The sequence below is a fragment of the Nocardia sp. NPDC051929 genome (assembly GCF_044548645.1).
Taxonomy (GTDB): Bacteria; Actinomycetota; Actinomycetes; order Mycobacteriales; family Mycobacteriaceae; genus Nocardia; species Nocardia sichangensis.
Genome location: NZ_JBIUCG010000022.1, coordinates 56,173 through 112,982, shown reverse-complemented (window position 1 = coordinate 112,982; position 56,810 = coordinate 56,173). Strand labels below are relative to the sequence as shown.

The 56,810-nt window shown below is 69.6% G+C and carries 50 protein-coding genes (2 of these 50 only partly in view); 27 read left to right on the top strand and 23 right to left on the bottom strand.

Going from position 1 to position 56,810, the window contains the following annotated elements; translation table 11 throughout:
• Positions 1-2,296: the 3' portion of an ABC transporter permease gene (locus ACIHAX_RS28100; RefSeq protein WP_397280437.1), read on the top strand. Its footprint begins 233 nt before the window's first position; the window shows 2,296 of its 2,529 coding nt (coding positions 234-2,529); its start codon lies beyond the left edge, outside the window; the stop codon is at positions 2,294-2,296.
• A 290-nt stretch (positions 2,297-2,586) separates the two neighbouring features.
• On the opposite strand, the gene ACIHAX_RS28095 is transcribed toward ACIHAX_RS28100, so the two are convergent.
• The 3 genes from ACIHAX_RS28095 to ACIHAX_RS28085 all read right to left on the bottom strand — a co-directional run bounded on the left by ACIHAX_RS28095 (position 2,587) and on the right by ACIHAX_RS28085 (position 4,312).
• The gene (locus tag ACIHAX_RS28095; RefSeq protein ID WP_397280435.1) at positions 2,587-3,060 is read right to left on the bottom strand and encodes an NUDIX domain-containing protein; all 474 of its coding nucleotides are present in this window, start codon (positions 3,058-3,060) and stop codon (positions 2,587-2,589) included.
• Between the two features lie 158 nt (positions 3,061-3,218).
• Positions 3,219-3,428 (bottom strand): DUF397 domain-containing protein, encoded by a 210-nt coding sequence (locus tag ACIHAX_RS28090; protein WP_364432587.1) that lies wholly within the window; start codon positions 3,426-3,428, stop codon positions 3,219-3,221.
• Complete coding sequence (locus ACIHAX_RS28085) at positions 3,425-4,312, bottom strand: helix-turn-helix transcriptional regulator (protein ID WP_364432584.1); 888 nt, start codon at positions 4,310-4,312, stop codon at positions 3,425-3,427. The genes ACIHAX_RS28090 and ACIHAX_RS28085 overlap by 4 nt, the downstream gene beginning before the upstream one ends.
• Positions 4,313-4,361: 49 nt before the next feature.
• Between ACIHAX_RS28085 and ACIHAX_RS28080 the strand changes: the two genes are divergently transcribed.
• The 4 genes from ACIHAX_RS28080 to ACIHAX_RS28065 all read left to right on the top strand — a co-directional run bounded on the left by ACIHAX_RS28080 (position 4,362) and on the right by ACIHAX_RS28065 (position 8,380).
• Positions 4,362-4,838, top strand: a complete 477-nt coding sequence (locus tag ACIHAX_RS28080; protein WP_397280433.1) for a hypothetical protein — start codon at positions 4,362-4,364, stop codon at positions 4,836-4,838.
• Positions 4,838-5,182 (top strand): hypothetical protein, encoded by a 345-nt coding sequence (locus ACIHAX_RS28075; protein WP_364432578.1) that lies wholly within the window; start codon positions 4,838-4,840, stop codon positions 5,180-5,182. Before ACIHAX_RS28080 ends, ACIHAX_RS28075 begins: the two co-directional genes overlap by 1 nt.
• Positions 5,183-5,853: 671 nt before the next feature.
• On the top strand, positions 5,854-6,684 hold the full coding sequence (locus ACIHAX_RS28070; RefSeq protein WP_355077221.1) for a phosphatase PAP2 family protein: 831 nt from the start codon (positions 5,854-5,856) through the stop codon (positions 6,682-6,684).
• 481 nt (positions 6,685-7,165) lie between these two features.
• Positions 7,166-8,380, top strand: coding sequence for an MFS transporter (locus ACIHAX_RS28065; RefSeq protein ID WP_397280430.1), 1,215 nt, complete (start codon positions 7,166-7,168; stop codon positions 8,378-8,380).
• Between the two features lie 5 nt (positions 8,381-8,385).
• Here the strand turns inward: ACIHAX_RS28065 and ACIHAX_RS28060 are convergent, their stop codons facing one another.
• Positions 8,386-8,823, bottom strand: coding sequence for an SRPBCC family protein (locus tag ACIHAX_RS28060; protein ID WP_364432569.1), 438 nt, complete (start codon positions 8,821-8,823; stop codon positions 8,386-8,388).
• A gap of 122 nt (positions 8,824-8,945) precedes the next feature.
• Here ACIHAX_RS28060 and ACIHAX_RS28055 point away from each other — a divergent pair, with 122 nt between their 5' ends.
• Positions 8,946-9,722, top strand: a complete 777-nt coding sequence (locus ACIHAX_RS28055) for a helix-turn-helix domain-containing protein (RefSeq protein ID WP_397280428.1) — start codon at positions 8,946-8,948, stop codon at positions 9,720-9,722.
• On the opposite strand, the gene ACIHAX_RS28050 is transcribed toward ACIHAX_RS28055, so the two are convergent.
• The 5 genes from ACIHAX_RS28050 to ACIHAX_RS28030 all read right to left on the bottom strand — a co-directional run bounded on the left by ACIHAX_RS28050 (position 9,706) and on the right by ACIHAX_RS28030 (position 17,782).
• On the bottom strand, positions 9,706-9,894 hold the full coding sequence (locus ACIHAX_RS28050; RefSeq protein WP_397280492.1) for a hypothetical protein: 189 nt from the start codon (positions 9,892-9,894) through the stop codon (positions 9,706-9,708). The genes ACIHAX_RS28055 and ACIHAX_RS28050 overlap by 17 nt on opposite strands.
• A 23-nt stretch (positions 9,895-9,917) precedes the next feature.
• Positions 9,918-11,075 (bottom strand): VWA domain-containing protein, encoded by a 1,158-nt coding sequence (locus tag ACIHAX_RS28045; protein ID WP_364432563.1) that lies wholly within the window; start codon positions 11,073-11,075, stop codon positions 9,918-9,920.
• A gap of 355 nt (positions 11,076-11,430) precedes the next feature.
• The gene (locus ACIHAX_RS28040) at positions 11,431-13,848 is read right to left on the bottom strand and encodes a DUF5682 family protein (RefSeq protein ID WP_397280489.1); all 2,418 of its coding nucleotides are present in this window, start codon (positions 13,846-13,848) and stop codon (positions 11,431-11,433) included.
• On the bottom strand, positions 13,827-14,927 hold the full coding sequence (locus ACIHAX_RS28035; protein WP_355077206.1) for an AAA family ATPase: 1,101 nt from the start codon (positions 14,925-14,927) through the stop codon (positions 13,827-13,829). The genes ACIHAX_RS28040 and ACIHAX_RS28035 overlap by 22 nt, the downstream gene beginning before the upstream one ends.
• On the bottom strand, positions 14,924-17,782 hold the full coding sequence (locus tag ACIHAX_RS28030) for a DUF5691 domain-containing protein (protein WP_397280425.1): 2,859 nt from the start codon (positions 17,780-17,782) through the stop codon (positions 14,924-14,926). Before ACIHAX_RS28030 ends, ACIHAX_RS28035 begins: the two co-directional genes overlap by 4 nt.
• Before the next feature lie 438 nt (positions 17,783-18,220).
• Here ACIHAX_RS28030 and ACIHAX_RS28025 point away from each other — a divergent pair, with 438 nt between their 5' ends.
• Genes ACIHAX_RS28025 through ACIHAX_RS28010 form a run of 4 tightly spaced genes read left to right on the top strand, consistent with a single transcriptional unit; the run spans position 18,221 to position 21,869 of the window.
• Complete coding sequence (locus ACIHAX_RS28025) at positions 18,221-20,665, top strand: AAA family ATPase (RefSeq protein ID WP_364432552.1); 2,445 nt, start codon at positions 18,221-18,223, stop codon at positions 20,663-20,665.
• A gap of 7 nt (positions 20,666-20,672) precedes the next feature.
• Entirely contained in the window at positions 20,673-21,164 is a 492-nt protein-coding gene (locus tag ACIHAX_RS28020; RefSeq protein WP_355077200.1) for a hypothetical protein, read from the top strand.
• Positions 21,165-21,185: 21 nt separating this feature from the next.
• Entirely contained in the window at positions 21,186-21,575 is a 390-nt protein-coding gene (locus ACIHAX_RS28015) for a YchJ family protein (protein ID WP_356967304.1), read from the top strand.
• Between the two features lie 18 nt (positions 21,576-21,593).
• Positions 21,594-21,869 carry a SelT/SelW/SelH family protein gene (locus tag ACIHAX_RS28010; RefSeq protein WP_355077196.1) on the top strand — a complete coding sequence of 92 codons (276 nt, stop codon included), beginning with the start codon at positions 21,594-21,596 and terminating at the stop codon, positions 21,867-21,869.
• Between the two features lie 15 nt (positions 21,870-21,884).
• Here ACIHAX_RS28010 and ACIHAX_RS28005 read toward each other — a convergent pair whose 3' ends face one another.
• Positions 21,885-22,112: a zinc ribbon domain-containing protein gene (locus ACIHAX_RS28005; protein ID WP_355077194.1), complete on the bottom strand. Its 228-nt coding sequence runs from the start codon at positions 22,110-22,112 to the stop codon at positions 21,885-21,887.
• Positions 22,113-22,231: 119 nt separating this feature from the next.
• Here ACIHAX_RS28005 and ACIHAX_RS28000 point away from each other — a divergent pair, with 119 nt between their 5' ends.
• The 7 genes from ACIHAX_RS28000 to ACIHAX_RS27970 all read left to right on the top strand — a co-directional run bounded on the left by ACIHAX_RS28000 (position 22,232) and on the right by ACIHAX_RS27970 (position 33,097).
• Entirely contained in the window at positions 22,232-23,368 is a 1,137-nt protein-coding gene (locus tag ACIHAX_RS28000; protein ID WP_364432543.1) for an ROK family transcriptional regulator, read from the top strand.
• A gap of 168 nt (positions 23,369-23,536) precedes the next feature.
• Complete coding sequence (locus tag ACIHAX_RS27995) at positions 23,537-24,580, top strand: ABC transporter substrate-binding protein (RefSeq protein ID WP_364432540.1); 1,044 nt, start codon at positions 23,537-23,539, stop codon at positions 24,578-24,580.
• 34 nt (positions 24,581-24,614) lie between these two features.
• On the top strand, positions 24,615-25,463 hold the full coding sequence (locus ACIHAX_RS27990) for an ABC transporter permease (protein ID WP_355077189.1): 849 nt from the start codon (positions 24,615-24,617) through the stop codon (positions 25,461-25,463).
• Positions 25,439-26,161 carry an ABC transporter ATP-binding protein gene (locus tag ACIHAX_RS27985; RefSeq protein WP_397280421.1) on the top strand — a complete coding sequence of 241 codons (723 nt, stop codon included), beginning with the start codon at positions 25,439-25,441 and terminating at the stop codon, positions 26,159-26,161. The genes ACIHAX_RS27990 and ACIHAX_RS27985 overlap by 25 nt, the downstream gene beginning before the upstream one ends.
• A gap of 12 nt (positions 26,162-26,173) precedes the next feature.
• Positions 26,174-27,520 (top strand): LLM class flavin-dependent oxidoreductase, encoded by a 1,347-nt coding sequence (locus ACIHAX_RS27980; RefSeq protein ID WP_355077185.1) that lies wholly within the window; start codon positions 26,174-26,176, stop codon positions 27,518-27,520.
• A complete protein-coding gene (locus ACIHAX_RS27975) occupies positions 27,517-31,290 on the top strand; it encodes an ABC transporter ATP-binding protein (RefSeq protein WP_397280419.1) in 3,774 nt (1,257 codons plus the stop codon). Before ACIHAX_RS27980 ends, ACIHAX_RS27975 begins: the two co-directional genes overlap by 4 nt.
• A gap of 211 nt (positions 31,291-31,501) precedes the next feature.
• Complete coding sequence (locus ACIHAX_RS27970) at positions 31,502-33,097, top strand: carboxylesterase/lipase family protein (protein WP_364432528.1); 1,596 nt, start codon at positions 31,502-31,504, stop codon at positions 33,095-33,097.
• A gap of 134 nt (positions 33,098-33,231) precedes the next feature.
• On the opposite strand, the gene ACIHAX_RS27965 is transcribed toward ACIHAX_RS27970, so the two are convergent.
• The 3 genes from ACIHAX_RS27965 to rfbD all read right to left on the bottom strand — a co-directional run bounded on the left by ACIHAX_RS27965 (position 33,232) and on the right by rfbD (position 36,504).
• Positions 33,232-34,311, bottom strand: coding sequence for an NDP-sugar synthase (locus ACIHAX_RS27965; protein WP_356967317.1), 1,080 nt, complete (start codon positions 34,309-34,311; stop codon positions 33,232-33,234).
• A 44-nt stretch (positions 34,312-34,355) separates the two neighbouring features.
• Positions 34,356-35,252, bottom strand: a complete 897-nt coding sequence (locus tag ACIHAX_RS27960) for a glycosyltransferase family 2 protein (protein WP_355077177.1) — start codon at positions 35,250-35,252, stop codon at positions 34,356-34,358.
• 433 nt (positions 35,253-35,685) lie between these two features.
• Positions 35,686-36,504: a dTDP-4-dehydrorhamnose reductase gene (gene rfbD / locus ACIHAX_RS27955; protein ID WP_364432706.1), complete on the bottom strand. Its 819-nt coding sequence runs from the start codon at positions 36,502-36,504 to the stop codon at positions 35,686-35,688.
• Positions 36,505-36,666: 162 nt separating this feature from the next.
• Here rfbD and ACIHAX_RS27950 point away from each other — a divergent pair, with 162 nt between their 5' ends.
• From ACIHAX_RS27950 to ACIHAX_RS27940, 3 genes are all read left to right on the top strand, one after another.
• Complete coding sequence (locus ACIHAX_RS27950; RefSeq protein ID WP_397280416.1) at positions 36,667-38,223, top strand: LCP family protein; 1,557 nt, start codon at positions 36,667-36,669, stop codon at positions 38,221-38,223.
• Positions 38,224-38,226: 3 nt separating this feature from the next.
• The gene (locus ACIHAX_RS27945) at positions 38,227-38,949 is read left to right on the top strand and encodes a TIGR03089 family protein (RefSeq protein ID WP_356967321.1); all 723 of its coding nucleotides are present in this window, start codon (positions 38,227-38,229) and stop codon (positions 38,947-38,949) included.
• 106 nt (positions 38,950-39,055) lie between these two features.
• Entirely contained in the window at positions 39,056-40,357 is a 1,302-nt protein-coding gene (locus ACIHAX_RS27940; protein WP_397280414.1) for a cytochrome P450, read from the top strand.
• Here ACIHAX_RS27940 and ACIHAX_RS27935 read toward each other — a convergent pair whose 3' ends face one another.
• Together ACIHAX_RS27935 and ACIHAX_RS27930 are read right to left on the bottom strand one after the other, a co-directional pair.
• Positions 40,358-41,059: a response regulator gene (locus tag ACIHAX_RS27935; protein WP_397280412.1), complete on the bottom strand. Its 702-nt coding sequence runs from the start codon at positions 41,057-41,059 to the stop codon at positions 40,358-40,360.
• Complete coding sequence (locus ACIHAX_RS27930) at positions 41,056-42,627, bottom strand: ATP-binding protein (protein WP_355077170.1); 1,572 nt, start codon at positions 42,625-42,627, stop codon at positions 41,056-41,058. Before ACIHAX_RS27930 ends, ACIHAX_RS27935 begins: the two co-directional genes overlap by 4 nt.
• A 122-nt stretch (positions 42,628-42,749) precedes the next feature.
• Between ACIHAX_RS27930 and ACIHAX_RS27925 the strand changes: the two genes are divergently transcribed.
• Positions 42,750-44,108, top strand: coding sequence for a cation:dicarboxylate symporter family transporter (locus ACIHAX_RS27925; protein ID WP_397280410.1), 1,359 nt, complete (start codon positions 42,750-42,752; stop codon positions 44,106-44,108).
• 54 nt (positions 44,109-44,162) lie between these two features.
• On the opposite strand, the gene ACIHAX_RS27920 is transcribed toward ACIHAX_RS27925, so the two are convergent.
• A complete protein-coding gene (locus ACIHAX_RS27920) occupies positions 44,163-44,378 on the bottom strand; it encodes a DUF4287 domain-containing protein (RefSeq protein ID WP_355077166.1) in 216 nt (71 codons plus the stop codon).
• Between the two features lie 84 nt (positions 44,379-44,462).
• Between ACIHAX_RS27920 and ACIHAX_RS27915 the strand changes: the two genes are divergently transcribed.
• Both ACIHAX_RS27915 and ACIHAX_RS27910 read left to right on the top strand, forming a co-directional pair.
• Entirely contained in the window at positions 44,463-44,825 is a 363-nt protein-coding gene (locus ACIHAX_RS27915; protein WP_397280408.1) for a TetR-like C-terminal domain-containing protein, read from the top strand.
• Between the two features lie 9 nt (positions 44,826-44,834).
• Positions 44,835-46,304 (top strand): phytoene desaturase family protein, encoded by a 1,470-nt coding sequence (locus ACIHAX_RS27910; protein WP_397280406.1) that lies wholly within the window; start codon positions 44,835-44,837, stop codon positions 46,302-46,304.
• A 23-nt stretch (positions 46,305-46,327) separates the two neighbouring features.
• Here the strand turns inward: ACIHAX_RS27910 and ACIHAX_RS27905 are convergent, their stop codons facing one another.
• From ACIHAX_RS27905 to ACIHAX_RS27875, 7 genes are all read right to left on the bottom strand, one after another.
• A complete protein-coding gene (locus ACIHAX_RS27905; RefSeq protein WP_364432508.1) occupies positions 46,328-47,254 on the bottom strand; it encodes a cation diffusion facilitator family transporter in 927 nt (308 codons plus the stop codon).
• Between the two features lie 74 nt (positions 47,255-47,328).
• Entirely contained in the window at positions 47,329-48,549 is a 1,221-nt protein-coding gene (gene manA / locus ACIHAX_RS27900) for a mannose-6-phosphate isomerase, class I (protein WP_355077159.1), read from the bottom strand.
• The gene (locus ACIHAX_RS27895) at positions 48,549-49,751 is read right to left on the bottom strand and encodes a tobH protein (RefSeq protein WP_364432504.1); all 1,203 of its coding nucleotides are present in this window, start codon (positions 49,749-49,751) and stop codon (positions 48,549-48,551) included. The genes manA and ACIHAX_RS27895 overlap by 1 nt, the downstream gene beginning before the upstream one ends.
• A 118-nt stretch (positions 49,752-49,869) precedes the next feature.
• Entirely contained in the window at positions 49,870-51,246 is a 1,377-nt protein-coding gene (locus ACIHAX_RS27890; RefSeq protein WP_397280403.1) for a phosphomannomutase/phosphoglucomutase, read from the bottom strand.
• Between the two features lie 52 nt (positions 51,247-51,298).
• Complete coding sequence (locus tag ACIHAX_RS27885; RefSeq protein ID WP_039800382.1) at positions 51,299-51,679, bottom strand: DUF3499 domain-containing protein; 381 nt, start codon at positions 51,677-51,679, stop codon at positions 51,299-51,301.
• A gap of 297 nt (positions 51,680-51,976) precedes the next feature.
• Positions 51,977-52,456 (bottom strand): metallopeptidase family protein, encoded by a 480-nt coding sequence (locus ACIHAX_RS27880; protein WP_168434228.1) that lies wholly within the window; start codon positions 52,454-52,456, stop codon positions 51,977-51,979.
• A gap of 124 nt (positions 52,457-52,580) precedes the next feature.
• Positions 52,581-52,814: a WhiB family transcriptional regulator gene (locus ACIHAX_RS27875; protein WP_029901515.1), complete on the bottom strand. Its 234-nt coding sequence runs from the start codon at positions 52,812-52,814 to the stop codon at positions 52,581-52,583.
• Between the two features lie 537 nt (positions 52,815-53,351).
• Between ACIHAX_RS27875 and cofD the strand changes: the two genes are divergently transcribed.
• The 4 genes from cofD to ACIHAX_RS27855 form a co-directional block, all read left to right on the top strand.
• Positions 53,352-54,305 carry a 2-phospho-L-lactate transferase gene (gene cofD, locus ACIHAX_RS27870; protein ID WP_355077377.1) on the top strand — a complete coding sequence of 318 codons (954 nt, stop codon included), beginning with the start codon at positions 53,352-53,354 and terminating at the stop codon, positions 54,303-54,305.
• Positions 54,302-55,648, top strand: a complete 1,347-nt coding sequence (locus ACIHAX_RS27865) for a coenzyme F420-0:L-glutamate ligase (RefSeq protein WP_356967341.1) — start codon at positions 54,302-54,304, stop codon at positions 55,646-55,648. The genes cofD and ACIHAX_RS27865 overlap by 4 nt, the downstream gene beginning before the upstream one ends.
• 34 nt (positions 55,649-55,682) lie before the next feature.
• Positions 55,683-56,201, top strand: a complete 519-nt coding sequence (locus ACIHAX_RS27860) for an NUDIX domain-containing protein (protein WP_364432492.1) — start codon at positions 55,683-55,685, stop codon at positions 56,199-56,201.
• 186 nt (positions 56,202-56,387) lie between these two features.
• A protein-coding gene (locus tag ACIHAX_RS27855) for an alkane 1-monooxygenase (RefSeq protein ID WP_355077149.1) crosses the window boundary here: on the top strand, positions 56,388-56,810 show its 5' portion. Its footprint extends 837 nt past the window's final position; the window shows 423 of its 1,260 coding nt (coding positions 1-423); the start codon lies at positions 56,388-56,390; its stop codon lies beyond the right edge, outside the window.

Here is a 56,810-nt window from a genome sequence, read left to right as displayed (position 1 = left end):
GGTGGACGAGCTGGGGAAGTACCCCGGCGTCCGCACGGTCGCGCCGAGCGTGAACGGACCGGTGGTGCTGCTCGATCCGACCGGCAAGAAGGCCGTGCAGACCGGCGGGGCGCCGACGTTCGGCAAGTCGTACCTGCCGCCGGAAAAGGCCGTCGCGGAGCCGGAGAAGTTCCTGCAAGGCGTCCCGCCCGCCCGGCCCGGCGAGATCGCGCTCAACACCGGCGGGGCCGACCGGGCCGGACTGAAGATCGGTGACCGCACCAAGATCCTCATCCCCTCCCAGGCCGATCCGATCGACGTGACCCTGACCGGCATCTACGAGCTTCCCTCCGACACGGGTGGTTTCATCGGCGTGCTGTTCGACGACACGCAGGCGCGCAAGCTGTTCACCGACGGCCTGCACGTCGCCTACGTCGACTTGGCGGCCACCGGCATTCCCGGCGACGAGTTGCGCGACAACCTCGCCAAGGCACTGCCCGGCTACAAAGTGCAGAACAGCGATCAGGTGCGTGCCGACCTGAAGAAGGAAATCTCCAACGCGCTCAACTTCATCAACTACTTCCTGCTCGCCTTCGGCGCGATCGCGCTGATCGTCGGCACGTTCATCATCTACAACACGTTCTCGATGATCGTCGCGCAACGCCTGCGGGAGCTCGCGCTGCTGCGCGCGGTCGGCGCGAGCAGGCAGCAGGTCGGCACGTCGGTGGTGGCGGAGGCGTTCGTCATCGGGTTGATCGGCAGTGTGGTCGGCCTCGTGGGCGGCGTCGCGCTGGCGTTCGGATTGTCGGCGGTGCTCAACGCCTTCGATCTCGGCTTGCCGACCGGATCGATGGCGGTGCGGCCGCGCACCGTCGTGGTCGGGCTGCTGGTCGGCCTCGCGGTGACGATGGTCAGCGCCTACGCGCCCGCGCGCCGCGCCTCGCGCATCCCGCCCGTGCAGGCCATGCGCGAGGAATTCGCGTCCATCGGGGAGTCGCTGCGCCTGCGCACGATCTTCGGCGCGGTGCTCGCGGTGCTCGGGGCGGTCCTCGTCGTGCTGGGCGCGCAGCGCACCGGTGGCACGGCGGCCGCGACGGTCGGCGTCGGCGCGCTCGGGTTGATCTTCGCGGTGCTGCTGGCCGCGCCCGCGTTGTCGCGACCGCTGGTCGGCGGGCTCGGGGTGCTGGTGCGCCCGTTCGGGCCGATCGGTCGCATGGCGCGCAACAACGCGTCGCGCAATCCGCGCCGCACCGCCGCGACGGCCTTCGCGCTCACGCTGGGTCTGATGCTCGTCTCGGCGATCGGCATGCTGGGCGCTTCGGCGAAGGAGAGCGTCGGCGTGCTGGTCGACAAGGGCGTGCGGGCCGACTACGTGCTGGCGGGCCCGCAATTGCTCGGGGTGCCGTTCGGTGCCGCCGACGCCGCCCGGACGAAGGTGCCGAACGTGGCGCAGGTGGTCGGAATGCGGGGGGCCGCGTTCAAGCTCGGCGGCGATCAGGTGTTCGCGTCCTCACCGGACGGTCCGCTGACCGGTGTGCTGAACTACGAGATCGTGCGCGGCAGCGACACTCTCGGCGCCAGGGACATGCTCGTGTCCGAGGACGAAGCGAACGACCGCGGCTGGAAAGTCGGCGAAGAGGTGACCCCGACCAGCGTCGACGGCAAGAAGGTGCCGCTCACCGTCACCGGTGTGTACAAGAAGAACCCGCTGCTCGGCCCGATGGTGGTGTCGCAGACGGTCTACGACGAGGTGGTCCCGCTCAACTTCCGGACCAACTTCCTCGTGCTGATCAAGGCGCAACCGGGCGCGAATACCAGCGCGATGCGCGCCGACCTGGAGAAGGCCACCGAGCAATTCGTCGTGGTGCAGGTGCAGGACCGGGAGGAATTCAAGGGAGCGCAGGGCAAGCAGATCAACACCCTGCTGGCCATTCTCTACGGACTGCTCGCCTTGGCGGTGGTGATCGCGATCCTGGGCATCGTCAATACTTTGGCGCTGTCGGTGGTGGAGCGCCGCCGGGAGATCGGCATGCTCCGCGCGGTCGGCATGCAGCGCGCCCAGGTGCGCCGGACGATCTATCTGGAGTCGATGCTGATAGCGGTGTTCGGCGCGATCGTCGGCATGGTGCTCGGCCTGGGACTCGGCGTCGGATTCCTGCGCACGCTAAGGGATTTGGGTCTCGACCAGATCGCGATCCCGTGGAGCCAGCTGGTCTTGGTACTGGTCAGCTCGGCGGTCGTCGGAGTACTGGCCGCGCTGTGGCCTGCGGTGCGGGCGGCGCGCACACCACCACTGGCCGCGATCGCCGATCTCTGACAGGTCCGTGCGGCGCACAATCATTGTGCGCCGCACGGGCTGCGGCAGGTTCTCACGTGAGCTTTTGCGGACTCAGGCTCGACGGGTGGACCCGTCGAGCCGAACGGCATCGGTGAACGTGTCCCACTGACCTGGAGTAAGCCCCCTCGGCCTCGAGGATCTGGCGCAGAGTTTCGCGGCTGATATCGGCGATTCCGTTTCGTGATCTTCTGCAACCGCCGCCGCCCCTTCCCGGGTTGCGGCGTGTTTCGCCAGGACGTCGAACGCTCGGCCGTAGAAAGCTATCTCGCTCAACCAAGATACGGACTCGTGCGCTGTTCGGCGTGGTGTTGCAACCGGAGCCGGACAGTCTCGTGCACGGGCAGCGTCTCGAGTTCTTCGAGTCGTAGGAACTCGACAGAAGTCGATTCATCGGATACGGAGATTTCCCCACCGGTCACCCTGCCGAAGTAGACCACTGCGAACTCTTGCCGGACCTCTCCGTCCGCGTGTTCGATCACGTGCTCAGGGTCGGTGTATATACCGAGCAAACCAGTGATCTCTATGTCTAGCCCGGTCTCTTCGCGGGTCTCCCGAACCGCGCAATCCTCAAGGGTCTCGCCTACTTCCATGTTTCCGCCGGGTAGAGACCAGTTACCCGAGTCGCCACGGCGTTGCATCAGCACGCGCCCGTGCTCGTCGGTCACCAACGCGGACGCTCCCGGCTTCAGCGAGTTCGGCCGTGGTGCGTTCGGATCTCGGTAGTAGTCACGCCGTGAGCCCATTGGCGAATCCTTGCGTAGTTGAGTACGGGGTGATGGTGCCCCAGATCTGTTCGAACTGGTCGGCGAACGACTCGAATATCCGGTGCTGCGACAACCGGCGCACAATCATTGTGCGCCGCACGTGACTGCGGCGTGTCCTCGCGGGAACTGCTGTGGGCTCAGGCTGCGCCGGTGGAACCGTCGAGTCGAACGGCATTGGTGAACGTATCCCACTGGCCCGGAGCGAACACCAGGGCGGGACCGTTGGGGTTCTTGCTGTCACGAACCCCCACCATGCCCTGCTCCAAGAAGGCGACCTCAACGCAATCTTGGCCCATCGAGCTACGGGTGCTCTTGAACCACTCGGCTCCGGATAGGTCGATGTTCACGCCAAGTACTCCTTCATTCTTTGCCGAAGCAGCCTCCTGCTCGCGACTGCGTCCAGCGCGGTATGTCGAATGATCGTGAGGGCCTCGCGATACCGCCGAAGATCCGACTCTCCCTCAAAGTACATCGCACCAGTGAAGCCCTCAACGTAGACAACTGTCGGTTCCGCGACGCCACCTGCGGCGTCGAGGCCGTAGTCGAGGATCGAAAATGGTCCGACGGGTCCGCCGACCGGAAAGCCCGCACCGAACGGAAGAACTCGAATCGTGACGTTCGGGCACGTGCTCAGCTCCGCAAGGTGACGATGTTGCGCGGACATGATCTTGGGATTGCCGACGACCGCGTGCAGGACGGCTTCGCCGAGAATGACGTCGATTGTCGCCGGGTTCGCCTTGCGTGTGATGATCGCTTGACGCTTAGTCTTCAGTTCGATGCGGCGTCGGCGTTCTTCCTCGGAGTCTTTCGGAAAGTAGATCCGGTCGAGCGTCGCCGCGTAGTCGTTGGTCTGCAACAGCCCGGGAATGATGTCGGGTCGGAAGATCTCGATCTGGCGAGCACTGGCTTCCAGGCCGATGTAGACATTGAACGTCTCCGGAATGAGATCGCCGAAGCTGTGCCACCAGCTCTTCTCGGCTCCCTGCTTGAACAGGCCGACCATCGCGGCGCTCTTCTCGTGATCCAGACCTAAATTCTGGCAGAGCAATTCGATGTCACGTGCGCGCAGCCGGCCGACATCTCCCCGCTCCAGCCTGGACTGGGTACTCACACTCCAATCCATGATGGTGGCTACCTGTCCCTGCGTCAGGTTCTGCTCCTCGCGCGATTCACGCAGGTAGCGACCCATCTGTCGGCGCGGCAGCGACGCGCTTGTGCCTTGCTTCCCCATTCCGACCCCCTGGTAGGCATTATCAGTTCGATCGCCTTTCACTCTCAGTTTGGCGGTGATCCAGGGGATTTGGGCCGAATTGCTGAAATTTTCTGTTAGACAGCGGCAGCCTGCTCAGGCGGTGGTGTGCTTCCAGTACTCCGACCAGCTTCGAGGGGAATCAATGACCTACGCGAACGCAATCGAGCCGCCCATCGCGGGCAGGCCGAAATCATTGGGATTCATTCGGAATGACCTGTCCGGCATCCATGCCCCACGTCATGCCGCCGAGGTGTGGCGGCATGCTCTCGGACTGGGGCACCATTACGTGTACACCGTTCGTCCACCGGTCGATGTGGACAGTCCGATCGAGTACGTGCTCGGCCTCGCCGCAGGGCTCGGTGTCGATGTGATCGTCGTGTTCGAGCTGGGGCATGTGGATGATCGACCGGCCTTGATCTGCGACAGGGGATTCGATCTCGAGACCGTCAGCCCGCAGGGCACATGGACGCGCTCGTCCAGGCTCGTGTCCGGCGAGGGGGCGTGATGGGGGTCGAGACCGTTGTCGAGCCACCGCTGATCTGCGGTGACGTGGACGTGGAAATCGCTCATCGGATCATGCGGCGGCATCGGGCATGCCGCATCGACCGGTGCGCATGGAAACGTCTGGCGTATTACACGCTTGTCGTGCGTGGCCGGATCGTGCCGCAAACGCTCAGTCCGCGTGAGCGTGCCGCCGAGAGGAACATCCCGTTCCCTCCGATGGACGATGTTCGCGCCTCGACCGAGGTCGGTGTGGCGCCGCGAACGTTGCGGCACGTGTTGGACATGCTGAATCAGTCCTTGCTACCGCCAGGACGGGAGGTCGTGCCGCCGCTCGAAGGGGCGTGATGCCTTGAGTGTGTGGGATCTGGTGTGCAGTGCCGCCGCGACTGTCGGCGGCGGATCGTGTGTGGCGCTCGCGTTGGCCTGTCTGTGGCCGACCGGTTCGCCGGGACGCTCCGATGGGCGTCGCCGCCTCCCGGACGCCGCGAAGCGGGTGGCGTTCCGGTGGCCTGCGGAATGGACCTGCACGGCACCGCCGGAGCCCTTCACGGTTGCCGAAGCTCATGTCGCCATGCAGTGGCACCGCGAACACGGGTGTGCCCGCAAACGCGCCGCCTGGGGTGTGCTGGTGGCCGCAGGGCGGGTTGTACCGGATTCACACCGGCGGAATGAGAGGCCGTGGATCCGGCCGGATTGATGTCGGCGAAAGCTCAGCCCTCTGCGGCCACATTCGCCCACCGGTGGAGGCAAGCGCGGATCGCGCCTGGAACGGCTGGAGCCGGTGGCCGCGCCAGGTCGTCAGCCATGCTTCTGGCGTGCTCGGCGGTGCGGTCGATGGGTAGCGAAAATCGCGAGATCGCCTGTCTTGCAAGCAAACTCGAATTGGTGACGGGCGGCTGTATGCCCCGTCACATCTTGCTGAAGTTGTCCGTTCGGTAGTGCTAGTTTAAACGGAGGTTACCACTCCACTTAATTCTCGGTAAACGGCCTGATTCAACGGGGAAGGAGGCCGCGCGATGGTCGCTGTGGACTTCGGGGGTCCGGGCGCCGGGCTCGAGCTCGCGTCGGGCGGAGTCGTCGAACGGGTGCGCGCGGCCGTGCGCGGTCGCGGGGGCGAGGCGGTCGGGCAGCTTCTTCTCATCACGGTGCTCTACCTCGGCTATCGCGCGGGCCGTCTGATCACCGCCGACGACACGGGGCGCGCCCTGGTCAACGCGCACCGCTTGCTCGGACTCGAAGACCGGCTCGGCCTGCTGGACGAGCAGACGGTGCAGTCGTTATTCCTGAACCGCGAATTCCTCGCGGTTCCGGCCAACTTCTACTACGCCAGCGCGCATTTCACCGTGGCCGTCGGAGTCCTGCTGTGGCTGTGGACGTTCCGGCCGGAGCACTATCGCTGGACCAGGAACCTCATGGCGGCGCTGACGGGAGCCGCGCTCGCGGTGCACATCCTGATCCCGCTCGCGCCGCCGCGCATGCTGCCCGACCAGGGTTTCGTCGATCTCGCCGTGCGATACGGCCAATCCGTCTACGGCGCGGCGGATTCCGGCGGTCTGTCCAATCAGTTCGCGGCCATGCCCTCGCTGCACGTCGGTTGGGCGTTGCTGCTCGGTGTTGCCGTCGTCGCCGCGACTCGCACACCGTGGCGCTGGCTCGCGTTGGCCCATCCGGCGCTGACCACGCTCGTGGTGGTGGGCACCGCCAATCACTACTGGCTGGACACCATTGTCGCTGTCATGTTGCTCGCGGTGGCCGCCGTACTGCATCCCCTCGTGGTGCCCGCGGCGGCCACGGCGTGGGGCGTGATGGGTCCCGTTTCGTCGAAACCCATGCTGACCAGCTCCTGACAGTCCATCACGCACCCGGCGGCGCTCACCGGAAAAGCGCTCCGTCGCGCGTACGATCGCAGAGCCGTCCTGTTCGCCCATCCGGACAAGGAGTTGCCATGGAACCGATGACCATCGCGGATCTGCTGTCTTCGCTTGCCATCCAGGTGTTCGCCCTGTTGGGAGGATTCCCCGGGGGTTACCCCGGCTGATCCGTTGCCGCTGCTTCCGCGCCGCTCTTCATCGCGGCGAGTGTCTCCCGCATGAGCGCGGGCATGGTCCGGCCGACGAGGGCCGATACCAGTGGTCGCAACAGGGCCGCGGTGAGCTGGAACGAGTCCAGGTCACCGCGGTCCGGCCGCTTTGATCGCGGAACGCGAAAGCGCCGTCATGGGACGTTCCTCGCCGACTTGCTGTCGCGAATACATGCGCGGCCGGGAACGGGACGGTGTTGTCTATTTCTCGCCGGAACCCTGATGCCGGGATTCCTACCGTCGATGCAATGGAAAGCGAACGGATCCCGGATGTCGGGAATGCTGAGTTGCGGACGCCTGTCGTGTGGTTCATGGCGCTGGCGGCCGCGCTCGGGACGGCGAGTGTCTACCTACTGCAACCGGCCGTCGCGGAGGTTGCCGGTTCCCTGCACGCCTCTACGGCGGCGACCGGCACCGCTTTGGCGTGCGGGCCGGTCGGCTATCTGGTGGGGTTGGTTCTGCTGGTGCCGCTCGTCGACCGGTTCGCGCCACGGGCCGTGGTGGCGGCCCAGTTCGTGGCGCTGGCGGTTGCCTCCGCCGCCGGTGCGGTAGCGGGATCGCCTTGGGGCCTTGGATTCGTCATGGGCCTGGTCGGGGCGGGGTCGGGGGTCGGGGCTCAGCTGAGTTCGGTGGCGGGGCGTTTCGCGCAGCGTCGTCGGCGGGCCACGGTCTTGGGTATCGTGACCGCGGGCATATCTGCCGGAATCCTCGCCGGGCGCATCATCGGCGGCTGGCTCGCCGATGTGATCGGTTGGCGAGCAATGCTTTTCGTATTCGCTGTGCCGTGTGTCGTGGTCGCGGCGGTGTCCTTGTCCACCCTGCCGACCGCGTGGGGTCGCACGTATGCCGGATATCTGGATACGGTGCGCGGAATTCCCGGGCTCTTCGCCCGCTTCGCCGCACTGCGCCGGGCGGCGGCACGGGGAGCGCTGTGGTTCTTCGCGTTCTGTGCGATCTGGGCAGGTCTCGCGGTGGCGCTGTCGCAGCCTCCGTACTCATATTCACCCGAACGGATCGGCCTGTACGCCTGCGCCGGACTCGCCGGTGTCCTCGCGACCCGGATCGCCGGCGGATGGACCGACCGGGTCGGCCCGCGAAACGTGATCCTGGTGGGGCTCGCGCTCGCCCTTGTCGCGACGGTTGTCCTGGGCGTCGCCCTCTCGAACACTGTGGTGACCCTGGCCTGCCTCGGGCTCTTCGATGCCGGACTGTTCGCGGCCCAGGTGGCCAACCAGAGCACGGTCCTGGCCATCGACCCGTCCGCGCCTGCCCGCTTCAACAGTGCGTATATGTCTGTGTACTTCGTCGGAGGCAGCCTGGGAACCGCATTCGGCGCCGCCGCCGTCGGCTGGTTCGGCTGGCCCGGTCTGGTCGCCCTCGCCGCGGTCGCCACGGCCGCGGCGGGCGGGGTCACCCTGGCCGACCGGCCGCGGCGGCACGCGGCCACGCAGCCTGCCCGATGAGCGCCCTACGGTGCGAGTTCGCTGCCACCCGGCTCCTGGGATCCCCTTGCCTCCAGGGTCCGGCGCATGACAGCCGACGCCTGTTCGACGAACTCGGCTATCGGCACAGTGAGAGCCTCGGGCAGGACATCGGTGTGCCACACGACCAGGGTCCCGCCTTCCTTGCCGGGCAGCGCCTGCATCGAGGCGTGGTGATGGGAGGAATGCAGACTGCCTCCGACGATGGAGTACGCGATACGCCGGCTCACCGGGTCGAGGTCGACGAGCCGTTCCACGACGACGGTGCCGTCGGCGAAGGTGACGGTACGGGTGTCCGCGTCGAGCCGTGCGTCGGCGACGAGACCCGGGCCGAGGCGCTCGTGCACCGCGCCGAAATCGCTGACAGCGTCCCATACCTGCTCGGGCGTGGCGTGGATGTCGAATTCTTTGTGAACGGATGCCATGAGGTCCTCCTGGTCGGGCCGCGTGATTCGGTTGCCGTCTCAGCATTCCCGCCGGCCCAGTCGCGGGTCTTGAAGATTCTTGCGCGGCGTTTTTCGTCGTACCCTCGGCGTACGGTCCGCAGGTGCTGTCCACGACAACCGTTGCCGCCCGGCCCGAGTTCACCGTGACCACGGTGAACTGCCGCTCCGACCACACCCACTTCTCGGACCCGGAGGTCCGCGACGACCATCGCCTCGTGCTCGTGCGCCGTGGCCGGTTCCAGCGACAGTCCGACGGCGACCGGGCCGACCTCGATCCGACAGTCGGCTACCTGGGCGTACCGGGCGAAGAGGAACGGTTCGCCCATCCCGCCGGCGGCGACGTCTGCACCGTGGTGACCGTCGCGCCCGGCCGTTGGGAAGGGGCCGTCGATCCGCGTGCGGTGTACATCGATGCCCGTATCGATCTCGCGCACCACCGTGTTCTCGCTGCCGTCCGAGGCGGCGACATCGACTACGCGTTGACCGAGGAGCTTGTCCGGCTCGTCGCACTCGCCGCCGGATGGCCGATCCCTCGGTCGCGGCCCACCGACCGGGCGCTGGTTACCGCGGCCCGCGAGGCGATCATCGACGGCGCACCGGAATCGGTGGGCCTGCAATCTCTGGCCGCATCGCTGAAGGTCTCGCCGTACCGGCTGAGCCGGGTGTTCTCGCAGCACATGGGGCTGTCGCTGACCCGCTACCGCAACCGAGTACGGGTCGGCCGGACCATCGACCGGCTCACCGACGGAGAAACCGGCCTCGCAGACCTCGCCGCGCACCTCGGTTTCGCCGACCAGGCACACCTGACCCGCACCGTCCGCGAACACCTCGGCCACACCCCCATGGCGCTGCGCCGTCTACTCACCGAAACCACCTGACCGAGCCGTTGCAATGCGGCACGGAAAGAGCCTGCGCCGCCACATCAACCGGAGGCCGCCCTCCGGCGCGGGAAGGTGGGCGGCTTCGTCGACGGGGTCGGCCACGGTCGATGTCGATGTCGATGTCGATGTCGATGATCGGTTCGGCGGCCGGACCAGGGACCGCGGTAATACCGACATGCTCGATCCTGACGGTCAGTGCTGGGCGGCGTTGGCGTGGGCCCAGGACTGGACGTCGCCGCGGTCGAGGGCCAGTGCCAAGAGTTCCGGGAATTTGTCGGGGGTGCAGGCGAAGGCCGGGATGCCCAGTGCGGCGAGGGCTGCGGCGTTGTCGTGGTCGAAGGCGGGGGCGCCGTCGTCGGAGAGGGCGAGCAGCACGACGACTTGTACGCCGGAATCCTGTAGCGAGCGGACGCGGCGCAGCATCTCGTCGCGGATGCCGCCCTCGTAGAGGTCGGAGATCAGGACGAACAACGTATCGGCCGGGCGGGTGACCAGGGACTGGCAGTAGGCGAGGGCCCGGTTGATGTCGGTGCCGCCGCCGAGTTGCGTGCCGAACAGCACCTCTACCGGGTCGTCGAGTTTGTCGGTCAGGTCGACGATCTCGGTGTCGAAGACCACCAGCGAGGTGCGCAGCGACCGCATCGAGGCGAGCACCGCGCCGAACACCGACGCGTACACGACGCTGGCGGCCATCGAACCGGACTGGTCTATGGCCAGCACCACGTCCCGCCGGACCGCCTGAGCCTTGCGGCCGTAGCCGACCAGGCGTTCGGGCACCACGGTGCGATGCTCGGGCAGGTAGGTGGCGAGGTTCTTGCGAATGGTGCGGTCCCAGTCGATATCCCGCAATTTCGGCCGGGTGACCCGGGCGGCGCGGTTCAGCGCACCGGACACCGCGGCGACGGTCTGCGCCGCGATGCGCTGCTCGATCTCCCGCACCACCTTCTCCACCACCATGCGCGCGGTGGCCTTGGTGGTCTCGGGCATCACCCGGTTCAAGCTCAGCAGGGTGCCGACCAGGTGCACGTCCGGTTCCACCGCCTCGAGCAGTTCCGGCTCCAGCAGCAATTGGGTGAGATCGAGCCGCTCCACGGCGTCGCGTTGCATGACCTCGACGACGGAGGCGGGGAAGTAGCTGCGGATATCGCCGAGCCAGCGGGCCACGCGCGGCGCCGAGCCCTGCAAACCACCGGTGCGCTTGCCGGGCGAGGTCTCCTCATCGGTGTTGTACAGCGCCGACAGCGCCCGGTCCATCGCCGCGTCGGCGCCGGAGCCCAGCCCGCCCAGTCCCTCCTCCGCGGCCGCGCCGAGCACCAATCGCCAACGCCGAGATTGTGCTTCGCCGGTCACGGCGTGTCCTTCCGAGCGCGAGCGCTGGCGTCGGTGTGGCGTCGCCCCGCTGCCTGATCGATCATGCTGTGTCCCGTTCCGGCATCAGCAGGGCCCTGCGTGGTCATGGTGCGCTGCCGCTTTCGGGCCCGACCGCTTCCGCAGCGTCGCTTTTCGGCATGGGCGGGGCCCTGTGCGGCTACGTTGCGCTTCCGCGTCAGCTCCTGGCGGCTCATGCCGTATCCGACTTCGACATCAGCGAGGCCCTGTGCGGTTACGCTGCCCTGCGGCCTTCGCACCTGACCGCTCACGCAGCGTTCGATTCCGGCATGAGCGGGATCTCGTCTCGTCATGCACCGCTGCTCTTTCCGACCACTCATACCGTGACCCCCAGAATCTCCGCCGCCGTGTGCACCGCGGTGGTGGCTCGCTCCGAGTCGATGCCCGCGACGGCCGCCGCCGCGGACACCGAACCGCCGTCGCGGACCGCCTGCCCGATCGCGCGGCGTTCACCCGATTCGAACGCGCCGAAGGTACGGCGCAGCAGCGGCAGCGTCTCGACGAACGTGTCGTCGCCGAGTCCGCGCAGCCAGTCGTCGATGAGCCGCAACAACTCCCGATCGTGCACCAGAAGCAGGCCGCGACCGCCGAGGAATCCGTCTATCCACGCCGCCTTGGCCGAGGCGGTGGCGCCCACCGAGAGGGCGGCGGACAGTCTGCGCGCGGATTCGGCGTCATCGATGCGACCCGCGTCGGCGAGCAAACGGACCGCACGACCGACCAGCGCGCCGTGTACGTCGTCGCGGTCGGCGACCCGGCGCAATGCGGCGAGCCACTCACCGGTGGCCCAGCCGTCGTCCCTGGTGTGGATGGCGGTGTGCGCCGCGTCCAGCAGACCGCGCAGCTCGGTGGCGGCGTCGGTGTCCAATCCGGTGACCGCCGCGGGCAGGCCGGCGCAGATACGCACCAGCAACCCATCGGCCACGTGGGCCAGCGCTTTGGTGTCGGTGCCGCGCACGTCGCCGTAACGCAGTGTGCGGATCAGGCCGGGCAGCGCGGCCAGCAGGTGGGTGACGTCGTGGTCGAGCGCCGCGGTGGATTCCAGCCTGGCGATCAATCCGTCGGTGGCGCCGCCCAGGTCGGCCAGCAGCGCGACTTCCAGCGCGGCGGTCAATTCGCCGACCGAGCGGTCGGCGCGGCTCGCGGTGTCGAGAATCTTCGCCTCCGCCGCGGCGCGGATGGTGGTGCCCCAGCGAGAGGCCTCGATGATGGAGATCGCGTACTCGGGCTGCCATCGCAGCGTCCAGGTTTCCCGGAAGGTGCCCGTGCTGCGCACGTCGCTGGTGGTGAGCGTGCCCCACTCGATGTCGAGCACCCGCAGCCGATGTAGCAGGCGCGACCGCCGCACCTCGCGATCCTTACGCAGATCCAGGTCGACGGTACGGATCGAGGGCTCCTGCTTCATCCGCAGCGACCGGATGGTGGCGCGCAGGTCCGCGTCCAGCGGCACGGTCGGCGTCTGCTCCGGAACGGCCCCGAGCGCCTCGCCGACGACGAGTTCGCCGATCACCAACCGCAGCATCGTCTCGTCGCCGCCGCACAGCACCGACCGGGTGGCCTCGGTCACCTCCGACAGACCGGGGAGCGGGCGACCGCGCAGCGCGGCGAGGGTGTCGGCGAGCCGGACGGCCTCGATGACGTGGGCGCTGGAGACGGGCAGATCGTGGGCGCGCAGCACACCGGCGACCTTGGTCAGCCAGCGGGCGATCGGCCGCTCGGTGGCGGTGAACAGGTGGTGGTACCAGCCCGGTGAGGTGACGCCCGCGCCGTAGCCGGAGGTCGTGGACAGCCGCGAATGCGTCCACGGCACCCAGGTGAGCCTGGTTTTGATCTTCGGAAGGCCCTTGAGCATCCGTGCGTCCGGCGCGGCGGGACCGAGCGCGCCGGTCAGCGCGGGCGCGTGCCACGCCCCGCACACCACCGCCAGCCGCATCGCACCGTCTTTGAGGGCCTTGCGCATCGTCTGGCGCATATAAGCCTCGCGCCGGAGGGTGGGGGCGTCGACCACGAGTGGTTCGGGCGGTGGTTCCGGCACGAGGGCCGATTCGGCTACTGCCTCCGCGACCGAATCCAACTCCGACGTGGAGTCCATTCGATCGCGTCCCGATTCGGCGGTCGGTCGGTCATCAGCCGGTTCGGTGCCCGCAGGCCCCTGGCGCGCCGGGCTGTCTTGCGCGGCCGACGTCGGGTCGCCATGCGTGGCGTCGCGCTCGGCGCCTTCCCGCAGCGCGCCCATCGCCTCGGTGATCGCGTCGAACGCGTCCGCGTCCGGCACGGTTTCGACGACGGCGTCCCACCAGCGTTCGGCGTCGTCGTAGCCGCCCGCTTCGGCGAGCGCGGCGAGCGGATCGAACCGGTCGCCGGGCTCGTCCTCGGTCGCGAGCGTGACGCTCGCGGGCAGATCGCAGAACCGTACGGGCACCGCGTTGTCCGCGCCGTACCGCAGCGCCTGCCACTCGGGGGAGAACACCGCGTACGGCCAGAACGCGGCCGTGGCGGGGGCGTCGGGCACGTACGCCAGCAGCGCGACCGGAGGGGCCATCCCTTCGGCGGCGGCGAAGCCCACCAGCGGATCGGCGTCCGCGGGCCCCTCGATGAGGATCATGTCGGGCCGGAAATCCGCCAGGGCCATCCGCAGCGAGCGCGCCGAGCCGGGACCATGGTGGCGGATGCCGAATACCCTGGTCACAGGGGCGGTTTCGACACCGGAGGTCACCCGGTGACCTCGCGGCAGGCGCGGTAGAAATCCGCCCAATCCGGTCGCTCGCGGACCACGGCCTCCAAGTACTCCGTCCACACCACCGCGTCGGCCACCGGGTCCTTGATCACCGAGCCGAGCACCGCGCCCGCGATGTCGGAGGCGCGCAGCACGCCGTCGCCGAAGTGCGCCGAGAGCGCGATTCCGTTGGTGATCACCGAGATCGCCTCGGCCGTGGACAGTGTTCCGGACGGCGACTTGAGCTTGGTCCGGCCGTCGGCCGTACTGCCGGAGCGCAGCTCGCGGAAGACCCGCACCACCCGCCGCACCTCTTCGGCCGCCGCGGGCACGGTCGGCAGTTCCAGCGCGGAGCCGAGCTGCTCGACCCGCCTGCTGACGATGGCGACCTCCTCGTCCTCGCTCGCGGGCAGCGGCAGCACGACTGTGTTGAACCGGCGGCGCAACGCGGAGGACAACTCGTTCACCCCGCGGTCGCGATCGTTGGCGGTGGCGATCACGTTGAAGCCCTTCGCGGCCTGCACCTCCGTGCGCAGTTCGGGCACCGGCAGCGTCTTCTCGGACAAGACGGTGATCAGCGCGTCCTGTACGTCCGACGGGATGCGGGTGAGCTCTTCTATGCGGGCGATGGAGCCCGTCCGCATGGCCGTGAGCACCGGCGACGGCACCAGCGCCGCATCGCTCGGTCCCTCGGCGAGCAACCGCGCGTAGTTCCAGCCGTAGCGGATCGCCTCCTCGGCGGTGCCCGAGGTGCCCTGCACCAACAGCGTCGACGCACCGCTGATGGCGGCGGAGAGATGCTCGGACACCCAGGTCTTGGCGGTGCCCGGCACCCCGAGCAGCAGCAGTGCGCGGTCGGTGGCCAGCGTCGCGACCGCGACCTCCATGAGCCTGCGCGGGCCGACATACTTCGGGGTGATCACGGTGCCATCGGGCAGGGTGCCGCCGAGCAGGTAGGTGACCACCGCCCATGGCGACAGCCGCCACGACGGCGGGCGTGGCCGGTCGTCGGCGGCGGCGAGGGCGCGCAGCTCGTCGGCGTACGCCTGTTCGGCATGGGGGCGCAGCAGATCCGGCGTCGGGTCGGTGGTGGTCATCGCAACTCCTCGAGCATCATCGAGCGGTTGTTGAGGTCATGGGCGAGCTGGTCGAAGGCCCGTTGCCAGGCGGGATCGTCGCATTTGCGGGCCACGGCGGACAGTGTGGCGGCGGCGGCGACGGGGAGGTGGACCGAGGCCGCGGCGAGCAGCGAGCGGTGCGCGTTCGGTGACGCGCCGTGCGTCTCGGGGCGCCGCGCCGCCGCCCGCGCCCGCTCGAACAGCAGCAGCACCACGTGCTGGGCCAGCGCTTCCGGCCACGGATGGCCCATCGCGGGCAGCAGCGCCTCGATCTCCGACAGCCAGGAGCCGTCCAGCCGCACCAGGTGCGCGGTCCGATCCGGCAGCGGTAGCAGCGCGAACAGCTCCCGTCTGCGCAGCATCGCCAGATCGGTGGGCACGCCCGCCTCGAACAATGCCCGCGCCCACGTCGAATCGTGTTGAGCCAGTGCGGCGTCCACCCAGCCGTCGAAGATGGGCTGCCGGAACCGGTCTTCGATCGTGGCGCGCACCGCCTGTTGCGGTGTGCCGAGCACACCGGTCCAGTGCGCCAGCGGCGTCGCGGCGACCACCTGCCGGAGCCGGGCCGCGGACACGTCGGGCGCGCCGTTCCAGCGGTAGGCGAATTCGATGGTGCGGTCGGTGATCCCGTCGCGCTGCGCGGCGGCGTCGGGCCGGTCGGGCAGCGTGAGAACCACGTTCGTGTGCAGCATTCGGTGCTCGGCGCGGATCCACGCGCTTGCTCGGGCGCGCATCCGCTGCGAGAACGCCGATTCCGGCAGTAGTGCGAGCAGTCCGGCGGCGGTGCGGCGCACGTCGGCGCGCCGGTCGTCCAGCGCCGTTTCCAGCAGGGGCTCGTCGTCCGGGCCGAGCCCGTCGGCGAGCACGGCCAGCAGTTCGGCCTTCAGCGGCCCGGATTCCTTCGGCCACGCCGCGGTGAGCTCCGCCCTGGCCGCGCCCGCGTCGCCGCGCCGGAGGTCGGCGAGCCAGTCGCGCCGCTCGGGTGGTCGACCGAACAGCCAAGTGTCGGTGGACCGTTCGACGGGCAGCCGCACCAAGTCGCGCCGATCCGGATGCCGGGCCGCCAGCCAGCTGCCGCGTGTGCCCGCGAGGCGTAGCAGCGGCTCGCGCAAACCGGCATTGATCTTCGCGTGCTCGAGCAGTTGCTCGCACAGCACGACCGGCGCCCGGTAATCGTGCGGCCGCGCCGCGTCGAACCATTCGGGCAGGAATGCCGAGCGTTCCCGCAGCATGCGTGCCAGGCGCACGGCAGCAGGGCGCGGCAGCGACGGACGGGGATCGTCCGCCGCGGGTTCCGGTGCCGCGGCAGTGGCGGGCACGACCCCACCCCGAGTGAAAAGGTCTTGTAGCGCGGCTGTTTCGAGCAGTCGCAACGCGGGATCATGGGGCAACCGGTCGGCCGCGCGTGCGATCGCGGGCGCGAGTGCGGCGAGATCCGGGGCGCGGCGCGCGGTGCCGAGCAGCGCGACGGAGGTGAGGTCGGCACTCCCGGTCGGCCCCGCGGGCGGAGTCGCGTCGGGCACGAAGGTCTCCGTGGGTGCCAGATCGATCACCTCCCCCGCGGTGAACACCGAAATCGGCTCCCATCCGTCGGCGCTCCACTCGCCGGCCACCGTCACTGGATGACCGCCCGAGACGGCCAGCAGCGTCCACGGTTGTTCGCCCGGCCGGATCGGCAGCGCGCTGCCGCCGGATTCGGTGAGGTACCAGCCCTCTTCGGTGCGGGTGGGTATCACATCGGCCAGCAGCATCGGCCACGAGCGCAGCCACGGATCGGCGCCGAGCGCGGACGCGTGCGCGGCGAGCGCGGCGGCGATGGTGGCGGGGTGGTTCGCGTCGGCGGGCAACGTGGTGAACGGTTCGACCGTGCCGTGCCGCTCGCCCCACAGCGCGCGCAGCGGCGCGGCGCCCGGGTAGAAATGCAACTCCGCGTCGGCCAGTTGACCCAGCGCGGGAACGTCGGCGGGGAAGCCGGGGGAGCCGAAGGAATGGTCGACCACCAGCGCCCAGCGCCTGCTCTCCCGCCCGTACAGCCAGGTGCGCCGGGTGTAGAGGCGCTCGTCCTCGGTGATCCGCGAGCCGAACACCATCCACCGATCACGCACCGGAGCCTCGGCGCGCACCGCCTCGGCCGGATTGGGGTAGCCGACATGGGTGCGGATGCTGGCGCGCAGCGCGGGCGATACCGCGTCGAGCTGCCGGTGCGCGGCGATCAACAGGTGCATCCGCGCGTACTCGCGCAGCACCACGTCGGGCCAGTCGGTTCTGGTGGCCACGGCGGCCGGGAGCCTGCGCAGAGCGGAGGCGAGGCCGGGGGCCTGCGCGTCGACCATCCTGGCGGCCACGGCCTCGAAGGCGCGATACGAGCGATCGGCCTGCGCGAGCCCGGTGCGTACCTGATCACCGAGCCAGACGTCGAGTTCCTCCAGCCCCGCCGTCACCCGCACCCGGCGCTGTTCGGCGGTGGCCGGATTCGGGGTGCGGGGCCGCTCCGCGGTCGCGGCGGCCCGCGCCCTACGGCCGCCGATCCACGCCGCCGCGTAGTCCGCGGTCTCCGGTGCGACGGCGACCTCGCCCGCGGACCAGCGCAGCAACAACGACAGCGCGTGTTTACAAGGAAACTTGCGGCTCGGGCACGAGCACCGGTACGCCGGACCGGACAGGTCGACGATCGTCTGATAGGGCGTGGCGCCGCTGCCCTGGCACCGGCCCCACAGCGCCGGGCCGTGCTGCCCGCACTCGCGCCAGCGACCCACCAGCTTGCGGGCCGCCGAGAGCGAATTCGCATCCGGCGCCAACGCCGTGACCTGGGCTTCGGTCCACTGCGTCGTCATCGGCTCGCTCCGGCTCGCTGCTGCCTCATCGCCTTCCTTCATTGCTCGGTTGACCGGATTTCTACCCCAGCGCACCGACAAGTACCGCCGCCGGCGCCGCGCTGCCCTCGGAACCGCTTGTCCCGGTGCCGCATTCGTCTTTCGAACGAATCTTGCGCCGATCGGTGCGCTCTGGCATTCTGTTCTGTTCGGCTCGACCGAGCCACCCGGACCGGGTGTAGACACCATCGAGGCTGCCCGCCGGGGTTGGCGCGAGGGGTGGACATCGAGACATGGCGCAGGCGTTTCGATGACCATATATCCATCCCCGCGGGCAGATTCGCTCGGGCGCGGTGGGCGATTCCGGCGTGATCGGGTAGCGTTCCGCACAGCTTCGACAAGGCGCCGTGCACGGGGTCGGAGGACGTGTTGCGGCTCGATGGTGGAGGGGTTTTTCGCATGCGCCTGGATCCCGACGCTGTCGACGCCGCCGGTTCCACGGACGCGCCGCCCCGGCTGTCGGAGGTGGTGACGAGACGCCTGGCCGAGGATCCCGCGGTCACGCCGTCGATAGCGCGGACCGTGTTGCGCGCCATCGGCGCCGCCGAAACAGAGGACGCGTCAACGGCATTCGATCACTCCGGGATCTTCCTCAGCGCCATCCGGGTGTGCGGTTTCCGGGGTATCGGCCCCGAGACGACGCTGCAACTGCCGCCCGGGCCCGGCCTCACGCTCGTGGTCGGCCGCAACGGCAGCGGCAAATCCAGTTTCGCCGAGGCCGCGGAATTGGCGATGACCGGAGGGAACCGCCGGTGGGACGGTCGCTCGGCGGCGTGGCGGGAGGGCTGGCGCAACCTGCACGACGGCACGGCCGCCCGCATCGAGCTGGAGTTGCTCACCGCCGGTGCCGCGCCGCGCCTCACCATCGCCAAGGAATGGGCGGCCGACGCGGACCTGCAGGACGCGCACTGGACCCAGCGGTATCCGCCCGCGCCGCCGACGGGATTCGACACCGACCGGTGGGCGGCCCAGCTCGAGCTCTACCGGCCCTTCCTGTCCTACAGCGAACTCGGCGCGCTGGTGGACGGGAAACCGAGCGACCTGTTCGACGCGCTGCACCAGCTGCTCGGTCTCGACGAACTCACCCTGGCGCAGGAACGGATCCGGATGCGCCGCCTGGAGCTGGAACGCGCCGTGCGGGATTCGCGTCAGGAACGCCTGGAACTGCTGGAGCTGCTCGCGTCGGTGGCCGACGATCGCGCGGTCCGGGTCGCCGGGCTGCTGCGGCCCGCCCAACCGGATCTCGCCGCGGTGGGCCGGGAAGTGCTCGGCGCGGTGGACGATCCGACCGGACCGGACGGCCTGCGCGCCATCGTGCGGCTGGCGCTGCCCGAAGACGCCGAAGTGGAGGCGGTGGCCACCCGGCTCGAGGAATGGGGCGCGGCGCTGGCCGCGGGAGCCACCGCCGACGCCGAAGCCGATCTGCGCCTGCTGGAACTGCTGCGCAAGGCGCGGGAACACCATGCCGCGAGCGGGCCGTGTCCGTGCCCTGTGTGCGGCCGCGGCGCACTCGACGACGCGTGGGCGCGCGAGACCGATGCTGCCATCGAGCGGCTGACCGCCCGAGTCGACGCGCTCACGACCGCGCGGATCGAGCTCGGCAACGCGGTGCGGGCCGCTCGGGCGCTTCCCGACCTCGTTCCCGCCGAATTGGATTTCGATCCGCGCAACCCGCCGTCGGTCGACACCACGGCGGTGCGCGAGGCCTGGGCCGAATGGGCCGCGCTGACCAACACCGAATACGCCCCGGACCTGCCCGCCCGGCTGCGCGCCGCCCACGCGCGACTGGTCGACGAACTCGACCTGTTGCAGAAGGGCACCCGCAAGGAACTCGACCGCTTGGACGAGGTGTGGACGCCGCTGGTGCCACGGATCGTGGCCTGGCTGGAGGGCGCGCGCGAGGTGGCCGCGCACGCCGCGGAGCTGCGCACCGTGAAGAAGGCCGAGGACTGGCTGAAGTCGGCCACCGCGGGTCTGCGCGGCGAGCGCATGACGCCGCTGGAAACGACGGCGCGGTGGGTGTGGCGCACGCTGCGGCAGCAGAGCAACGTCGAGCTGGGCGCGATCCGTTTGCAGGGCAACGCGGGCACCGCGCGCCGCGTGCTGCTCGACGTGACCGTCGACGAGGTGGACGGCGCCGCGCTTGGCGTGATGAGCCAGGGTGAGCTGCACGCGCTCGGTCTCTCGCTGTTCCTGCCGCGCGCCACGGTGGAGCAGAGCCCGTTCCGTTTCGTCATGATCGACGACCCGGTGCAGGCGATGGACCCGGCCAAGGTGGACGGCCTGGCGCAAGTGCTGGCCACGGTCGCCTGGACCAGGCAGGTGGTGGTCTTCACCCATGACGAGCGCCTCGCCGAGGCGGTGCGGCGGATGCAGCTCGACGCGACCGTGCTGGAAGTGCAGCGCCGCGACCGCTCGGTGGTCGAGGTGCGGGTGTCCAGCGACCCGATTCGCCGCTATCTGGACGACGCCCGCGCATTGGTGCGCACCCCGCAGTTGCCCGCGGCGATCGCCGACGAACTGGTGGCCACGTGCTGCCGTTCCGCGGTGGAGGCGGCCAGTCTGGCCAGGGCGCGGCGCACCCTGCTCGCCGCGGGCATGGATCACGCGGAAGTGGAACGCCACATCGATGCCGCGCATTCGACCCGGTCGAAAGTGGCGCTCGCGGTCTTCGGGGTCGGCAGCAAGGTCGACGACTTGAACAAGAACCTCATCGCGCGCGAAGGACGGTGGGTGGTGGACGCATTGCGCGACGCCACGGCGGGCGCGCACGTGCCGATCGGGCGCGATATGCGTGAGCTGATCGGTGAGACCGAGAAGTTCGTCGCGTGGCTGGCCCGGTGAGGCGCCGATGAGCGGGCGGCGTCGGCCGGTCGGCGCACGTCGTGGACCCGCGGGCGGCGGACGCGCGGCCAGGCACGGGCAGCGTGGGCCGAACAACGGCGCGCAACGCTCGCGCGCGAATCGGCCGTCGGTCGCCGAGCGGCTGGAAACCGTGGATCTGTTGCTCGCCGGATCGGTGACCGCCGCGGGCGGGCTGTGGTCCCGCGCGACGGCCTGGATTCTGCGGATCGCTCTGGAGCAGGCCGTCGACGAACTGTGGCTGCGGCTGGCGCCCCCGCTGGTCCGCTGTCCGATGCGGGCACAGCTCATCGCGCTGCGCGCCTTCGCGGGACCGGACGTGGCGGCGCGCGTGGCCGTGCTCTGGGCGGCGCTGTCGCGCGCCGCGCACCATCACGACTACGAACTCGCGCCGAGCGTCACCGATCTGCGGCGCTGGCGGGAGCAGACCGTAGCCTTGGCCGAGGACCTGGCGGCGGTGCGGGCGCGCCGGGATTCCTGACACAGGTAGGAAGGGCGCGGAATGAACAAGGCACGGCGCTGCCCGTGTGGGCGTGGCGAGGCATTCGAGGACTGCTGCGGTCCGGTGTTGAGCGGCGAGCGTCCCGCTCCCACCGCCGAAGCCCTGATGCGGTCGCGCTACACCGCGTTCGCGGTGGGCGATGTCGACTATCTGCTGCGTTCGTGGCATCCGCGCACTCGCCCGGCCGCCTTGACCCTCGATCCCGCCCAGCGCTGGTTGTTCCTGGAAATCACCCGGACCGATCGAGGTGGACTGTTCGACGACACCGGCACGGTGGAGTTCGTCGCGCACTACCGCGACGCGGGCGGTCGCGGCGCACTGCACGAGACCAGCCGGTTCGCCCGATCCGACGGCGCCTGGGTCTACCTGGACGGCACGCACGACGACTGAGCGGTAGCGTCAGCGGGCATGGCACGCGTCGCGATCGAGTACTGCACCCAATGCCGCTGGCTGCTGCGGGCGAGCTGGATGGCGCAGGAATTGCTCAGCACCTTCGCCACCGACTTGGACGAAGTCGCGCTGCTGCCTGGTTCGGGCGGGGTCTTCCGGATCACCGTGGACGGCGAACAGATCTGGGAGCGCAAGGCCGACGGCGGATTTCCCGACATCACGGTGCTGAAGCAGCGGGTGCGCGACCGGGTCGCACCCGAGCGCGACCTCGGTCATGCCGACCGGCGCGAGTGAGACCGCGCCGGGAACTCAGCCGCAGCAGCCGCCACCGCAGCAGCCGCCGCCCGCAGGGGGCGCCGCCGGGGTTGGTGCGGGCGCGCTCGCACCGCCTCGGGAGACGGTGGCGAAGGTGGTCAGCAACTTGACCGTGTCGTCGTGGCCGATCGGGCAGGTCGCCGGCGCGGCCGACTCCGCCATCGGACGGGTCACCTCGAACGTGTCACCGCAGCTGCGGCACCGATAGCTGTAACTCGGCATCCGCTCAGTTTAGGGCCTGTGCCGCCGGTGTGTTCGGATCGGCCTGCGCCAAATGCTTCGCAGCCGCGGGCCGCGTCCGTAGCGTGGCTGGGCAGCGCGGCGATGAAGAGGTGACGGCGATGGCGGACGGCAGCGCGGGAGCGGTACTTCGAGCGTTGCTCGAGCTGGGTCCGGCTCCGCGCAGTTCGATCGCCAGACACGCGGGAATCTCACCCGCCACGGTGACGTGGCAGACTCGCGCGCTGCTGGAGGCGGGGTTGATCGTCGAGCTGCCCGAGACCGCCGGCGCGTCCGGGATCGGCCGACCGCATAGCCCGCTGGCGCTCGACACCGCCGACAACGTGGCCATAGCGGTGCACATCGCGGCCACCCACACCACCGTCGCGGTGGTGGACATCGGCGGCACGCTCCGGCAAACCACGAAGGTGCCGCACCGCACGCACGCCCCGTACGACATCCTGGCCACCGCCGCCGCCGAGGTGTGCCGGGTCCGCGACGAGTCCGACGGCCTGCGGATCGTGGGTCTGGGCGTGGCTACCGGCGGCCGGGTCGACCGAACGGCGGGGTCGGTGGTGGACCATTCCTTCCTGCGCTGGCGTGACGTCCCGGTGCGGGAGTATCTCGCCGCGCGCACCGGATTGCCGACCCAGCTCGACAGTCACACCAGAGCGCTGATGCACGCCGAGCAGCTGTTCGGCCGCATGGGCGCGACGGCGAGCTCGGTGGTGCTGTTCGTCGGCAACGTGATCGATGTGGCCATCGCGGTGCACGGGCAGGTGCACTACGGGCCGCGGTCTGGAGCCGGATCGATCGAGTCGCTGCTCGGCCTGGGCGCGGGAAAGAGCGCGGGCCCGCAGGGGGGTTCCTCGCTCGACGACTACTACTCCGATCATGCACTGCTCGAGCGCTGCGGCGTGGCGTCGACCATGCCCGAATTGGTGGCGGTGGCGGCCGAAGGCGCGCCCGTGCGCGGGCTGTTCCTGGAGCGCGCCCGCGTGCTCGGCCGGGTCGTCGCGGCGCTGATCGATCTGCTCGATCCCGAATCGGTGGTAGTGGTCGACCGCGGCCGTCGCGTCGGCGGCGTGTGGGAGGCGTATCTCGCGGCAGTACGCGAACATTCGCTGTTGTGTACCGACCCGGCCGAACTGGTGGTCGGTTCGTCGTTCGAGGGGCGAGTCCTGGAGATGTCCGCGGGGGCGGTGGTGCTGCACAGCCTGTTCCACACTCCGCTGCGCGCGCTGGAGGCTGCTGTTTGACTCCGACTTATTTTAAGTAGAACGAATATTGACGTGCGGCACGGTTATTCGGGAAAGTTCTTTCATGAAAGAAATGCACCGAGCCATTGCCGGGACCGGATCGCAACTGCGGTGTTGTCCGGGAGCGAGATATTCCCGAGAACACCGGATTCGACCCAGGAAATCACCGTGCGCAATTCTCTCCGGCGATTAGCACTCGTCACCTCCGCCACCGCTCTGCTCGCCGTCTCGTGCGCCACCGATGAGGGCGGCGACACCGATCTGAAATCCGCGCTGCCGACCACCGTTCCGGCAGGCACCTCGTTGTCGGTGGCGGTCAACACCACCCGCGTCGCGCTGGAAACCTCCGGTGAGATCGGCAAGCTGCCGTTCACCGTGTCCGCCTGGCCCGCCGTCTCCGCGGGCCCCGACGTCATCCAAGCCTTCCGTGGCGGTTCGGTGGATATCGCGACGAACGCGGGCATCCCGCCCATCCACGCCCACGCGACCGGTCTCGACGCCAAGATCGTCGGCGTCAAAGTCCGTGACATCCCGAACTATCAGCTGGCCACCGCACCCGGCGTGACCGTCAACTCGATCCAGGAATTGCGCGGCAAGAAGATCGGCTTCTCGCCTGGTCAGGCCCAGGGCGTGGTGGTGCTGCGCACCCTGCGCGCCGCGGGCATCGGCCTGAACGAAGTGCAGCTGGTGGAACTCAACAGCCCGCAGTTCCTTACCGCGTTGCAGGGCAAGCAGATCGACGTCGCCCCGCTGGGGGAGCCGACGCTGACCAAATACCTGGACAAATACCGCGGGCAAGGCGCCACGGCGGTGGCCACGCCCGCGGTGGACGCGCTGACCGTGCTGTGGGCGCCGACCGCGGTCCTGCGCGACTCGGCCAAACTCGCGGCCGTCCGGCAATTCGTCGAGTTCTGGGCGCGCGGCGATGTCTGGGCCTGGGAGCACCAGGAACAATGGATCTCCTCTTACTACGTGAAAGACCAGGAAGTCTCCGCGGCGGACGGCCGGCGAATTCTGGATACGACACCGCGCCCCTATTTCCCGGACAATTGGGACAAAGCGATCGCATGGGAGCAGGACACCGTCGACTTGCTCACCGGTTCGGGCTATTTCGGCAAGCGGTTCGACGCGAACGAACTTTTCGACCGCCGCTTCGAACGAGTCGCCGCCGAGGCGGTGACCGCGAACTACCGCACCCAGGACACCCGGTGAACCGCTCGAGCGCCCGCACAACACAGGAGTCGCCATGACCATCGCACTGACTCGCACCGTAGCGGCGCCGCCGTCACGGACCGACGGATTCGTCGAACGCAGGCAATTGCGCAGGCTCGGGCTACGCAAGTCCGTTCCGTTCGCCCGGATGCTCGGCGTGCTGGTAGTTCTCGGCCTCTGGGCGGCAGGCGCGCACTTCGGCTGGCTCGACGAACGCAAGCTGTCGGCGCCGTGGACCGTGCTGGAAACGGGCTGGGACCTGCTCGTCAACGGTTCCCTGGCGGCGAACGTATCCGCCTCGCTGCAGCGCGCGGGCATCGGCCTCGGCATCGGCGTGCTGGTCGGCACGACGCTCGCCCTGATCGCGGGCCTGTCCCGATTCGGTGAGTCGCTGGTGGACGGCCCGATCCAAGTGAAGCGGGCGATCCCAAGCCTCGGCCTGATTCCGCTGATGATCCTCTGGCTCGGCATCGGCGAATCGTTCAAGATCGTGCTGATCACCCTCGGCGTGGTGATCACCATGTATATCCAGACGCACGCCTCGCTCACCACCATCGATCAGCGGCTGGTGGAACTGTCGGAGGTGCAGCGGGTTTCGCGGGCCACGTTCATCAGGAAGGTCGTGGTACCCGGTTCGCTGCCCGGCTTCTTCCTCGGCCTGCGACTCTCGGTGACCGGCGCGTGGCTGGCGCTGATCGTCGTCGAATCCGTCAACGCCATCGACGGGTTGGGGAAGATGATGCAGAACGCCCAGAACTACGGCCAGGCCGACGTGATCCTGGTGGGCCTCGCGGTCTACGGCACGTTCGGACTGTTGTCCGACGGTGTCATCCGGCTGGTCGAGCGGAAGGTGCTGTCGTGGCGACGGACGATCGCGGGGTAGGCGTACAGGTCCGCGGACTGACCCGCGGTTTCGGTGAACGCAAGGTGCTGGACGGCATCACGCTGACGATCCCGGCCGGGCAGTTCGTCGCCCTGCTCGGCCGCAGCGGGTCGGGCAAGAGCACGCTGCTGCGCGCGCTGGCCGGACTCGACTACGACGTCGCCGGGTCGGGCACGCTGCGGGTGCCCGCCAAGACGTCGGTGGTGTTCCAGGACTCCCGCCTGCTGCCATGGCAACGGGTTCTGGCCAACGTGCTCTACGGCCAGCCGCGCTCGCGCAAGGCCGCGGCGGTGCGGGTACTCACCGAGGTCGGTCTCGCCGGACGCGAACGGGCGTGGCCCAACCAGCTCTCCGGCGGCGAGCAGCAACGGGTTTCGCTGGCCCGCTCCCTGGTGGGCGAGCCGGACCTGCTGCTGGCCGATGAACCCTTCGGCGCGCTGGACGCGCTGACCAGGATCAAGATGCACGAGCTGCTGCGGCAACTGATCCGGCGCCGCCGCCCGACCGTGCTGCTGGTCACCCACGACGTGGACGAGGCGATCGCGCTCGCCGACCGGGTGCTCGTGCTCGACGAGGGGCGCATCACGGTCGACCTGCCGGTGGACCTGCCCGCCGAGCGCGACCCGAGTCTGCCCGAATTCCAGCGCGTCCGTCGCGCATTGCTCGCTTCGCTGGGCGTCGCCCCGGCCGCTGTCTGAAAGGACCCGACCATGTCCGGTAAACAACTGCACCTCAACGCCTTCCTGATGTCGGTGGGACACCACGAGGCGGCCTGGCGGCTGCCGGAAAGCGATCCGTACGCGCACACCGACATCAACTACTACGTCGAGCTGGCCCGCACCGCCGAGCGCGGCAAGCTGGACTCGATCTTCTTCGCCGACAGCCCGGTGCTGATGGGCGATCCCGGCCGCAGGCCGAGCGGCAAGCTGGAGCCGACCGTGATCCTCACCGCGGTGGCCGTGCAGACCAGCCGGATCGGCCTGATCGCCACCGCGTCCACCAGCTACAACGATCCCTACAACCTGGCACGCCGGTTCTCCTCGGTGGACTGGGTGAGCAACGGCCGGGTCGGCTGGAACATCGTCACCACCGCGGGCGCCGACGCCGCGCGCAACTTCGGTCTGGACGACACCCCGGACCACCAGCTGCGTTACGAGAAAGCCGCCGAGTTCGTCGACGTGGCCACCAAGCTGTGGGACAGCTGGGACGACGACGCGATCGTCGCGGACAAGGGCCTCGGCATCCACACCGACGCGAGCAAGGTTCGCAAGATCGGCCACCACGGCGAGTTCTTCAAGGTCGACGGTCCGTTGAACGTGCCGCGCTCGCCGCAGGGCTACCCGGTGCTGGTGCAGGCCGGCTCCTCGGAGGACGGCAAGAACTTCGCCGCCCGCTACGCGGAAGCGGTGTTCACCGCGCAGCAGACGCTCGAGGACGGCAAGGCGTTCTACACCGATCTCAAGCAGCGCGCGGTCGCGCTGGGCCGTGACCCGGAGACGATCAAGATCCTGCCCGGCATCGTCCCCGTCATCGGCGACACCGAGGAACAGGCACGCGAACTCGACGCCGAACTCGAGCGCCTGATCTCGCCGGAGTACGCGCGCCGCCAGCTGGCCGCGCACTTCAAACTCCCGATCGAGCAACTCGACCTGGACAGCGAACTGCCGGAGGATCTGCCCACCGAGGACGAGATCCAGGGCGCCAAGAGCCGGTTCACGCTCATCGTGAACCTCGCCCGGCGCGAACGACTCACGCTGCGTCAGCTGATCGGGCGGCTCGGCGGCGGCCGCGGGCACCGCACCTTCGCGGGCACGCCCGAACAGGTGGCCGACACCATCGAGCACTGGTTCCGGGAGGGCGCCGCCGACGGGTTCAACATCATGCCTGCCGTGCTGCCCTCGGGACTGGAGCGCTTCGTCGACCAGGTGGTGCCGATCCTGCAGCAGCGCGGACTGTTCCGCACCGAGTACACCGAGACCACCCTGCGTGGACACTACGGCCTGGACCGGCCGGCCAACCAGTACGACACCGCGGATGCGCTCGTGGTCGCCCGATGAGCTCGGTTCAACCGGATCCGTCCCAGCCGGGATGGATCCGGTACCTGACGCGCCGCTGTCTCGAGCACCGCCGCCTGGTCGTGGCCGCGGGCGCCGGTGCGCTCGCGGCGGCGCTGCTGACGGCGGTGCTGCCCCTCATCGTGCGGCACGTGGTGGACACGCTCACCACCACCGCGGCGTCGGTGGCGCCGTGGGCGGCGCTGCTGCTGGTCGTCGGCGCGGCGCGATTCGGGTCGTCGTTCACGCGCCGGGTGGCGTCGTCCCAGCTGTCGCTGGGTGTGCAGCACGATCTGCGCCGGGACCTGTTCGCCGCGCTGCTGCGGCTGGACGGCCGCGAGCAGGCGGACCTGCGGACCGGTCAGGTGGTCAGCCGGGCGATCACCGACGTCACGCTGATCCAGATGTTCGTGCAGCTCATTCCCATGGTGGCGGGCAATGTGGTGCTGCTCGCCGGTGCGCTGACCCTGATGACCCTGATGTCGCCCGCCCTGACCGTGATCGCGCTGCTCGTGGTTCCCGCCTTGTGGATCATCACCCGGCGCAGCCAGCGCAAACTCTTCCCGGCCAACTGGGACGCGCAGGCCCGCGCCGCCGAGGTGGCGATGCGGGTGGAGGCCGCGGTCGCCGGGGTGCGAGTGGTGAAGGGGTTCGGCCAGGAACGGCACGAGCTCGACGGATTGGCCGCCAAGGCACGGGAGCTGTACCGTTCCCGGCTGCGCGTCGCGCGCATCACCAGCCGGTTCACCCCGGCGATGCAGGCCGTGCCCGCGGCGGGACAGGCGCTGATCCTGATCGCGGGCGGCCTGCTGGCGCTGTCGCAGTCCATCACGCTGGGCACCTTCTTGGCGTTCATGACCTATCTCGGCTCGTTCGTCAGCCCGATCCGGCAGTTCGCCATGCTGCTGACGGTCAGCCAGCAGGGCAAGGCGTCGCTGGACCGGGTGCGCGAGGTGATCGAGGCGCCGACGCCGGTGGAACGTCCCCAGGTCGAGACGGTGCGCGGCAGTACGCCCCCGCGCGTCGAGTTCCGCGGCGTCGGTCTCGGTTTCGACCGCACCCGGGTGCTCGACGGGCTGGAACTGACCGTAGAGCCGGGCGAGACCATGGCGATCGCGGGCGGTGCGGGCAGCGGCAAATCGACATTGGTGCAATTGCTTCCGCGGCTGGTCGACCCGGACGCCGGGGCCGTCCTGTTCGACGGCGTCGACATCCGCTACCTGTCCGACGCCCGCGACCAAGTGGCGATGGTGTTCGAGGACACCCACCTGATGGCCGACAGCATCCGGGCCAACGTGGCCTATGGACGCCCGGCGGCCACGGACGAAGAGGTCTGGCACGCCTTGTATCTCGCCGCGGCCGACGGGTTCGTGCGGACACTGCCCGAGGGACTGGATACCAGGATCGGCGAGCGCGGGCAGCGGCTGTCCGGCGGACAGCGGCAGCGCATCGCGCTGGCCCGCGCGCTGCTCACCGACGCGCCCATCCTGGTTCTCGACGACGCCACCTCGGCCATCGACGCGCAGGTCGAGGAACAGATCTACGCCAGGATCGCGGCCGAGGTGCGCGGGCGTACCACCATCGTCGTCGCGCATCGCCTGTCCACCCTGGCGCTCGCCGACCGGGTGGCCGTGCTCGACGACGGACGGGTGGCGGAACTGGGCACGCTGCGCGATCTGCAACACTCCGGCGAGTTGTTCCGCGCGCTGTTCACCCCGCCGGAGGTCACGGGCATCGGCGTGGACGCCGGGCTCGCACGGCCCGAGGCGCCGACCTCCCCGCTGTGGGTCGAGCCCGCCGGGGACGATGATGACGGCGCACGCACCCTGGAGCAGGTGGCGAAGGCGTTCTCCCAGCGTGCCGCCGGTGCTCCTGCCGGAGCGGGCCGGGCGGCGGGGCCGGGGATGCTCGCCGCCGCGCCGCCCAGCGGTGACGTGCAGGAGCTGATCGACCGCCTTCCCGCGCTGACCGGTGAACCGGAGGTCTCCGAAACCTTCTCGCACACACCGGATCCGGAGTTCTCGCTGCCGCGGCTGCTGCGGCCGTTCGCGGCGCCGTTGCTGGCCGGGCTCGGTCTGGTGGGGCTCGACGCCCTGGCGCAGGTGCTGATTCCCTTCCTGGTGCGTTACGGCATCGACCACGGCGTCCTGGCCGGCGCGCGCGACGTGCTGCTGGTCGCGGCGGCGCTCGCGCTGCTCGTGGTCGCGGTGGACTGGGCGATCAGCGTCGCGCAGGTGCGGGTCACCGGTCGCGCGGGCGAACGGCTGCTGTACGGCCTGCGAGTGAAGACCTTCGCGCAGTTGCAACGGCTCGGCTTGCAGTACTACGAGCGCGAACTCGGCGGCCGGATCATGACCAGGATGACCACCGACGTCGACGGGCTCTCCGCGTTCCTGCAAACCGGCCTGGCCACCGCGCTCACCAGCACGGTGACCATCGCGGGCGTGGTGATCGCACTGCTGGTCATCGACGCGCGGCTGGCGCTGGTGGTACTCGCGCTGCTCCCGCTGCTGGTGATCTCGACGGCGGCGTTCCGGCGCGCGTCGGTGCCCGCCTACAACCTCGCACGCGAGCGGGTCAGCATCGTCAACGCCTACCTGCAGGAGAACGTCGACAACATCAAGGTCACCCAGGCCTACCGGCGCGAGGAGCGCAACCGGGCCGAGTTCGAGCGGCGGTCCTGGGACTATCGCGACGCGCGCCTGCGCAGCCAGATACTGATGGCCGTGTTCTTCCCGTTCATCGAGTTCATGTCCGTGGTGGCCACGGCTGCGGTGCTCGCGGTGGGCGTGCACCAGGTGCGCGAGGCCGTGCTCACCGCGGGCACGCTCATCGCCTTCCTGCTCTACGTGGATCTGCTGTTCGCGCCGATCCAGCAGCTGTCCCAGGTCTTCGACAGCTACCAGCAGGCCGTGGTCGGCGTCGATCGGCTCGGCGAACTGCTGCGCACGCCGGTCGCCACCCCGGACGCCGCCGACGCGCGTCCGGTGACCCGCCTGAACGGTGCGATCGAGTTGCGCGGAGTCGGATTCACCTACGAGACCCGCGCCGAGCCGGTGCTCTCCGGCATCGATCTGCGCATCGAGCCGGGGCAGAAGGTGGCGCTGGTCGGCGAGACGGGCGCGGGCAAGTCGACGCTGGTGAAGCTGCTGGCCAGGTTCTACGACCCGACCGAGGGCGCGGTGCTGGTCGACGGCGTCGACGTGCGCGACTATCGCTTGCGCGAGTATCGCAAGCGGCTCGGCGTGGTCCCGCAGGAACCGTTCCTGTTCGGCGACACCGTGCGCGCGGCAATCTCGTACGGCAAGCCGGAGGCCACGCCCGCCGACATCGAGTGGGCGGCGCGGGCAGTCGGCGCGCACGAGATGATCGCCGCGCTGGAGCACGGGTACTACCAGCCCACCGGCGACCACGGACGCAGCATGTCGGCGGGCCAGCGCCAGCTGCTCGCGCTCGCGCGGGCCCAGCTCGTCGAGCCGGACATCCTGATCCTGGACGAGGCCACCGCCTCGCTGGATCTGGCGACCGAGGCCAGGGTGCGGGCCGCGGTGGACGTGCTCACCGCCGGGCGCACGACCATCGTGGTCGCGCACCGGCTCGCCACCGCCGCGGACGCGGATCTCATCGCGGTGGTGGGCGAGGGGCGGCTGTTGCAGACCGGCCCGCACGCGCAACTGCTCGGCGAGGACGGGCCGTATCGCCGCTTGTGGGCCGCGTACGTCGGCGACGACACGGCGTCGGTCGGTGACCGGGAATCGGAGGCCGCGACCTGATCCCGCGCCACCGTGACAGCAGGAGCATTCTCCTGGCTATCCCCAGGTGGCGGTGGGTGCCTGCGCTCGCGTGACCGATTCGACACCGCGGCGCCGGCCAGGGGCCTGAACAGCGGATGAATGGGAGTCGACGCGGCAATGTCACGGCATCGCGACGCTCTCGTACTGATCTTCGACGTACTCTCGAAAAAGAAGTATGAGGAGGTCTGCGATGCGCGCTCAGTTCTCCGAGGCGGTGCCCGGTCCCGACGGTTCGGCCGAGCCCATCGCGCGAACGGCCTACGGCGACGTGCGTGGTGTGCGCGAAGGGCCGGTGTCGGTCTGGCGCAGCATCCCCTACGCGGCGGCTCCCACCGGTCCGGCCAGATTCGCTCCGCCACGGGCCCCGCAGCCTTGGGACGGGGTGCGCGACTGCACCGCTTTCGGGCAGATCGCGCCGCAGACGATGGGCACCATGGTCCCCGTCGACTCCGGCCTGGCCATGGGCGAGGACTGTCTGTGGCTCAACGTCTGGTCACCGCGGCCGGAGACGGGCGATCCCACCCGTGGCCCGGACACCGAGCCGCGCCCGGTGCTGGTCTGGCTGCACGGCGGCGCATACTGCCTGGGCACCGCCGCGCAGCAGATCTACGACGGGCGCAAGCTGGCCGCGGCCGGTGACGTCGTGGTCGTCGGGGTCAACTATCGGCTCGGTGCGCTCGGCTTCCTCGACCTGTCCTCGCTCGGCGACGACTTCGCGCCGAACCTCGGCCTGCGCGACCAGATCGCCGCACTGGAGTGGGTGCGCGACAACATCGCCGCGTTCGGCGGCGATCCCGGCAACGTCACGCTCTTCGGCGAGTCCTCCGGCGCGGGTTGCGTCACCGCGCTGCTGACCGCCCCCCGCGCCGCCGGGCTGTTCCACCGGGCGATCGCGCAGAGCCCGCCCGCTACGACGGTGTTCGGGCAGGAACGGGCCGCGACGGTGGCGCAGCGGTTCCTCGAGCTGATCGAGCTGCCCGCGACCAGGGCCGAAGAGCTGCTGGACTGCCCGATCGAGCGGATCGTGGCGGCGGCGGGGGTCCTGCTCGACGAGATACCGCTGAAGGAGCCGGGCCGACTTGCGGCCGCGCCCGTGGTCGACGGCGATCTGCTGCCGACTTACCCGATCGACCGGTTCCAGCGCGGACAGTCGCACCGGGTGCCGTTGATCATCGGCACCAACAAGGACGAGGCGTCGCTGTTCCGGCTGCTGCGCTCGCCGATCATGCCGGTGACGCCGGACGCGGTGAACGCGATGCTGCGCGACGTCGCGGCGAGCCACCCGGAGATGTCCGCGGAGCGCATCGCCGAGATCACCTCGGCCTACCCGGACCTGAACAAGGCGCGCGGGGCGCTGGCGATGTCCACCGACGCGGCGTTCCGGATGCCGGCGCACTGGGTGGCCGACGGTCACGCCGAGCACTCGCCCACCTGGATGTACCGCTTCGACTACGCGACCCCGATGCTGAGGGCCGCCCGCGTCGGCGCCGGTCACGCCACCGAATTGCCTTACGTCTTCGGCAATTTCGGGACACTGAACCTAGATCCGACCTTCTGGCTCGGCGGCCGCAAAGCGGCCATGGAGGTCTCCGGGCGCGTGATGCGCCGCTGGCTGGCCTTCGCCGCGCACGGCGTCCCCGCCGCGCTCGACGGCTCCAAACACTGGCGGCCGTATCGCCTGGGCGACCGCGCCACACTGCTCATCGACGGCGTCGATCGCGTGGTCGACGACCCCGACCGCGACCTGCACACCGCCTGGGGACAGCAAGCCGTCGGGTTCTCCTAGCAGAGGTTCTTCGCGCAGCACGCGAATTCGGGTCGTCCGCGCCGTCGGCAGGCGCCGGAAGTGGCGGCAACACCAGCCCGATCGCGCCGCCGCCGGATGCCAGGTCGATCGGGCACCCGGCGAGCGTGAGCGCCTCAGACGTCGGTGGAGAAGCGGATGCCGCCGTCGGGAATCTCCACGCCGGGCCAGACGCGAGCGCCGCGCAGCAGTTCGCAGCGGGCGCCGATGTTCGCGCCGTCTCCGATGACGCCGTCGCGGACCAGCGCGCGGGGGCCGATGCGCGCCCCGAAGCCGATGATGGTGCGCTCCACCGTCGCGCCCGCCTCGATCACCGCGCCGTCGAAGACGACCGCGCCGTCCAGGCGCGCGCCCGCGCCGATCTCGGCGCCGCGGCCGACGACCGTGCCGCCGATGAGCACCGCACCCGGAGCGACACCCGCGCCGGGATGCACCAGCGATTCACCGCGCTGCCCCGGCAGGGCGGGGGAGGGTGCGATGCCGCGCACCAGATCGGCGGAGCCACGCACGAAGTCCTCGGGCGTGCCCATGTCGCGCCAGTAGGAAGCGTCGACGTACCCCTGGACGCGGGCGCCCTCGGTCAACAGCGCAGGGAACACCTCGCGCTCCACCGACACCGGACGCCCCGCCGGGATCTTCTCGATGTACTCCCGGCGGAAGACGTAGCACCCGGCGTTGATCTGATCGGTCGGCGGATCCTGGGTCTTCTCCAGGAACGCGGTGACCCGGCCGTCCTCGTCGGTGGGCACGCAACCGAACGCGCGCGGGTCGCTGACCCGGACCAGGTGCAGCGTCACGTCGGCGCGAGTCGACTCATGGGTGTCGAGCACCGCGCCGAGGTCGGTTCCGCCGAGCACGTCGCCGTTGAACACCATCACGTTGTCCGCGCGCAGCTTGGGCAGCACGTTGCGGATCGCGCCGCCGGTGCCGAGCGGCTCGGTCTCGGTGACGTACTCGATCTCCAAGCCCAGCTCGGAGCCGTCGCCGAAGTGTTCCTCGAACACTTCGGCCTTGAACGACGTGCCCAGCACCACGTGCGTGATCCCGGCCTCGGCGATACGGGCGAGCAGATGGGTCAGGAACGGGAGCCCGGCCGTCGGCAGCATCGGCTTGGGCGCCGAAAGGGTCAGCGGCCGCAGCCGCGTGCCCTGCCCGCCGACCAGGATCACCGCGTCGGTGCCTGTATTTCCTGCCATCAAGCTCCCCTGTTCACAAGGTCGTTTCTCGCCGCCGTCGCCGGTTACCCGGCGTCGCGCGCCTGCTGGCGCAGGGCAGATCGAACCGCAATCCGCGAGCGGACCGCAAGTCCGGCCCGCAGCGCCAACCGCAGCGGAGCCTGCCACCAGTGCGGATGCCGGTCGGCCTGGAACCGGTAGGCGCTGGCATGGTGGGCGGGCAGCATCACTTCGGGATGGCGGCCCGCTGCGTGACCTTTGGCATGGGTTACCTCGGCGTCCGGCACGAAAACGTTGTGCCAACCCGCCTTGCCCATCCGGTCGCCGAAGTCGACGTCCTCCATGTACATGAAGTAGCGCGAGTCGAAACCGTCGATCGAGTCGAACGCCGCGCGCCGCACCAGCAGGCACGACCCCGACAGCCAGCCGACGGCTCGCTCGGAGATCTCCTCGTTCTCCTGCCGGTACCTGCGGGTCCACGGGTTGGACTTCCACACCGTGCCCAGGATCGCGTGTCCGGCGCCGTCGAGCAGGCCGGGCACCCGGCGGGCCGACGGGTACACGCTGCCGTCCGGCTCCAGCACCAGCGGACCGAGCGCGCCCGCGCGCGGCCAGCGCTTGGCGGCGGCGAGCAGTTTGTCGATGGAATCGGTGCCCCAGCGGATATCCGGGTTGGCGATCACGACGAATTCGATCGCCGGATCGATCTCCGCGACCGCCCGGTTGATCGCGCCGCCGTAACCGATGTTGCCGCCGGTGCGCAGCAGCCGCACGTGCGAATTGGCCTCGGCGACCAGCTCCGGCACACCGTCGACCGACCCGTTGTCGGCGAGGATCACCTGAGGTTTCTCGGCGGTGGCCCCGGCTAGAGTGCTGATGAAGTGCTCTAGGTGCTCACCCGGCGAGTAGGTCACCGTGACGACGGCCAGGCCCGCGGGCGCGGCGGATTCGGAATCACTCACGACAGCCAACCTTAACGGGCGCAACCGCAAGCCGTCCGTCGATGGCTCGCGCTCGTCCGCTGCCGAGGTGGAGGATGCCGGAGAGGCGAGCGCGCATCGTGTGTCGAGCCGGAGGCCTGCCCGGCCGGCGCAGCGGGACATCCGCGGGGCGATCCCCTGCGCGTGGCCGGAATGAAAGCGCAGACCCCTGACGGGCGCTGCGGGAGACGATCTGCGCATGACCGGGGTGCGAGAGTACGCCCGACGGGCGCAGCCGGACATCGTCGGTCGACAGCCTGCGCGTGGTCGGAGTGACAGCGGAGGTAGGCCCAACGCGCGCAGCTCGACCCGTCCGTCGATGGCTCGGCATGCCGCGAAGGCGGGGTACGCCTGGCGGACGGAGCCAGGTGTCGTCCATCAGGCCGCATGACCGGAATGAAGGCGGAGGTACGCCTCAATCGGCCTGCCGCGCCAGCGCGTCTCCCAACGCGGTCCGCCAATCCCGCAGCGGCGTGAGCCCGGCGTCGTTCCAGGCCCGCGGCGAGAGCACCGAAAACGCCGGGCGGCGTGCGGGTCTGGGGAAGGCGGAGGAGTCGCACGGACGGACGCGCCCCGGATCGGCGCCGACACCGGCGAACACCGCTCGGGCGAGCTCGAATCGGCTGGCCCGCCCGGCGTTGGTGGCGTGCAGCACCCGCGGCGCGTCCGGCCTGCCCGCCAATTCCAGCAGCGCGACGGCCAGGTCGGCGGCGTAGGTGGGCGAGCCGACCTCGTCGTCGACGACGTCGACCGTGTCGCGTTCGCGCTCCAGCCGCAGCATCGTGGCGACGAAATCGCCGCCGCGCCCGGTGTATACCCACGCGGTGCGCACCACGTGCGCGTCCGGGCAGCGGCTCAGCACCGCCTGTTCCCCGGCGAGCTTGGACGCCCCGTAGACCGACGTCGGTCCGGTCACATCGGCTGTGTCGTACGGCCGATCCTGGGTACCTGGGAAGACGTAATCGGTGGACAGATGGATCAGCCGGGCACCGAGGTCGGCGCAGACGTCGGCGAGCACGGCCGGTCCGGTGGCGTTGCCCGCGTACGCCGCCTCGGTTTCGGTTTCGGCCAGGTCGACGGCGGTGTAGGCGGCGCAGTTCAGCACCACGTCGCCGGGCGTGAGCACCGCGCGCACGGCGGCGGGGTCGGTGATGTCGAGTTCGGGGCGCCCGTAGCCGCTGGCGGCCGGAGCGAGACGACGCAGTTCCCGGCCCACCTGCCCGTGCGCGCCCATGACGACGAGGCGAGCGGACGCGGTGGAGTCGGGCGCGGTGGGGTCGGTCACGGGCGCAAGTCTGGCACGCCGCCACGTCCTCGGTTGCGGCCGTTCGCGCCCGCCGTTCGATAGCCTTGTGCTATCGGGGGATCCCGAAACCGGGCGGGGCGAGCGGTAACCATGGTGGCGGATCGGTTGCGCACGCGTCGCCAGGACACCGAGTTTCGGCGAGAGGATGCGGACTTGTCGCAGCGGAGGGGCACATCGGCGGCGTCGCGGGCGACCGGGCCCGGCGACCGGGCCTTCGGGCCGCTGCGCTCGCTCGCTGTGGCCGCCGCCGTGATCGTGCTGGTGCTCACCGGTTTCGCCTGGCACAGCGTCGACGGTCTTGTGGCCGACATCGAGCGTCTCGGCGATCTGGGCCTCGGCGGCGGTCGCGACGGCGCGGTGGACATCCTGCTGGTCGGTGTGGACAGTCGTACCGACGCGCACGGCAACCCGCTGTCGGACGCCGAGCGCGCGATGCTGCACGCGGGCGACGAGGTCGGCACCAACACCGACACCATCGTGCTGCTGCGCGTGCCGAACGACGGACGCTCGGCCACCGCGATCTCGATCCCGCGCGATTCCTACGTCAGCATTCCCGGCCTCGGCATGGGCAAGATCAATTCCGCCTACGGCGCGACCAAGGCGGCACAGTTCCAGAAGCTCCTCGACCAGGGCGTCTCGAACGCCGACGCGGAGCGGCAGTCCACCCAGGCGGGCAGGCAGGCGCTGATCAAGACGGTGGCCGGGCTCACCGGTATCACCGTCGATCACTACGCCGAGGTGAGCCTGCTCGGCTTCGCGCTGCTCACCGATGCCGTCGGCGGCGTCGAGGTATGTCTGCGGAACCCGGTCGACGAGTGGATGTCCGGCGCCAAGTTCCCCGCCGGACGCCAGCGCCTGGACGGGCCGCGAGCGTTGAGTTTCGTGCGCCAACGCCACGATCTGCCGCGCGGCGACATCGACCGCATCGTGCGCCAGCAGGTGTTCATGGCACAGCTGGTGCAGCAATTGCTCAGCGCGAAGATGCTCGGCAACCCGGCCAAGCTCCAGCAACTCAGCGACGCGGTGGGCCGGACGATCGTGCTCGACGAGGACTGGGACGTGCTGGCGTTCCTGCAGCGGTTGAAGGATCTGTCCGGCGGGCAGGTGAAATTCGAGACCATTCCGGTCGCCGACCTCAACGGCGAAACCGGCAACGGTGAATCCGTGGTCAAAGTCGAGCCCAAGGCGGTCAAGTCCTACGTCGCCTCGCTGGTCGGCGGCGACCCGGCCCCGCGCAACGCCGAGCCGGGGTTCGATCCGGCGACCGTGACGGTCAGCGTCTACAACGCGGGCGGCATCGGCGGACTCGCGGCCGAGGTCGCGCAGGCCTTGAGCGCCAAGGGCTTCCGTCAAGGCACGGTGTCCAACTACAGCGGCGGCCACGTCACCGGCAGCCGCGTGCTCGCGGCGGACACCTCCAGTCCGAAGGCGCAGGCGGTCGCCAAGGCGCTCGGCGGGCTGACGGTGCTCGCCGATCCGGCTCTGTCCCCGGATTCGGTGAGTGTCGTGCTGGCGAGCGACTATTCTGGTCCGGGCTCGTCGGCGAGCCGGATGTTCGACCTGTCCGGAACGTCGACCGCGGCCACACCAGTCCCGCCCGCTCCACCGATCGACGCAGGCCAGAACGGACCGAAATGCGTGAACTGAACCATGCGTGACATCGACCAGGCACATACTCTCACCGAAGCGGTGCTCGATCCCATCCTCGCCCGCGAACCCGCGGGCCCGCGCGTCACCTACTACGACGACGCCACCGGCGCGCGCATCGAGCTGTCCGGCGCGACGCTGGCGAATTGGGCGGCCAAGACCGCCAACTTGATTCGCGACGAGTTCGGCCTGAGCCCGGGCGCGCGGGTCGCCGTCCTGCTCCCCGCGCACTGGCAGACCGCCGCGGTGCTGCTGGGCTGCTGGTGGGCGGGCACCGAGGTGGTGTTGCATCCGGACCGGGACGCCGATCTGGCCCTGGTCACCCCGGACCGCCTGGACGACGCCGACGGAGCGGGCGAGGTCGCGGCCCTGTCGCTGGACGCCATGGGCTCGCCGGTGCGCGACCTGCCGGTGGGCGTCACCGACTTCGCCACCTCGGTGCGCGTGCACGGCGACCAGTTCCTGCCCCGCGGCGCCGGCGTCGCGCTGGACGGCATGCCGGTCGCCGAGGTGCTCGCCGAGGCGCGGAAATCGGCGATGCGCCAGGGCTTCGCCGAAGGCGACCGAGTGCTGTCGAGCACGCCGTGGGACACCCCGGCCGAACTGATCGACGGATATCTCGCGGTGCTGGCCGCGGGCGCTTCGCTGGTGCAGGTGGTCAACCCGGATCCGGCGCTGCGTGAGCGGCGCGTCGCCTCGGAGCGGGTGACCGCGCAGCGCGGCTGAGCGGCTCCTACCACGGTATAAGCGCCGAATCCGACCTGAGGACGTTCCACAAGCGGGCCGGGTTCCGTACGGTGGACTCATCGGCGACGACGACGGGGTTGGACTTATGAAGCCACATTATTGGTTCCGCTGGTTGTCCGTGCAGGGCGCGCCTCGTCTCGTTCTGCGCCTGCAGGCGCGTCGCGGTGACCCGTTCGCCGAACTGATGGGCGGACCGGCCGGTTTCGACGACCCCTATCCGCTGATCGAACGTCTGCGCGGCGAGACGAGGCTGATGCGCACCTCGATCGCGTGGGCGACCTTCGACCACGAGCTGTGCCGCTCCATCCTGCGCGACAGCCGCTTCGGGGTGCGCACCACGGAGAGCTTCAACATTCCCAAGCCGCTGCAGAAGCTCGCCGAACGCTTCCCTTTGCCGCCGAATCCGGTGGAGCCGCCGTCGATGCTGGTCATCGATCCGCCGGAGCACACAGCCATGCGCAAACCGGTGGCCTCGGCCTTCACCCCGCGCGCGATCCGCAGGCTGCGCGACCGCGTCGAGACGGTCACCGAGGAACTGCTGGACGATCTGCCCGCGCACGGTTCGGCGGACTTGATCCGCTCGTTCGCCGCCCAGGTGCCGATCGCGATCATCTCGGAGATGCTCGGTTTTCCGGACGAGGACAAGGCGCTGTTCCTGGACTGGGGCGATCAGATGACGCCCCTGCTGGACGTCGGCATCCCCTGGCACGCGCACCGGAAAGCGATGCGGGCCATGGAGGTGATGAACGACTACCTCGACCAGCACATCGAACGGTTGCGTCGCGCGCCGGGCGAGGACATCCTCAGCAGCCTGGTCGCCGCGGGCGAACTGGACTCCTACGCGCTCAAGGCCACCGCGAGCCTGCTCATGGGCGCCGGTTTCGAGACGACGGTCAACCTGATCGGCAACGGTGTCGCGCAGTTGCTGGCCCATCCGGATCAGCTGGAGCGGCTGCGCGAGGCGCCGGAGCTGTGGCCGAACGCCGTCGAGGAGATCCTGCGCTTCGACTCCCCGGTGCAGACCACCGCGCGGACCGCGCTGACCGATGTCGAGATCGACGGCGTCCGGGTGCGCGAGGGCAACACAGTGGTGCTGTCGCTGGCGGGCGCCAACCGCGATCCCGCGGTCTTCGCCGATCCAGGACGTTTCGACGTCGGGCGCGACAACGCCAAGGACCACCTGTCGTTCAGCAGCGGCGTGCACGTCTGCCTGGGCGCGAGTTTGGCCAGGATGGAAGGCGTCTACGCCCTGCAAGCCCTGTTCGAGCGGTTCCCCGACCTGCGGCTGGACGGTCCGCTGCGGCGGCGCGCGCTGTTCACCCTGCACGGGTACGAGCGCATGCCGGTGCACCTCGGCCAGCGCGCGCAGGCCCCGGAGCCGGTCTGATCAGCCCGTGGTCTTCCAGACGTAGCGGGTCTTCGGGCGCCCGGCCCGGCCGTAGTCGGAGCGGCGGACGACCAACCCGTCGTCGGCCAGCTTCTCCAGATAACGCCATGCGGTGATGCGCGAGACGCCGATCGCGGTCGCGGTGTCCGCGGCCGTCACACCCTCGGCCTCGGCCGCGCGCACGGTGCGGGAGATCTCGTCGAGGGTCTGCGGCGCGACGCCCTTGGGAGTCGTCGCGCGCTGGTCGGTGGTGCGCAGGGCGCTCAACGCCCGGTCGATGTCGTGCTGGGAGATGGCGCTCTCCCCGGCAGGGAGCGCGGTGCGGAACTCGCGATAGCGGTCCAGTTTGTCGCGAAATGCGGCGAAGGTGAACGGCTTCAGCAGATACAGCACGACGCCGTGCGACACCGCGGTGCGCACCATGGCCAGGTCCCGCGCGGACGTGATGGCGATGACGTCCGGGCGCGGCGCCAGGCCGGTCAGTGCGGCGGCGACGTCGAGGCCGCTGGCGTCCGGAAGACCGATGTCCATCAACACCAAATCGATCGGCGTGCCCTCGGCCGCGGCGTCGGCCGCCGCTCGCATCGCCTCGCGTCCGGTGTGGGCGATGCCGACGGGTGTGAATCCGGCGATGCGCTCCACGTAGGCGCGGTGTGCCTCGGCGATCAGCGGCTCGTCCTCGACGATCAGCACGCGGATCATCGTGCCTCCTTTCGTGGGATCGTCACGGTGACCGCGCTTTCGGGATCCCGTTCGGTATGGATGCTTCCCCCGTGACGGGCCACCAGCCGGTGGACCAGCGCGAGACCGAGCCCGTGGTGGTCGGCTTTGGTCGAATAACCGCGCTGGGACGCGCGGGCGAACGTCTCCGCCGACATGCCGGGGCCGCTGTCGGCGACCCGGATGTAGAGCGTGGACTCGTCCGGGGCGTCCGCCCATTGGTGGCGCAGCGTGACCTCCACCCAGCCGGAGGTGCTGTCCGCCGCCGCATCGATCGCGTTGTCGACGAGATTGCCCACCAGCGTGACGGTTTCGTGCGGGGACAGCGGGTCCACCGAGTCGAGCGCGGTGTCGTCGGTGATCGTCAGCTCGATGCCGCGCTCGGCGGCCTGGTTCACCTTGCCGAGCAGCAGAGCGGCCAGGGCAGGCGCGCCCACCGCGGCGAACAACCGATCGATCAGCGACTGGGACAGCTCCAGTTCAGCCGTGGCGAACTCGACGGCCTCGCGGTGGCGACCCAGTTCGACCATGGTGACCACAGTGTGCAACCGGTTGGCCGACTCGTGCGCCTGCGCCTGCAACGACGCCGCGAAGCTGCGCACGGAATCGAGTTCGCCCATCACCGCCTGCAACTCGGTGTGGTCGCGGATGGTCATCACCGTGCCGATCGCCCGGCCTTCCCACTCCACGGTGTCCTGGTTGACCAGCAGGATCCGGTCGGTGGTGACGTGCATCTCGTCGCGGACGGTGCCCCAGCTCATCCGTTGCAGCGACAGCGGGAGGTCGCTGCGCCGCACGTCACCCGCGGGCAGGTCGAGCAGGCGGCGCGCCTCGTCGTTGACCACCTCGGCATCCTCGCCGGACGCGCCGAACACCACCAGGCCCTCGTGCACCGAATGCAGGACGGCGTCGTGGTGCTCGTACATCGCGCGCAACTCGTCCGGCGCCAGGCCGTGGGTCTGCCTGCGCAGCCTGCGGCTCAGCAGGAACGATCCGCCCGCGGCCAGCGCCAGCCCGGCCGCGGCGACGCCGAGGATCAGCGGGAACTGAGTAGCGACCTGGTCGCCGATCTTCGCGCGGGTCACGCCCGCGGAGACCAGAGCGACGATCCGCCCGTGGTCCTGGACCGGAGTCACCGCCCGGATGGAGGGGCCGAGCGTGCCGGTGAAGGTCTCGGTGAACGTCTCGCCCGCCAGCGCGCGATCGATGGTGCCGCTGAACGGCAGTCCGATCATCGCGGGGTTGGTGTGCGTGTAGCGGGTCCGATCCAGCGCCATGACCACGATGAAATCCATGCCGGTCTCGCGCCGGATCTCCTCGGTCACCGGCTGCAACAACGCCGTCGGATCCGCGCTGTGCAGCGCGTCGATGGTCGAGGGTGCATCGGCCACGCTCACCGCGACGTCGGTGACCTCCCTGGTGGTGGTGACGTCGCTGTCGTGCCTGGCGTCCAGGACCGCGAGCACCACGCCGATCCCGATCATCACCGCCAACACGACCAACTGGAAGACGAACGCCTGCCCGGCGAGGGAGAGCCGACCGCGTCTCACAAGCTCTGCCTCCGCTGAACGTAATGCACCAAACAGTGACCGGGATCACCCGGCCGACCATCATTCTGCCTGGAAGGCGTGAGCCACTTCGCGTCGGTACCTTTCGAAGGGAAATCCTCGCTATGAGCGACACGACTCGAACGCGGCGCGACCGCACCCATTGGCTCTATCTGTCCGTCATCGTGGCGGTGGTCGCGGGCGTCCTCGTCGGCTGGCTGGCGCCGGGCGCCGCGCAGTCGTTCGCCCCGCTGGGAACCATTTTCGTCAATCTCATCAAGATGATGATCGGTCCCGTCATCTTCTGCACCATCGTCCTCGGGATCGGCTCGGTGCGCGCGGCGGCCACCGTCGGCAAGGTGGGCGGACTGGCCATCGGCTACTTCCTGGTCATGTCGACCATCGCGCTCGGCATCGGTCTGGTCGTCGGCAACCTGCTGCAACCCGGCGCGGGACTGAACATCGCCACTTCGGCCAAAGCCGGTCACAACCTCGCCGATACCGCGCACAGCGCGGGTGGTACCTGGGAATTCGTCCAGAACATCGTGCCGTCCACGCTGCTGTCCTCGCTCACCACCGGCAACGTGCTGCAGGCGCTGTTCGTCGCGCTGCTGGTCGGATTCGCGGTGCAGGCCATGGGCACGACGGGCGAGCCGATCCTGCGCGGCGTGGCGCTGCTGCAGAAACTCGTGTTCCGCATCCTGGTGATGATCCTGTGGCTGGCGCCGATCGGCGCGTTCGGCGCGATCGCCAACGTGGTCGGCAAGACCGGCTTGGACGCCGTGGCGAAGCTGGGCACGCTGATGCTCGCGTTCTACCTCACCTGCGTGGTCTTCGTCTTCGGCGTGCTCGGTCTGCTGCTGTGGAGCGTGTCGCGGGTGTCGATCTTCAAGCTGGTCCGCTACCTCGCGCGGGAGTACCTGCTGATCGTCGCGACCTCGTCGTCGGAATCGGCGCTGCCACGGCTGATCGCGAAGATGGACCACATGGGCGTCGAGCGCACCACCGTGGGCGTCGTTGTGCCCACCGGCTATTCGTTCAACCTGGACGGCACCGCCATCTACCTGACCATGGCATCGCTGTTCATCGCCGAGGCGATGGGCAAGCCGCTGTCCATCGGCGAGCAACTCGGGCTGCTGGTCTTCATGATCATCGCGTCCAAGGGCGCGGCGGGTGTCACCGGCGCGGGACTGGCCACGCTGGCGGGCGGATTGCAGAGTCATCGGCCCGAGTTGCTCGACGGTGTCGGCTTGATCGTCGGCATCGACCGCTTCATGTCCGAGGCGCGGGCGCTGACCAACTTCTCCGGCAACGCGGTCGCCACGGTGCTGATCGGCACCTGGACCAAGACCGTCGACGTGGACCGGGTGCGCGAAGTGCTCGATCGCAAGTTGCCGTTCGACGAGCGGACCATGGTCGACGACGACCACGGGACGCCCGCGCAGGCGCAGGAATCCGAGACCAAGGATCTGGTCCAGGCATAGCGCGCGCACGACGAAGGGTCCGCAGGATCTGCGGGCCCTTCGTCGCGTCCGGGATCAGGCCTCCCACTTCTCCGGGTGCAGATGATGCTGGGTGAGGGCGTTGGCGTGGCCGTGCCCGAAACCGTGCTCGGTCTTCAGCCACTCGACGAGTTCCTTGTGTGCGGCCAAGCCGGTCTCGCGCATGGCGGCCTTCCACTCTTCGATGGTGCGGCCGTACTTGGCCTCGATGGAGGGGAAGTAGGAAGCGGGGCCGTGCGGCTTGGTCGCCATGGTCGATCTCCTTGCTCGTCGTGCGTTCGATGGTGCAGACGGGGCGGCCGCCGGAAAATCATCGCACCGGCCCGTCATGCCGCCGTGGACTCGCCGCTGCGGGTCGCGCGGGCCTACTCGGACTTCGCGGTGGCGAATCCGTCGCTCTACGACGCGTTGTTCCTGATGAACACAGCCCTCACCTTCGGCCTGGAGGCGCCGCTGCCGCTGCGGGCGGCCTTCGGCGAGCTGGAAGCCATGTTCCGGCCCTTCGTCGATGCGCCCGGCCTCGGCGCCCGCACGGAGGTCGCCTGGAGCTCACTGCACGGCCTGGCCACGCTGGGCCGGGGTGGACGGCCGCGGCCGGAACTGCGCGATCGACGCCTGGCCTTGCTGGTGGCGGAACGGCTCGCCGCCGTGGGCGCGGCGCGGGCCTGGCGTCCGTGTCGGCATGCCCGTCGCCGGTAGCGTGGGGGTATGGCTGATGTGGTGGTGGTCGGCTCCGGACCGAACGGCCTCGCCGCCGCGGTGATCCTGGCTCGGGCGGGGCTCGCCGTGGAGGTGTACGAGGCCGAGGCGACGGCCGGAGGTGGGTCCCGTACTGCGGAACTCACTTTGCCCGGCTACCGGCACGATCTGTGCGCGGGCGCGCATCCGATGGCGGCGGCCGCGCCGCTGTTCCGCGCGTTCGACCTGACCGCGCACGGTGTCGAGTTGCTCGCACCGGAGGTCTCCTACGCGCATCCGCTCGACGGCGGTGTGGCCGGACTGGCCTGGCGAGATCTGGATCGGACCGTCGACGACCTCGGTGCCGACGGCCCGGCGTGGCGCAAACTGTTCGCTCCGCTGGTGCGGCACTGGCCGGACGTGGTCGACATCGCGATGTCGGATCTGCGCCGCATCCCATCCGGCCTCGCGACCTCGATCCGTTTCGGCCTGCGCACCCTGGAGCAGGGCTCGCCGCTGTGGGACATCAGGTTTCGCGACCAGGTCGCGCCCGCCCTGTTGACCGGCATCGCCACCCACGCGATCATTCCCCCGCGCGCCGTCACCGCCGCGGGCGCGGCGCTGTTGCTCGGCACGCTGGCCCACGTCGAAGGCTGGGTGATTCCGCGCGGCGGCAGTCAGGCGATTCCCGACGCCCTCATCGCCGAACTCGAACGTCTCGGCGGACGGGTGCACACCGGCCACCGGGTCGACTCGATCGACGAGTTCGCCGGCGCCCGCGCCGTTCTGCTCGACCTCGCCCCGGCCGAACTGCTGCGTATCGCCGGGCATCGGTTGCCCGCGCGGTACGCGAAGCGCCTGCGTCGTTTCCGGTACGGCGGCGCGGCGTGCAAAATCGACTTCGCCCTTTCCGGGCCGGTGCCGTGGCGAGCCGAGGGCTGCGCGCTGGCCGGGACGGTGCACGTGATCGGCACCCGCGCCGAGGCCATGGCCGCCGAGCACGCCGTGGCCATGGGACGACACGCCGACCGGCCCTACGTGCTGTCCATCCAGCCGGGCGTGGTCGATCCCACTCGCGCGCCCGAGGGCGGCCACACGTTCTACACCTACGCACACGTGCCCAACGGCTCCACCCGCGATGTCAGCGAGGAAGTGATCGGCCAGGTCGAGCGGTTCGCGCCGGGTTTCCGCGATCTGATCGTCGCCAAGAACGTGATCATCGCCACCGAAATGCCCTCGCACAACGCCAACTACATCGGCGGCGACATCTCGGCGGGCGCGATGACCCTGCGCCAGTTCGCCTTCCGCCCGGCTCCGCGCTGGAACCCATACGCCACACCGATTCCCGGTGTCTATCTCTGCTCGTCCGCGACGCCCCCGGGCCCCGGGGTACACGGTATGTGCGGGCTGCACGCCGCGCGCCACGCCCTGCGCGACCGCTTCGACATCCGCACCGATCCGCTCGACCTCTTACGCACCCCGGCTTTCCAGCATCGCTGAGGACTGCCCCGGTCGCCGAGTCGCTAACTCGTGGCGGGCTCGGTGCGGTAGAGATCGGGTTCGAGGTAGATGACGCGCGCCGCGGGTACCGCCGCGCGGACGCGGGACTCGGCCTCATCGATGGCACCGGCGATCGCCGCGATGTCGAGTCCGGGAACGACGCCGACCTTCGCGGCCACGAGCAGTTCCTCCGGGCCGAGGTACTGCGTCTTGAGGTGGATCACCCGGTCGATGCGGGTCCGGTCGACCAGGTTCGCGCGGATCAGCCGGTTCTCCTGCGGCGTGGCGCCCTCGCCGATCAGCAGGCTCTGCATCTCCACGATCAACACGACCGCGATGACGCCGAGCAGCCCGCCGATGGCCAGCGTGCCGACGCCGTCCCAGACCGGGTCGTCGGTGAGCATGGTCAGGCCGACGCCCGCGAACGCGAAAACCAGGCCGATCAGCGCGCCGGTGTCCTCCAGCAGCACCACCGGTAGCTCGGGGCTGCGCGAATTGCGGATGAACCGCCACCAGCTCGCGTCGCCCTTGAGCGGCGCGGACTCGCGCACCGCGGTGGTGAAGCTGTATGACTCCAACGCGATCGCGATCACCAGGATGATCACCGCCACGATCGGCGAACTCAGCTCCTCCGGATGCTGGATCTTGTGGATGCCCTCGTAGATGGCGTAGCCGGACCCGAGGGTGAACAGCACCAGCGCCACGATGAACGAATAGAAGTAGCGGTTGCGCGCGTAGCCGAAGGGGTGCAGCTCGTCGGCTTCCTTCGCGGCGCGCTGCTGGCCGAGCAGCAGCAGTGCCTGGTTGCCCGTGTCGGCCACGGAGTGCACGGCCTCGGCGAGCATCGATCCCGAGCCCGTGATCGCCGCACCGACGAACTTCGCCGCGGCGATCCCCGCGTTCGCGGACAACGCCGCGATGATCGCCTTCTTGCCACCGCCAGCCGACATGGAAGCATGTCCTCTCTGTTTTCGAGATACCCGCGAACAGACTAGGACACCTGGCATCCGGCGTTCCGGATCGGTCAGCCGGTCGCGCCGACGGACGCGCAGAACAGCTGGACGTCGCCGTCCACCGCTTGGGCGCGAATATCGGTGTCCACGGCGGAGATCCACGCCGCGCCACCCCGGGTGAGCTCCAGCGACGAGTCGTTGCGGAACAGCCGCACCGTCCCCGCGGTGCACAGCACGATGCCCGGTCCCGCCGCGGTCAGCGGCACCCGGGCGGAACCCGCGACCAGGTCGAAGCGGCGCAGCGCGAACTCCGGTGCGGGCGTGCGATAACGCACCGACCCGTCACCGGCGGGCTCGGGTAACACGGCAGGCAAGTCGATCGGCTCGAAATCCAGCACCCGCAACAGTTCCGGCACGTCGACGTGCTTGGGGGTGAGCCCGCCGCGCAGCACGTTGTCGGAGTTGGCCATGATCTCCACGCCCACCCCGCGCAGGTAGGCGTGCAGATTGCCGGCCGCGAGGAACAATCCTTGGCCCGGCTCCAGAGTCACCCGGTTCAGCAGCAGCACCGCCAGCACGCCCGCGTCGCCCGGATAGGCCTCGGCCAATTCGAGGGTCGTGCGCGCCTCGGCCGTGAACTCACGGGCGCCTTTGCCCGACAGATACCGCACGCAGCCGTCGAGCACCTCGGGCAGCAGCGTGGTCAGCACGTGGTGCGGCAGCGTGATCCAGGTGGTGAACAGTGTGCGCAGGCCCGCCTTGTCCGGTTGCGCGGCAAGCAGTTCGCAGTAGGGGCGCAATCCGTCCACCGCCAGTGCGCGCAGCAGTGCGACGGTGCGGTGCGGATCGCGGAAACCGGCCAGCGCCTCGAACCGGTCCAGCGCGACGACCAGCTCGGGCTTGTGGTTCTCGTCGCGGTAGTTGCGCAGTGGGGAGTCCAGCGGCACCTTCGCCTGGTTCTCCCGCGCGAAGCCGGCCCGCGCCTGCTCCGTGCTCGGGTGCGCCTGCAGCGACAGCGGCTCCTCTGCGGCCAGGATCTTCAGCAGGAACGGCAGCTTCTCGCCGAATCGTTCTGCGGCCGAGCCCAGTTCCCGGCTCGGGTCGGCGGCGATCAGTTCCAGCAGCGACGTGGTGCGGTCACCGGTTTTCACGTGCGCCGGATCGGCCGGGTGGGCGCCGAACCACAGTTCGGCCTCCGGATGCGCCGACGGCACCGGCCTGCCGCACAGCTGAGCGAGCGCGGTGCGCGAGCCCCAGGCATACGAGCGCAGCGCACCAACGAGTTCGTGCACTAGTAGCTTCCCCCGTACTGCCCCTGGCTGTCGGCCGGAGCCGTCCGCGAGCCGAGCAGCCGCAGGTAGGCGGCGGCCATCTCCAGTCGCAGCGCGAGCACCGCGAGCTGTTCGAGTTCGGTGCCGTTCGCCTGCGCGGACTCCTCGGCATGGGTATGCGCGGGCGCGGCGGGGTCGGTCATCTCGGTGTGCAGCAGGTCGACGTCGGCGTTCACCAGATCCGCGTCCACCAGGTTCCCGCCCTCGCCACCGAACACCGCGATGCGACGGCGTGCCGCCGCCCGATCGCGATCGGCGCTGAGCACGAACACCCGGACGCGCTCAACCGGCGCGGGCCCGTCCAACTCCTCGTCGTGGAACATCGGGTCGAAGTCGGGCGCGGATTCGCCTGCCGCTTCGGCCATCCGGGTCCGCGCGGCCACGGCCTCGGCCAGATCCACCGCGGTGGCGACCTTGCCCGCGGACTGCAACAGCACCTCGGCGCCGTGCTCGGCCAGTTCGGCGGCGGCGGGCGAGTCGCCCGCGAGCACGATGCCCCGCTGCTGCATCCGGGCGGCCAGCGTCTTGGCGGGGTTGTGGAAGACCTCGTTGTGCGGGCCGTCGCGTAGCGCCTCCGCGTCCAGCACGTCGGCCAGGTCGGCGAGTTCCGGGACCGCGGCGCCGGTGCGCTGGGGGTCGACCGCGCGCAGGACCGCGATTCCGGCGGCCAGGAAGCGCAACAGGCGGTTGTACCCGAGAACTTGGACCCTCGGTTCCAGGACGGCGGCGCGTCCGGCCGCGGCGGCGCGCAGCGGCCCCTCGTGCGGCGCGGCGACGACCACCTCGGCGCCGCGACGCAGCGCCCGGTCGACGGCGTCGATCAGGCGCGGATCACCCGCGTCGTCACCGGAGACCAGGACGACGTCCAGCGGCCCCACCCACGGCGGCAGGGCGGCGGCGGGCACGACGGGTAGGCCCGCGCGATCGCCGAGCGCGGCCACGAGCAGTCCGGCGGCACGTGCGGCGCGTCCGGAACCGGAGACCAGCACCACGCTGCGCGGTCGCAGATCGGCCAGCCGGGCCAGCGCGTCCTCACCGACGGCCGCTGCGGTGGCACGCACCTGGGCGCCGCCAGAGGCGGCCGAGCGAAGGGCGCCGCCTGCGTCGGCGGCTTCGAGTGAAGCGGCATCGTCGAGGTCGAGCACCGGTGTTCCAGCGATCATCGGGCGTTCCACCTCCCCTCATCGCGCTGTGTCTTTTCCGCCCCCGCGCCCACCCGGTCCAGCTGCCACACCGAGACCGAGTCGGGCGAATCCAAGGCCTGTGATTCCACTATTCCAGTCAGGACCGCACGATGCTCAGGATCTCGGTCACGAGTGCGTCTACTTCCTCCGCCGATCGGGCCTCGACGTTCAGCCGGAGCAACGGCTCGGTGTTCGACGCGCGCAGGTTGAACCAGGCGTTGTCGGCCAATTGCACGGTCACCCCGTCCAGCCGGTCCACCGAGTGCGCCCGGTCGGCGAAGGCGTCCACCACGGCCAGCGTCCTCTCCTCGGCGTCGGCGACGGTGGAGTTGATCTCGCCGGAGGCCGCGTAGGTGGCGTAGGACGCCATCAGTTCCGACACCGGCCGGTCCTTCTCGCCCAGCGCGGCCAGCACGTGCAACGCCGCGAGCATCCCGGAGTCGGCGCCCCAGAAGTCGCGGAAGTAGTAGTGCGCGGAGTGTTCGCCGCCGAACACCGCTCCGGTGGCGGCCATCTCCTGCTTGATGAAGGAATGGCCGACCCGGGTGCGTACCGGCGTTCCGCCCAGTTCGTGCACCAGCTCCGGTACCGCGCGGGAGGTGATCAGGTTGTGGATGATCACTGCGCCGGGCTCCTTGGCCAGTTCGCGCTCGGCGACCAGAGCGGTGATCGCCGACGGCGCCACCGGGTCGCCGTTCTCGTCCACCACGAAGCAACGGTCGGCGTCGCCGTCGAAGGCGAGGCCGATGTCCGCGCCGGACTCGCGGACCAGCTTCTGCAGGTCCACCAGGTTCGCCGGGTCCAGCGGGTTGGCCTCGTGGTTCGGGAAGGTGCCGTCCAGCTCGAAGTACAGCGGCACGATCGTCACCTGGGGCAGCGTGCCCAGCACCGCGGGCACCGTGTACCCGCCCATGCCGTTGCCCGCGTCCACCGCGATGGTGAGCGGGCGGATATCGCCCAGATCCACCAGGCCGCGCAGGAAGTCGGCGTACTCGGTGAGCAGGTTCGATTCGGTCGCGCTGCCGCGCTCGCCCGGGTACGCGGGCACGCCGTCGACGAGTTCGTTCTTGATGGCGGCCAGGCCGGTGTCCTGCCCGACCGGAAGGGCCTTGGCGCGGCACAGCTTGATGCCGTTGTAGCGGGCCGGGTTGTGACTGGCGGTGAACATGGCGCCCGGGCAGTCCAGGCGGCCGGAGGCGAAGTACAGCTGGTCGGTCGAGGCGAGACCGATGTGCACCACGTCGAGGCCCTGGCCGAGCACGCCGTCGGCGAAGGCGGCCGACAGCTCGGGGGAGGAATCCCGCATGTCGTGACCGATGACGATCCGGTTCGCGCCCTCGGCGCGCATCAGCCGTGCGAAGGAGGCGCCGACGTCCCTGACGAATTCCGCGTCGATCTGATCACCGACCACACCGCGAACGTCGTAGGCCTTGATCACCGCGTTCACGAATTCGGCAGAGCGGGCGACTGTCATGCCCAATACCCTAGTGGTTGCGCCGGACCGGTCCGACACCGTCCTCGTCCGATCAGGACGGCGGGTCGGGCAGCACGCGCAGATGGCCGCGGCGACCCGTTCGTGTGGTGCGCGGCGGCGGGGGAGCGTAGTCGCGATAGCCACGCTGTTCGCGCTCCGGTGGGCGGCGGCGCAACCCCGCCTCCCGCACCGCCTCCGCCAGCGCGGTCAGGTCGTCGTCGTCCGGTGTGCTGGAGGAGAATCCGCCTTCGTGGCGAACCAGTTCCCAACCCTTCGGAGCGGTGATGCGTGAGCCGTGCGTTTCGCAGAGATCCCAGGAGTGCGGTTCGGCGACCGTCGCGAGTGGTCCGACCACCGCCGTCGAGTCCGAGTACACATAGGTGAGCGTCGCGACGGCCGGATTCTTGCAGCCTGGTCGGCAGCAACGACGCATGGGAATCACGCCGATGAGAGTAACCCCCCTGGCGCGTCGATGGGGACAGACACGCTTGAAGAATCTCGGTCCGTGCGTCGCGGAACGAGGGCAGCACGACGTCCCACAGGGCCGTGACGGGCCCCGCGGTGATCTGGACGACTTCGCCGTACGCGCGGGCGACGGTGTCGCCGGTGCGCGACATCGGTGGTGCGTCGTGGCGTGGGTTCACGGAGTACCCAGCCGGTGACCGGCCTACACGCCCGCGCCTGCCCCGCAACGGCATTCGGGAGCCGCCGCCACCCGGATGGGTGCGATTCACTCCGCTTCCGGGTCGATCACGTCCGGATCGACGCCGAGGTAGGTCGCGACCTGCTGGACCAGGACTTCACGCAACAGATCCACCAGGTCGTCGGGGTCGCTGGCGCGCAGCTCGAGCGGCTTGCGGAACAGCACCACCCGCGCCCTGGTCGCAGCCCCGTGCCGGTCGACGCCCGCCGGGATGAGCCGGGAGAGGGGAACCGGGCCGTCGGCCACGACCTCGTCCGGCCAGGTGACCGAATCGGGATGCAGCGGACGGATTTTCGGAACGTCGTCGACCGCGATGTCGAGCTTGGTGAGCCGGTCGTGCCAGCGGGAGTCCAAGGGGGCGAACGCCTCCAGCACCAGCCGGTCGAACTTCTGGCCTCGGGTCCGCCAAGCGGGCACGGTGGGTGGCAGCATCGGCCCGCGCACTCCGCGGCCGCGGCGGATCACCGACCGCGCGGTCGGCGGTCGACGCTTACGGGAACGTGCCATGAGAGAAAATCTAGGCCAGTCGGCTCCGGTCGTCCGCATCGAGGCGGTCGGGAACTGTCCGGTCGTGTCGCGCGTGCCCGGAGCGCCACGGTGGACGGGCGGCTCCGGGCATCGCGGATGTCTGTCAGCCGATGCCGCGCTTGAGGCGGCGGCGCTCCCGCTCGGAGAGGCCGCCCCAGATGCCGAAGCGCTCATCGTGCGCGAGCGCGTACTCCAGGCACTCGTCGCGTACCTCGCAACCCATGCAGATCCGCTTGGCCTCGCGGGTCGAGCCGCCCTTCTCGGGGAAGAACGCCTCCGGATCGGTCTGCGCGCACAGGGCGCGCTCCTGCCACTGCTCTTCGATGGATTCGAACATCTCGTCGAAGCCGGTCACGACCAGGCTGAGCCGGGGCGCCGTGACTCCGTCACCCCCCTCTTGGTCCTTCCAGCCGCCGTTATCTGCGCAGACGCCACGTGCTGCGCCTGCTGTGGAATCGGTCGGCGAGACCATCTCGTTGGCCATCGCTCCGCCTCCTCACTGTGTGTTAGCGCAGAATGATTCTTTCCGTCGGACCAACACGCATACCGACGGCCATACCCCGCGACGTTGTCCCGCGGACGTCCCCGAGCTTGTCACACCGATGCGAACACTTGTTCGAAATGCCGTTCGCGCGTTGATCTCTCGCGCGAACCCGGAATGACATGTCTGTGATTAGACACGCCGGACGCTGCGATGGTCAAGCCGCCGTCGCTATTCCGTTACTATCCGCAGCCGCATTCCGAGTCCCTCTTGTGATCTGCGATAGCAAATGTATAGCAAATTTGCCGCGAACGGGAGCCTTCGCGTCAGCGCATAGGCTGTGCGGATGTGACTGGACAACAAGCGGACGCCACGCTCGCGAACGGACCCCGGATCGCCGTGCTGGTCGGCGGTGTCGGTGGCGCGCGTTTCCTGCAGGGCGTCAGGGAGCTGCTGCCCGAGGCGGACGTCTCCGCGATCGTGAACGTCGGCGACGACGTCTGGATGCATGGGCTCAAGATCTGCCCCGACCTCGACACCTGCATGTATACCCTCGGCGGCGGTATCGATACTGAGCGCGGCTGGGGCCGGGTCGGCGAGACCTGGCACGCCAAGGAGGAGCTCGCGAAATATCATGCCCAGCCGGACTGGTTCGGCTTGGGGGACCGCGATATCGCCACGCATCTGATCCGCACCGAAATGTTACGCGCCGGATACCGGCTCTCCACGGTCACCGAGGCGCTGTGCAACCGGTGGCAGCCGGGCGTGAAACTGATCCCGGCAACCGACGATCGCTGTGAAACGCATGTCGTGGTGTCGGATCCGGACAAGCCTGGCGAACGGCGCGCGATCCATTTTCAAGAGTGGTGGGTTCGCTACCGCGCGAACATCGACACCCATGGATTCGCCACAATTGGCGCCGATGAAGCCAAACCTGCCCCAAATGTGATCAATATCATAGAATCCGCCGACGTGGTCCTCCTCGCGCCGTCGAACCCCGTCGTGAGCATCGGCGCCATCCTCGCCGTGCCCGGCATCCGGGGCGCGCTGCGCACCACCCCGGCGAAGGTGATCGGCGTGTCCGGCGTGATCGACGGCAAGCCGCTGCGCGGTATGGCCGACGAGTGCCTGTCGGTCATCGGCGTGGAGACGACGGCCGAGGCGATCGGCAGGCACTACGGCGCACGCTCCGCCACCGGCATCCTGGACGGCTGGCTGATCCACAGCACCGACACCGCCGAGGTGCCAGGGGTCGAGGTGCGTAGCGTGCCGTTGTTGATGACCGACCCGCCGACCACCGCCGAAATGGTGCGTCAGGCGCTGGATCTCGCTGGAGTCGCCCTGTGAGCACACCGACCGACCACGCGGCCGGAGAGCTGCGCATCCTGCCCGTCACCGGGCTGCCCGAATTCCGGCCCGGCGACGACCTCGCCGAGCACATCGCCCGCTGCGCGCCCTGGCTGGCCCACGGTGACGTGCTGGTGGTCACTAGCAAGATCGTCGCCAAGGTCGAGGGACGCATCGTGGAAGCGCCGCTGGACCCCGAGGAGCGCGACGCGGCCCGGCGCAGGCTCGTCGACCAGGAGGCGGTGCGGGTGCTCGCCCGCAAGGGCCGCACCCTGATCACCGAGAACAAGCTGGGCATCGTGCAGGCGGCCTCCGGTGTCGACGGCTCGAACGTGGAGAAGGGCGAGCTCGTGCTGCTGCCCACCGACCCGGACGCCAGCGCCAAGGCGCTGCGCGCCGCCCTCGCCGAACGGCTGGGCGTGACGGTCGCGGTGCTCGTCACCGACACGATGGGCCGAGCCTGGCGCAACGGGCAGACCGACGCGGCCATCGGCGCCGCGGGCTTGCGGGTGCTGCACGACTACGCGGGCGCGGTCGACGGCCAGGGCAACGAGCTTTTCGTCACCCAGGTGGCCGTGGCGGACGAGCTGGCCGCCGCCGCGGACCTGGTCAAGGGCAAACTCGGGGGTGTCCCGGTCGCCGTGGTGCGCGGGCTGCCGATCGTCGACGACGGATCGGGCGCCGCCGATCTCCTGCGCGGCGGCACCGACGACCTGTTCTGGCTGGGCACCGCGGAGGCCATCGAACGCGGTCGCAAGGAGGCGATTCTCCTGCGTCGCTCGATTCGCCAGTTCGCCGACGTGCCGGTCGATCCCGAACGGATCCGCTCGGCCGTGTCGGTCGCGCTGACCGCGCCCGCTCCGCACCACACCCGCCCCGTGCGGTTCGTGTGGCTGCGCACGCCGGAGCTGCGCGCTCGTCTGCTCGAGGCGATGGCGGAGAAATGGCGCACCGATCTGACCGCTGACGGGCTGTCGCCGGAGCGGATCGAGCGCAGGGTCGCGCGTGGGCGCATTCTGTTCGACGCACCCGAGGTGATCATTCCGTTCTGTGTGCCGGACGGCGCGCACGACTATCCGGACGAGCGCAGGCGAGCGAACGAACGCACCATGTTCACCGTCGCGGTGGGCGCGGCGGTGCAGGGCCTGCTGGTCGCCTTGGCCACCGAGGGCATCGGCAGCTGCTGGATCGGGTCGACGATCTTCGCCCCCGAGGTCACCCGGGACGTGCTGGGCGTGGCCGAGGACTGGAGTCCGCTTGGCGCCATCGCCATCGGTCATCCGCTCGAAGAGCCGACCCCGCGGCAGCCCGCGGGCGCGGGGTCCGGACTGGTCGAGCTGTGAAGCGCCTCGATTCCGCAGTGCGAGAGTGTCGCCGGTGAGCGTGGAGTCGCTGCACGCTTCGGCCACTGAGTTGCTCGAGGCTTGGTGTCCCGGAACAGATCCGGAGCGATCGCTGCGGGAAGCGATGCTGGCCTTCCTCGGTTCGGCCCCGCGTGGTTGCCTGCGTGAGCACGCGCCGGGCCACATCACCGCCTCCGCGGTCGTCTTCTCCCACGACGGCCGCGAGGTGCTGCTCACTCTGCACCCGCGGGTCGGACGCTGGATCCAGCTCGGCGGCCACTGCGAAGAGCGGGACGAGACGGTCGCCGGCGCGGCGTTGCGCGAAGCGACCGAGGAATCCGGTATCGCGAACCTACGGCTGGAGCCAGGGCTCTACGGCGCCCAAGCGCATCCGATCACCTGCTCGCTCGGCGTCCCCACCAGACACCTCGACCTGCTGTTCCGCATCACCGCCCCCGCGGGCGCGATCCCGGTTCGCAGCCACGAATCCACCGACCTGCGCTGGTGGCCGGTGAACGCCCTACCCGCCGACGCCGACGTGCTGCTGCGCTGAGTCGGTCCCTTCATTCCACGCCGAGCCCCGGGCGGAGTTGTCTCCGGCCGGGGCTCGGTTCGTTGGACCCGGAGGAAGTTTACAAATTGCGTGATTTGTCTAGACAAGCGACAAATGTCCGTATATCGTCCAGAAGTGAGGTAATGCACGTCACATGTGGCGTGCCCTTCGGGAATGGAGACAACGATGTCGACGCACGCGGACATGTCCGCTCAGCCGGTGGAGGTGCCGGCCTGGCGGGATCGCAAGCGCTACATGTGGCTGTGGGGCTTGTTCGCTCCGGCCGGCCTGTTCATCATCGGTCTGCCGCTGATCTGGGGGCTGAACGAGTTGGGCTGGCATCGCCTCGCGCAGGTGCCGTTCTGGCTCGGGCCCATCCTGATCTACGTATTGATCCCGATCGCGGACATCTTCTTCGGCCCGGACGGCGACAACCCGCCGGACGAGGTGATGGAGTACCTGGAGAACGACAAGTACTACCGCTACCTCACCTACCTGTACCTGCCGTTCCAATACGCCTCGCTGGTGATGGCGGCCTATCTGATCACCGCCGACGACGTGAGCTGGCTCGGCATCGATGGCGGGCTGCACTTGGTGGACAAGATCGGG

Bases quoted from the DNA above. Each gene is read 5' to 3' on its own strand.
- ACIHAX_RS27910 (WP_397280406.1), top strand. From the start codon at position 44,835: ATGGCTGATGTGGTGGTGGTCGGCTCCGGACCGAACGGCCTCGCCGCC.
- ACIHAX_RS28025 (WP_364432552.1), top strand. From the start codon at position 18,221: ATGCGCCTGGATCCCGACGCTGTCGACGCCGCCGGTTCCACGGACGCG.
- ACIHAX_RS27940 (WP_397280414.1), top strand. From the start codon at position 39,056: ATGAAGCCACATTATTGGTTCCGCTGGTTGTCCGTGCAGGGCGCGCCT.
- ACIHAX_RS28015 (WP_356967304.1), top strand. From the start codon at position 21,186: ATGAACAAGGCACGGCGCTGCCCGTGTGGGCGTGGCGAGGCATTCGAG.
- ACIHAX_RS28020 (WP_355077200.1), top strand. From the start codon at position 20,673: ATGAGCGGGCGGCGTCGGCCGGTCGGCGCACGTCGTGGACCCGCGGGC.
- ACIHAX_RS28085 (WP_364432584.1), bottom strand. From the start codon at position 4,312: ATGGGGAAGCAAGGCACAAGCGCGTCGCTGCCGCGCCGACAGATGGGT.
- ACIHAX_RS27980 (WP_355077185.1), top strand. From the start codon at position 26,174: ATGTCCGGTAAACAACTGCACCTCAACGCCTTCCTGATGTCGGTGGGA.
- ACIHAX_RS28065 (WP_397280430.1), top strand. From the start codon at position 7,166: ATGGAAAGCGAACGGATCCCGGATGTCGGGAATGCTGAGTTGCGGACG.
- ACIHAX_RS27890 (WP_397280403.1), bottom strand. From the start codon at position 51,246: ATGACAGTCGCCCGCTCTGCCGAATTCGTGAACGCGGTGATCAAGGCC.
- ACIHAX_RS27970 (WP_364432528.1), top strand. From the start codon at position 31,502: ATGCGCGCTCAGTTCTCCGAGGCGGTGCCCGGTCCCGACGGTTCGGCC.
- ACIHAX_RS27935 (WP_397280412.1), bottom strand. From the start codon at position 41,059: ATGATCCGCGTGCTGATCGTCGAGGACGAGCCGCTGATCGCCGAGGCA.
- ACIHAX_RS28010 (WP_355077196.1), top strand. From the start codon at position 21,594: ATGGCACGCGTCGCGATCGAGTACTGCACCCAATGCCGCTGGCTGCTG.
- ACIHAX_RS28000 (WP_364432543.1), top strand. From the start codon at position 22,232: ATGGCGGACGGCAGCGCGGGAGCGGTACTTCGAGCGTTGCTCGAGCTG.
- ACIHAX_RS28070 (WP_355077221.1), top strand. From the start codon at position 5,854: ATGGTCGCTGTGGACTTCGGGGGTCCGGGCGCCGGGCTCGAGCTCGCG.
- ACIHAX_RS27875 (WP_029901515.1), bottom strand. From the start codon at position 52,814: ATGTTCGAATCCATCGAAGAGCAGTGGCAGGAGCGCGCCCTGTGCGCG.
- ACIHAX_RS27920 (WP_355077166.1), bottom strand. From the start codon at position 44,378: ATGGCGACCAAGCCGCACGGCCCCGCTTCCTACTTCCCCTCCATCGAG.
- ACIHAX_RS27990 (WP_355077189.1), top strand. From the start codon at position 24,615: ATGACCATCGCACTGACTCGCACCGTAGCGGCGCCGCCGTCACGGACC.
- ACIHAX_RS27905 (WP_364432508.1), bottom strand. From the start codon at position 47,254: ATGTCGGCTGGCGGTGGCAAGAAGGCGATCATCGCGGCGTTGTCCGCG.
- rfbD (WP_364432706.1), bottom strand. From the start codon at position 36,504: ATGGGCGCGCACGGGCAGGTGGGCCGGGAACTGCGTCGTCTCGCTCCG.
- ACIHAX_RS27945 (WP_356967321.1), top strand. From the start codon at position 38,227: ATGCGTGACATCGACCAGGCACATACTCTCACCGAAGCGGTGCTCGAT.
- ACIHAX_RS28030 (WP_397280425.1), bottom strand. From the start codon at position 17,782: ATGACGACGCAGTGGACCGAAGCCCAGGTCACGGCGTTGGCGCCGGAT.
- ACIHAX_RS27895 (WP_364432504.1), bottom strand. From the start codon at position 49,751: ATGATCGCTGGAACACCGGTGCTCGACCTCGACGATGCCGCTTCACTC.
- ACIHAX_RS28075 (WP_364432578.1), top strand. From the start codon at position 4,838: ATGGGGGTCGAGACCGTTGTCGAGCCACCGCTGATCTGCGGTGACGTG.
- ACIHAX_RS28005 (WP_355077194.1), bottom strand. From the start codon at position 22,112: ATGCCGAGTTACAGCTATCGGTGCCGCAGCTGCGGTGACACGTTCGAG.
- ACIHAX_RS27880 (WP_168434228.1), bottom strand. From the start codon at position 52,456: ATGGCACGTTCCCGTAAGCGTCGACCGCCGACCGCGCGGTCGGTGATC.
- ACIHAX_RS27965 (WP_356967317.1), bottom strand. From the start codon at position 34,311: ATGGCAGGAAATACAGGCACCGACGCGGTGATCCTGGTCGGCGGGCAG.
- ACIHAX_RS28060 (WP_364432569.1), bottom strand. From the start codon at position 8,823: ATGGCATCCGTTCACAAAGAATTCGACATCCACGCCACGCCCGAGCAG.
- ACIHAX_RS28095 (WP_397280435.1), bottom strand. From the start codon at position 3,060: ATGGGCTCACGGCGTGACTACTACCGAGATCCGAACGCACCACGGCCG.
- ACIHAX_RS28035 (WP_355077206.1), bottom strand. From the start codon at position 14,927: ATGACCACCACCGACCCGACGCCGGATCTGCTGCGCCCCCATGCCGAA.
- ACIHAX_RS27925 (WP_397280410.1), top strand. From the start codon at position 42,750: ATGAGCGACACGACTCGAACGCGGCGCGACCGCACCCATTGGCTCTAT.
- ACIHAX_RS27950 (WP_397280416.1), top strand. From the start codon at position 36,667: ATGGTGGCGGATCGGTTGCGCACGCGTCGCCAGGACACCGAGTTTCGG.
- ACIHAX_RS27975 (WP_397280419.1), top strand. From the start codon at position 27,517: ATGAGCTCGGTTCAACCGGATCCGTCCCAGCCGGGATGGATCCGGTAC.
- ACIHAX_RS27885 (WP_039800382.1), bottom strand. From the start codon at position 51,679: ATGCGTCGTTGCTGCCGACCAGGCTGCAAGAATCCGGCCGTCGCGACG.